Raw genomic sequence first — 57671 nt, forward strand, 5'->3', positions numbered from 1 at the left:
CCCGGGTGGTCATCGACGCCGCGTCACTGCCCGCCTCCGGCTCGGAGAGGCAGTAGGAGAACATCGCGTCACCCGATGCGACCGGCGTCAGGTATTTCCGCTTCAGCTCCTCGGAGCCGGCCAGCAGCAGCGGCATGGTGCCCAGCTTGTTGACCGCCGGGATCAGCGAGGACGAGGCGCACGCCCGCGCCACCTCCTCGATCACGATGGCCGTGGCCAGCGCGTCCGCGCCGGCGCCGCCGTACTCCGCCGGGACGTGCGGGGCGTGGAAGTCGGCCGCTCGCAGGGCGTCGTAGGACGCCTTGGGAAACTCACCTGTCTCATCCGCCTCAGCGGCGTGCGGTGCCACCTTCGCCGCACAGACCTCACGGACCGCCTCCCGGATCGCCTCGTGCTCCTCCGGCAACCGGTAGACGTCGAACGACTGCTCTGCGGCCATGTCGGCCCTCCCCTTCCACCGCTGTCGTGCGCAGTCCGGGCCGCCCGGGGGCCGCCGACTGCCGCAGACTGAAGAATAGCCACCGGGCCCCGACCGGACCTTACCGGCGGGTAGGCTCGCGCCCGGGCGGCGGCAACCCGACCCACTACCCTCACACGAGAATCAAGTTTCCCTCGGTGCCCGGCCTAGGCGCCCAGCCGAATGCGACGCGAGGATGCGCCGCCAGTGCGAGCGGAGAAGACAGGCGTGACGATCCCGTACCCGAACTCCCAGCCGATGCCCGCCATCGCCGCGGTGACCCCGCCCTCCGGCGCGGCCCGGCCCCGGGTGACCTTCCTCGGCACCGGTTACCTCGGTGCGACGTACGCCATCTGCTACGCCGAGCTGGGCTACGAGGTGCTCGGCTTCGACGTCGACGCCGACAAGATCGCCAAGCTGAACGCCGGTGAGGTGCCGATCCACGAGCCCGGCCTCGACGAGCTGCTCCGCCGCAACCTGGCCGCCGGGCGGCTGCGCTTCAGCACCGACATCCAGGAGACCGCCGACTTCGGCGACGTGCACTTCATCTGCGTCGGCACCCCGCAGCGGGCCGACGGCATGGGCGCCGACCTGTCGTACGTCGAGGCGTCCGTGACCAGCCTCGCCCAGCACCTGACCCGCAAGGCGCTGATCGTCGGCAAGTCCACCGTGCCGGTGGGCACCGCCGAGTGGGTGGAGCAGTTGGTCGGCAAGCACACGCCGGTCGACCTCGGCGTCGAGGTGGCGTGGAGCCCGGAGTTCCTCCAGGAGGGCTTCGCCGTCGACGACGTGCTGCGCCCCAACCGGATCGTCGTCGGCGTCAAGAGCGAATGGGCCAACGGCATGCTCTTCGCCGCCCACAAGGGCGTCTTCGACCTGGCCGCCACCGAGGACCGCGAGGTGCCCCTGGTGGTCACCGACTTCGCCACCGCCGAGCTGGTCAAGGTCGCCGCGAACGCGTTCCTGGCCACCAAGATCTCGTTCATCAACGCGATGGCCGAGGTCTGCGAGGCCGCCGGCGGCGACGTCACCCAGCTCGCCCGCTCGATCGGGTACGACCCGCGCATCGGCAACCGCTTCCTCCAGGCCGGGCTCGGCTTCGGCGGCGCCTGCCTGCCCAAGGACATCCGCGCCTTCCAGGCCCGCGCCCAGGAGCTGGGCGCCGGCGAGGCACTGCGCTTCCTGCACGAGGTCGACCTGATCAACCTGCGCCGGCGTACCCGGGTGGTGCAGCTCGCCGCCGAGCTGCTCAGCCGCCGCTCCGGGCCGGCCGGCCCGGACCTCTCCGGCACCCGGATCGCGGTGCTCGGCGCGACCTTCAAGCCCAACACCGACGACGTACGCGACGCCCCCGCCCTCGCGGTGGCCGCGCTGCTCGGCAAGGCCGGCGCCGACGTGCACGTCTTCGACCCGCAGGGGATCGAGAACGCGCGCCGCGCGGTGCCCGGCCTGGCCTACGAGGAGACCATGAACGACGCCGTCCAGGGCGCCGACCTGGTCTGCGTGCTCACCGAGTGGGCCGAGTTCCGCAACGCCGACCCGGTGGCCCTGGGTGAGTTGGCAAACGGCCGGCGGGTCGTCGACGGGCGCAACTGCCTCGATTCGACACTGTGGACGCAGGCCGGCTGGGAGTACCGCGGCCTGGGCCGTCCCTGACCGATCGACGCCGGGTCGGCCGGCCGGGGAGCGCTTCCCCGGCCGGCCGGTCCTTTTTGTTGTCCGGAACGCGCCGGCAACTGTCGAAATCCCGGCCCGGTCAAGGCATGCTGCCTCTGGAGGTCCACAGTGCGAGGGCACAGGCGGACGGGAGACGGTCGTGGAGAGCTTCAGGTGCGCCTCGTGCGGGCGGGAGATCAAGCCCGCCGCCGTCTGTCCGCACTGCGGCGCGGAGCAGCCCCAGTGGGCCGAGCACCTGGCCGACATCGAGCGGTCGATCGCCGAGATGAAGGCCCGGGACGCCGAGATCGCCCGTGAGCAACGGCAGATCGCCGCCAAGATGCAGGCCGCGCTCTTCCAGCGCGACATCCTGGCGCACGCCGGCGAGGAACGGGTCAAGCAGGCCACCCGGCCCCGGCGGGTGCTGCGGCGGCGACCCGGCCGCCGGCCGCCCACCGCCGCCACCGGCGCGCCGCCCCGGGTGCCCCGGCAGGGCACCCCGCCGCCCGCGCCGGACGACCTTCCGCCGTCGCCGCCCCGCGGCCGGCCGCAGTGGCTCGACGTGGACGACCCGGAGCACCCGCCGGAGGCGTCCTCGCGCGAGGTGCAGAACATCCCCCTCGGGCTGGGCGCGCTGCTGCTCGGCGTCGCGGCGGTGGTCTTCGCGGCGGTCGCCACCAGCTCGATGGACGCGCTCGCCCGGCTCGGTGTGCTGCTGGTCGCGACCGTGCTGATGCTGCTCGCCCCGCCGGTGCTGGCCCGCCGCGGGCTCACCTCGACCGCCGAGACCATCGCCGCGGTCGGGCTGCTGCTGGTGCCGCTGGCCGGGTACGCGGTCTGGGCCGTGGACCGGATCGGCGGCGGCACCTCGGGTGCCGCGTTCGCCGGCGCGATCTTCCTGGTCACCACCGTGGTCGCGGTCGGCTACGCGTACGGCACCGGGCTGCGCGCGCCCCGCTTCGCCACCGTGCTGGCCGCCCAACCGGTGCTGCCGCTGCTCGCGTACGAGCGGGTCAGCGGGCCGACCGGCTGGGCGCTGGTGCTCACCGCGGTGGCCGTGCTGGACCTGGCGCTGGCCCGGTCCTCGGTGGTGCGCGAACGGCCGGTCCGGACGGACCTGCCCCCCACCGCCCCGACGGCGCCCGCCCCGTCCCGGCAGCGCGCCGACGACGACCGGCCCGAGTCGGCGCCGGAGGAGTCCGCCGAGGTGCTCGGCGGCGAGCCGCCGTCCGGTCCGGCCACCGTCACGCCGGCCCGGCCGGTGCCGTGGCTGCGCGAGCTGACCTGGCTGCTGCACGGCGCGGCGGTGGCGCTCGCCCTGGCGTACGCGGTCACCGCCCTGCTGCGCGCCACCACCGTGCCGGCCGCCGCCGGCGCGAGCGCGGTGCTGCTGCTCGCCGCGCTGACGGCGCTGGCCGGCACGCTGGTGCTGCGCCGGCCGCCGCTGCCCGACGTGGGCGCCGGCATCCTCACGCTCGCGGTCATCGGCGCGCTCGGCCGGGTCGCCTCGGTGGCGCTGCCCGGCCGGTCCCTGCTGCTGATCGCCGCGGTCATCGCGCTCACCGGGCTGGCCGTGCGGGCCATGCCGGAGACGGCCCGCCGGGGCCCGCAGCTCGCCTCCGCGGTGGCGTTGACGGTCAGCGGCCTGGTGGTCGCCGTTGGCGCGCTGCGCGCCGGGCTGGCCCCGGTCCGGGCGGCGCTGCCCGCCTGGTCCGCCGACCTGAGCGGGTGGCACGCCGAGCTGGCCCGGGCGGTCGGTCCGACCGGCTGGCAGCTCGCCGCCAGCGCCCTGCTGCTCACCGTCGCCGCCGTGGTCGCGCTGCCCACCACGATCCGGCGCGAGTTCGCGGTGGTCGGCGCCGCGCTCACCGCGCTCGCCGTGCCGGCCTCGCTCGGTCTGGGCTGGGCGACGGCCTGCTGGCCGATGCTGCTGACCGCGGTCGCCGTCGGGGTGCTCGGGCTCACCGCCGGCACGGAACGCGCCGCAGTGGTGCACGCGGTGACCGCGGCCGGGCTGGGGCTGACCGGCGCCGGCGCCGCGCTGGCCCGGCCCGCGCTCACCGCCGCCGCGTTGACGCTGCTCTTCCTGGCCGGGGCGCTGGTCTCGCTCGCGCCCCGGGTCCGGATCGCCGCCGCCGCGACGGACACGGTCTGCGCCTGGGCGGCCGGTGGCGCGGCGTTCGCGCTGCCCGGCGCGGTGGCCGCGTTCGTCGCCGCCACCGTGCCGACCCCGCCGGCGCCCACCCCGGCCAACCTGCGCGAGATCACCGTGCCGATCCTCGCGGCGAGCTTCCTCGGCGTGTGCGTGACGCTCGCCTACGCCGCCCTGGTCCAGGTGGCGCAGCGGCAGCTCAGCATGCCGCACGCGCTGGGCACCGTGCTCGGCGCGGTGGCCGTCGCCGCCGCCGGGTTCTTCGCGCCCGGCGCCACCTCGGCGGACGCCTGGGTGGGCGGCCTGCTGCTGATCGCCGCCGGGCTGCTGGCGGCGGCGCCGCGGATCGACGCCGGGCGTCGCGCCGACATGTCGCTCGACGGCTCCGACCTGGCGCTCGCCGCCACCACGGTGGCGCTGGTCGCCACGCTGGTGCGGATCGCCGCCGTGCTCGCGCCCGGCGGCCAGCTCGTGGTGGCCGCCGCGCTGGTGCTGGTGGTGGCCGTCGCGGCCCGGGCTCTGCCGGAGGAGTGGCGGCGCGGCCCGATCCTCGGCATCGCCGCGGGTGGCACGCTGATCGGTCTCGTCGCCGCCTGGAGCGCGCTGCGCGGCGGGGTCGGCGTGCTGGCCACCCCCGGCCCGATCTGGGCCGGGGACCTGAGCGGCTGGCCGGCGGCGCCGACCGGCGGGGCGACCTGGCAGGCGCCGATCACGTTGGCGCTGCTGGCGGCGACCGCCGCCGTCCTGCTGCCGCCGCCCTGGAAGTACGACGTCTCGGGGGTGTGCGCGGTGCTCGCCACCGTGGGCGCGCCGGCCGCGTTCGACCTGCCCTGGTGGTCACCGGTGCTGGTGGGCACCATGGTGGCCGCGGTCTACGGGATGGCGGCGGTGGCCGCGACGGACCCGAGGGCCGCGCTGTCCCGGGCGACCGTGGCCGGCGTGGTGGCGTTGCACGCCACCGGCGCCGGCCTGGTCCGGCCCTGGACCACCGCGTTGGCGTTGAGCAGCATCGCGTTGATCGGGGTGACGGTGGCCGTCCTGGCCCGGGCGTTCGCGCCGGCGCTGGTGGAGGACGTCCGCGCCGAAGGCATGCCGCCGCACCTGGTCCAGGTGGGCGGCGCGGCGGCCGGGTCGGCCCTGCTCGCCCTGCCCGGCGCGGTGGCCGCCCTGTCGGTCGAGTTCGGCCGCCCCGCGCAGGTGGTGCTCACCGCCGCGCTGGCGGCCGCCAGCATCGGCCTGGCCGTGGTGGCGGCGGTCCGCCGGCAGGTGCCGCAGTACCTGCCGTACGCCAGCGTGGCAGTGGTCGGTGCGGGCACCGTCACGGCGGTCGCCGCCCTGCTCGTCCGGCTGCCCGCCGGCGTGTTCGCCGCCGCCGCGGCACTGCTCGGTGTGCTCGCCGAGCTGATCCGGGCGGCCACCGTCCCGCCGGTCGGCTCGGCCCGGCCGGTACGCCGCTGGTCGGTGCTGCTGAACGGGGCACTGCGCCGGGACCCGGACCAGCCCACCGAGCTGCGGTGGCGGGTCAGCCCGGCGGCCGGCGCGCTGGCCGCGGCGGCGCTGCCCACCGCGCTGGCGCTGGTCACCCTGGCGCCGTCGCTGGTGGTGGCGCTGTTCTCGACGTTCGTGGTGCTGGGCCGGGTGTGGCAGGGGCCGCCACCGGAGCTGCTCACCCCGCCGCCGGAGGCGGTGGATCCGACCCACGTGCTCACCGCGCTGCTGCTCACCGCTACCGCGGCGCTGGCCGCGACCGGGTTCAGCGGCGGTCGCCGGTCCCGGGCGGTGCCGGTGGTCCTGCCCGGGGCGGCCCTCACGCTGCTGATCACGCCGGTGGCGCTGGGCCAGGGCTGGCCGGTGACCGCGGAGGCGGGGCTGGTGGTGTTCACCATCTCGATGCTGGGGCTGGCGCTGACCCCGCCGCCGGCACTGGCCGAGCCGGGCCGCTCGATCCGGGTCGCCCGGGTGCTGGTCTTCGTCATCGGTCTGGCCGCCGGCGGCGCCGGGCTCGCCGGTGCTCTCGCCACCCGTGACCTCACCCTGATCACGTTGGGCAGCGCGGTCGGTGTGGGCGCGATCGCCGCCTTCTTCGGCACCACGCAGCGGGCCCGCATCCTCGGCTGGCTGTTCGCCTCGCTGATGGCCCAGCTCTTCGTGCTCACTGTGGGGCTGGTGGCCGGGCTCGCCGCGGTGTGGTCGGCGTTCGGGGTGCTCGCGGTGGGGGCGGCGTTGCAGGTGTTCGCCGCCACGCTGCCCCGGCTGCGCCGGCCCGAGGCGTACCGGGAGGCGGCCACCGTCGAGTGGAGCGGGTACGCGGCGGCGCTCATCGCGCTGGCCCTGGCGTACGACTCGCCCCGGCACATCGCGGCGTTGCTGGCCGCCTGGGGTGCGGTCCTCGGGGTGGCGGCCAGCCGGCCGGGACGCCGCCCGTTCGAGCGGAACCTGCTGTTCTGGGCGGTGGTGGCCTGCGAGATCACCGCCTGGTGGATCCTGATGTGGGTGGCCGACGTGGCGCTGCCCGAGGCCTACACCCTGCCGTTCGCCGCGTTGGCCCTGCTGGTCGGCGTGCTGCAACTGCGCCACCGGCCCGACCTGTCGAGCTGGGTGGCGTACGGGCCGGCGCTGGTGACCGCGTTCCTGCCCACGCTGGCGATCGTGGTGGCCACCGACTCCAGCATGCTGCGCCAGGTGTTGCTGCTGCTCGGCGCCGTGGCGGTGCTGATCTTCGGCTCGACGAGCCGGCAGCAGGCACCGGTGATCGTGGGCGCGACGGTGACCGCGGTGGCCGCGGTGCACGCGCTGTTCAGTCTCGGCCCGTGGCTGGTGCTGATCCCGGTCGGCATCGTCCTGCTGGTGCTCGGCGCCAGCAACGAGCGCCGCCGCCGCGCCCAGGAACGCCTGCAGACCGCGCTGCGCGGCATGCGGTGACGGGGGGCGGCGCACCCGCCCGCCGCCCGCTGATCACCCGACCGCAACGGCGGTTACTTTCCGTGCCGGAACCGCCGGTGGACCCGACCGCAGGATGCCGCCTTTGCTCTGCAGCCACGGACGCAGCAGTCACCCTGCGTGGCAAGCCATCGCCGGGCTGCCCGCCGCAGGCTAAGACGTCCCCGCAGGTCAACGCGGTGCTGCGTCAATGGCTGCAGAGCAAAGGGGGCGACAGGCGACGACCACGCCGGCCATCGCCGCTCACGCTCAGCAACAATGGCGGCCGACACGCAGCGTGCGTGAACTGCGGGCGGTCAGGCCAGCGAGGCGCGCAGCGCCGCATCCTTCTCGGCGACCAGATCCTCCAGGCTCGCCTGGTAGGCGGCCATCCGGTCGCGCAGCGCCGGATCGGAGGCGCCCAGGATGCGTACCGCGAGCAGCCCGGCGTTGCGGGCGTTGCCGATCGACACGGTCGCGACCGGCACGCCGGCCGGCATCTGCACGATGGACAGCAGCGAGTCCATGCCGTCCAGATACTTCAGCGGCACCGGCACACCGATCACCGGCAGCGGGGTGACCGAGGCGACCATGCCGGGCAGGTGGGCGGCCCCGCCCGCGCCCGCGATGATCACGCGCACGCCACGACCGGCGGCTTCCCGGCCGTACTCGATCATCTTCAGCGGGGTGCGGTGCGCCGAGACCACGCCGACCTCGTGCGGCACGCCGAACTCGTCCAGCGCCTCGGCGGCGGCCCGCATGGTCGGCCAGTCCGAGTCACTGCCCATGATCAGCCCGACGGTGCTCATGCGCGTCCCTCCTGAAGCCACCGCGCCGCGCGCGCGGCCCGGGCCCGTACCTCGGCCAGGTCGGTGCCGAGCACCGTGACGTGCCCGATCTTGCGGCCCGGCCGCACCTGCTTGCCGTACAGGTGGACCTTGGCACCCGGCTCGGCCGCGAACAGGTGGTGCAGCCGCTCGTCGATCGAGATCCCGCCCGGCTCACCGCCGAGCACGTTCGCCATCACCACGACCGGCGCGGTGAGCGACGTGTCCCCCATCGGGTAGTCGAGCACCGCACGCAGGTGCTGCTCGAACTGCGAGGTGCGCGCACCCTCGATGGTCCAGTGGCCCGAGTTGTGCGGACGCATGGCCAGCTCGTTGACCACCAGCCCGGTGGGCGTGTCGAACAACTCCACCGCGAGCAGCCCGACCACGCCGAGCGCGGTGGCCAGGTCGATGGCGAGCTGCTGCGCGGCCACCGCCCGCTCCTCGGGCAGGTCGGGCGCGGGCGCCAGCACCTCGACGCAGATGCCGTCGCGCTGCACCGTCTCCACCACCGGGTACGCGGCGACCTGCCCGAACGGCGACCGGGCGACCTGCACGGCCAGCTCCCGGCGCAACGCCACCCGCTCCTCGACCAGCAGCGGCGTGCCGCCGTCGAGTAGCGTGGCGGCCAGCTCGGCGGCCTGGTCGGAGCCGTCCACCAGCCAGACGCCCCGCCCGTCGTAACCGCCCCGGGCGGCCTTGAGCACCACCGGCCAGCCGGTCTCCTCGCCGAACCCGACCAGGTCGGCGGGCGACTCCACCGGACGCCAGGCCGGGTTCGGCGCGCCCAGCTCGGCGAGCCGCTCCCGCATCACCCGCTTGTCCTGCGCGTGCACCAGCGCCTCGGCCGGCGGGAACAGCTTCACGCCCTCGGCGGCCAGCGCGCGGATGTGGTCGTTGGGCACATGCTCGTGGTCGAACGTGACCACGTCGCAGCCCTTCGCGAACGTGCGCAGCGCGGTCAGGTCGGTGTGGTCGCCGTACTGGACGTCGGCGGCGACGAGCGCCGCGCCGTCGTCCGGGGCAAGCGCCAGCACGCGCAGCGACTGACCAAGGGCGATGGCGGCCTGGTGGGTCATCCGGGCCAGTTGGCCGCCACCCACCATGCCGACGACGGGGAGTCCGGTACGGGAGTCCATAGCGCCGCCAGCCTAGCCGGGCCGACGGCGGGCCCGACCGCGAGGGCGGCGCGTCCCACCAGCATCGTCACGACCTCAGCCGAGCTGGGCGACCAGCTCCTCGACCGAGGTCACCGGCCGCTGGCAGACGAACCCCCGGCAGACGTACGCGGTCGGTCGCCCGTCGACCAGCGGCCGGTCGGCCAGCAGCGGCACGCCGGGCTGGTCCGGGGCGCCGGCGACCACCACCGCGCCGGGCGGGGCGTGCCGGTGCGCGGCGGCCACCAGCGGGTCACCCGCCGGGTCGTCGGTCACCACCGCGATCTCGTACGGCCCGGAGAGCAGCGCCTCGCCGACCGTGGCGGCGTAGCCGGTGAACCGGGCGTGCCGGTCGACGATCGGCGCGACGGTCGACAGCGTCTTCTCGGCCGCCTCCCGGTAGCGGGTCTCCCCGGTCAACGCCGCGTACCCGACCAGCGCCGCGACGATCGCCGACCGGCCCGACGGGGTCGCGTTGTCGGTCGGGTCGGCCGGCCGGGTCACCAGCCGCTCGGCGTCGTCGGCGGTGTCGTAGAAGCCGCCGTCCGGCGCCGCGAACCGGGCCAGCGCCACGTCGAGCAGCTCACCGGCGAGCGCCAGCCACCGCCCCTCGCCGGTGAGCTGGTGCAGCGCGCAGAACGCCTCCGCCACGCAGCCGTAGTCCTCCAGCACCCCGGCCGGCTCGCCGACCACACCGTCCCGGGACACCCGGCGCAGCCGGCCGTCCACCAGGTGCACGGCCGCCAGGTGCTCGGCGGCGTCGCGCATCGCCCCGTCGGCGACGATGACCACGCCCTCCATCAGGTTCGCGTCCTCATCCTCCGGCGACGCGTGGAGCGCAGCGACCTGCTGGAACTCCGCGATGGCGGTGATCGCCAGGCCGTTCCAGGCGGCCACCACCTTGTCGTCGCGCGCCGGTTGCGGGCGCGTGTCCCGAGCGGCCAGCAGCCGGCCCACCACGTCCCGCCAGCGGGTCCGTACCGCCGGGTCGGCGTCGTCCACGTCCCGGGCCAGCTTCAACACGCTGGCCCCTTCCTCAAAGGTGCCCGCCTCGGTGACGGTGAACAGGTCGGCGGCGAACCGGCCGTCGTCCTCGCCCAGCACCTCGATGAGCTGGGCCGGCGTCCAGACGTAGGTGAGCCCCTCGACGCCCTCGGTGTCCGCGTCCAGTGCCGAGGCGAAGCCCTCGCCGGCCCGGTGCAGCTCGTCGGCGAGGAACCGGGCGGTGTCGCGGGCCACCCGGCGGGCCAGCTTGTCGGCGGTGAGCCGCCAGAGCTGGGTGTAGACACGCAACAGCAGCGCGTTGTCGTAGAGCATCTTCTCGAAGTGCGGCACGGTCCAGTGGCCGTCCACCGAGTAGCGGGCGAAGCCGCCGGCGAGCTGGTCGTTCAGGCCGCCGCGGGCCATCGCCTCGGCGGTGTGCCGGACGATCTCCAGGCTGCGCGCCGACCCGGTGCGCCGGTGGTGCCGGAGCAGGAAGAGCAGGTTCATGTGCGGCGGGAACTTCGGCGCGCCGCCGAAGCCGCCGTTCGTCTCGTCGTACTCCCGGGCGAGCTGGGCGGCGGCGCCGTCGAGCAGTTCGGCGGTGAGCGGGGCGGTCACGCCGCCGACGGCCTGGGCGCCGCCGATCGCCTCGACCACGGCGGCGCCCTGCCGCAGCACCTCCTCGCGCTGGTCCCGCCAGGCGGCGGCGACCGAGCCGAGCAGCCGGACGAAGTTGGCCCGGGGGAAGTAGGTGCCGCAGAAGAACGGGGTGCCGTCCGGGGTGGCGAAGACCGTCATCGGCCAGCCGCCCTGGCCGGTCATCGCCTGGGTGGCGGTCATGTAGACGGCGTCGACGTCGGGGCGCTCCTCGCGGTCGACCTTGACGCAGACGAAGTCGTCGTTCATGAGGCGGGCCACGGCCTCGTTCTCGAACGACTCGTGGGCCATCACGTGGCACCAGTGGCAGGCCGCGTAGCCGACCGAGATGAGCACCGGCACGTCGCGCCGTTTCGCCTCGGCGAACGCCTCGTCGCACCAGGGCCACCAGTCGACCGGGTTGTCGGCGTGCTGGAGCAGGTAGGGCGAGGTGGCCTGGGCGAGTCGATTCACCATCCGACCATAGCGAGCGCGCGACGCCCCCGCGCCGCGAGTGGACCGGCCGGGTCGGGACCACGCCCCGACCCGGCCGGCAGGTCACCGGGTCAGCGTGAGCGTCGAGGTGTCCGTCACCGTGTATTCGTTCCAGTATTCGAAGTCGCGGACGGTGATCTCGCTGACCGCCTGCGCGGTGCCGCGCTGGAACGTCACGTCGGCCGGATAGGTGGTGGCCGACCAGGGCACCTCCTGGCCCGGGACGCACGGGATGTACGGCGAGAAGTTGGCCCGGACGGTGCCCGCCTTCCTCTGCTGCTGGACCAGTTCGCCGGCGATGTCGAAGGTGTCCGCCCGGGTGCAGGTGATCGTGCCGCGAATGGTGGCGATGCCCTTGCTGTTCACCGTGGCCGCCGGGTTGACGGTCAGCGTGACCTCCTGCGCCGGCACCGGCGGCGGGTTCGAGATGTGGATCTCACCGCGCAGACCGCCGGTCGCCCCTTCGCAGCGGATCTCGAAGGTGGCGTCGAAGCGCTCGACGTAGTCGAACGGGCCCCAGGCCGCATCGAGGACGGTGAACGAACCGGTGCTCTGCGCGCAGGAGCGCCCCCAGCCGTCGTTGGAGAGCCGGATGCCCGCCTGGTGGTTCTCGTAGTCCGGCTGCCCGACGTTCTGGTAGGTGTCGCCCGCCTTCAGCGCGGCCGGGGCCGTGACAGCGAGGTCCCAGGTGCCGTCGGGGTAGTTCGACGAAGTCATCTGGAACTGCTGCGCGTTCCAGCCCGACGCGCTCGTCTCGTCGCCCGGAGTGGTGGTGGCGGAGCTGTAGGAGTAGGAGTTGCCGGCGGTGATCGGGTCACCGGGCTCACCGGTGACGCTGAACGACCAGGACTCCACCGGGCGGGCCTGCGCCGGGGCGGAAGCGACCAGGCCGGCGGCACCGGCGGTCAGTGCCATGGTCGCGGCGAGCAGAACCCGTCGCCAGGAACGTGTCATCGTCGTCCTCCCCGTGTGGACGTCAACGGGGACGCCCGTCGCGCCCACCGTGCCAGCAGACTAGGGCCGACCAGTCACCCCCGCTGCCCCGCACCGACGGGATGTCGGCAGCCCGACGCCCCGCCACGGACCGTCCTTCCGTTATTCACTTCGGTCTATTTGAATCGGCATATGCCCGGCGTCGCCCACCGCCGGTACGTCCGAAGGAGACGGTCCATGCGCAGACTCCCCGCCCTGCTCGCCCTCGCCGCCCTCGCCGGCGCCGCGCTGACCCCCGCCGCCGCCTCCGCCGCGGTGCCACCGGAGACCCGCTGGTCCGCCACCACCGCGGTGGGGATCCACAACACGTACGAGCGCGGCACCTACACCTACCTGGCCCAGGCGCTCGACGCCCGACCCGGCCTGATCGAACTGGACGTCTGGCCGGACGTGCTCACCCGACAGTGGCGGGTCAGCCACGGCAACCCGCTCGGCAACGACAACAACTGCGTGGCCGCCACCAGCGCCGCCCAGCTCTACACCGGCACCCGCAACAAGAACCTGGAGCACTGCCTGGACGACATCCGACTCTGGTTGGGCGCCCACCCCGAGGCCGGCCCGTTGATCCTCAAACTGGAACTCAAGACCGGCTTCAGCGGCCGTACCGGGCAGGGGCCGGCCCAGCTCGACGCGGTGCTCGCGGCCCGGCTCGGCGACCGGGTGTTCCGCCCGGCCGACCTGCTCGCCGGCCAGCCCAGCCTGGACGCCGCCGCCCGCGCGGACGCCTGGCCCACCCGGGCGCAGCTCGCCGGGAAGGTGATCGTCGAGCTGATCCCCGGCACCGTCGAGGAGGGCAACCCGACCGACACGCTCTGGACCGACGTGGAGTACGCCCGCCACCTGGCCGGCCTGGCCGCGGCCGGCACGCTCGGCACCGCCCGCGCGTTCCCGGCCGTGCACCGGGCCCAGGCCGGCGACCCCCGAGCCCGGTACGCGGATCCGGCGCTGCGACAGTGGTTCGTGCTGTTCGACGGCGACGCCTCGGCGTACGTCACCGGCGGCATCGACACCGCCTGGTACGACACGAACCACTACCTGCTGGTGATGACCGACGCGCAGAACGTCCCGCCCGCCGTCGGTGTCGGTGACGCCGACGCGGCGGCGGCCCGGGTGGCCCAACTCGCCCGCGCGCACGCCACCATCGCCTCCGCCGACTGGTCCACGCTGCCGGCGGTCCTCGACGACGTCCTCCCCCGAGGCTGACCCCTCACCCACCCCCTCACCCCCTCACCCCTCACCCCGACGCGCCCTGTTTCACGGAAAGAGTGGCTATCCGGGCCCGGATGGCCACTCTTTCCGTGAATCTGCGACAGAGGGAGGGGGGTGAGGGGGGAGGGTGGGTGGGTCAGGAGGCGCCGTCGGCGCGTAGCGGGAAGACGTTGCCGCGAGCGGTGTCGCGCAGCGACCCGAGCACCGCGCCGATCTTGTCCGCCGGCATCGGCTTGAAGAAGTGGTAGCCCTGGGCGGCGGTGCAGCCCAGCTCCGCCAGCGCGGTGCGCTGCTCGGCGGTCTCCACCCCCTCGGCCACCACCCGCAGCCCCAGCTCGTGGGCGAGCCCGACGGTGGTACGCACGATCGCCGCCGCCTCCGGCGAGTCGGCCATCCGGATCACGAAGGAGCGGTCCACCTTCAACTCGTCGACCGCGATGCGGGTCAGGAACGTCAGCGACGAGAAGCCGGTGCCGAAGTCGTCCACGGCGAGCTGCACGCCCATCGCCCGCAGCGTGGCCAGCACCTCGTCGATGACCTCCAGCTCGCTCATCACCACCGTCTCGGTGATCTCCAGGACCAGCCGGCGCGGCGGGACCTGGTGCCGGCGCAGCGCCTCCTCGATCTCGGTGGGCAGCCGCGGGTCGAGCAGGCTGCGCGCCGACAGGTTCACCGAGATCGGGACGTCCAGCCCTTCCCGCGCCCACTCGGCGGCCACCGCGAGCGCCTTGTCCAGCACGTAGCGGGTGAAGCTGCCGAGCTGCTCGCTGTTCTCCACCGGCCGGATGAAGTCGGACGGGCCCAGCCAGCCCCGGCGCGGGTGCCGCCACCGGATCAACGCCTCCACCCCGGTCGGCGCGCCGGTGGCCAGGTCCACCGCCGGCTGCAACGCCAGCACGAGCTGGTCGTCGGCGGCCAGGGCCTCCCGCAGCTCCGCGAGCAACGCCAGGTGGTCGGTGCTGGCCGCGTCCCGGGAACTGTCGTACGCGGCGACGCTGCCGCCACCCTCCTTGGCCTGGTACATCGCGATGTCGGCGCGACGCAGCAGCTCGGTCAGGTCGGCGGCGCCCGCGTCGGCCACCACCACGCCGACCGCCACCTCGACCGACATCCGTACGCCGGCCACCTCCGTCGGGGCGGCGAGCCGCTCGGCGACCTCCCGGGCCTGACGCAGCGCGTACGCCAGCGGGGCCGTCCGGTCGTCGATCACCGGGACCGAGGTCAGCAGCAGCGCGAACTCGTCGCCGCCGAGCCGCCCGAGCAGGTCGCCCGGTCGGGTCAGCACGGCCAGCCGGTTGGCGGTCAGCCGCAGCAGCTCGTCACCGGCGGCGTGCCCGAGCGTGTCGTTGACCTCCTTGAACTGGTTGACGTCCAGCAGCAGCAGGGCCACCGGGTGGTCGTGCGGGCGCTGCCGCAGCGCCTGGTCGCCCCGGGCCAGCAGCGCCGCCCGGTTGAGCAGCCCGGTGAGCTGGTCGTGCACCGCCTCGTACGACGAGCGGGCGGTGACCAGCCGCAGCTCGCGGTGGGTCGCGGCGTCGTGCAGGGCGGCGGCCAGGGCGTCGGAGAACGCGGCCACGCCGTCGCGTTCGGCGTGGCTGGGCGGGGCGGAACGGGCGAAGCGCACCCGCAGCCGACCCACCTCGACGGTGCCCACGGCGAGCCGCCGGACCAGCTCGTGCTCGCCCGCGCCGGGCTCCGCGGTCGGGTCCACCTCGACGTCCCGCACCTGGCCGCCGCGGTCGGCCCGGTAGCGGCGCCAGCGCCCCTCCCCGCGCGCCACGTCCACCTCCACCAGCTCGGCCCCGAACAGGGTGAGCGCGCCGGTCACCGCGGCGGTCGCGACGCCGCGTTCGTCGAGCTGGTTGAGCGCGGCGGTGGCCTCGGCGAACGCCCGCCAGGTCCGTCGTTCCTGATCGGCCCGGAGCCGGTGCCGGTAGGTCTGCTGGAGCAGCCACAGCGGCGGCGGCAGGAGCAGCAGCCAGCGCGCGTCGAGTTCGAGCAGCGCGACCACCACCAGGCCGACGGCGACGTTGCCGACGAACATGGGCAGCTTGCCGCGCAGCGCGGCCAGCAGCGGCGGCCCGATCGGGATGCCGTGCCGCAGGGCGATCGTGGCGGCGCCCAGCCAGGCGGTGGTGAGCAGGTAGGTCACCGCGCCGACGCTCAGCGCCAGGGCCAGTTCCGGGGTCGGCGCGGCGAGCAGCGGCCGGCCGAGGGCGCTCGCGACCGCGCCGGCGAGCGCGGTGGCGGCGGTGAGCGAGCCGGCGATGCGGACCAGCTCCAGCACCGGTCGGCGGTCGGCGACCAGCGACATGGCGGTCCACGCGGCACCGGCGCCGAGCAGCGCCGCGCCCGGGAGCCAGCCGGCGGGCACCAGCCAGAGGCAGACCACCAGCGCGGCCTCGCCCCAGGTGATGCTGACCATGCCCGCCGCGGTGCGGAAACGCAGGCGGGCGAGCTGGGCGACGGCGAACGCGACCGCGGCGAGGGCGAACCGCGCCGGCCCCGGCAGCGGGTCACCCGCCGGCAGGTTCGCCGGTACGGCGAGACCGAGCACCGCCGCCAGCAGCGCGGTGACCGCGACCGCGGCGGTCAGCAGCACGACGCTCAGCGGCGTGCCGCGCAGGCCGAGCCGGTCGGAGGGACGGTCGGCCGGTTCGGAGGTCACGGCCCCGCCTCGCGGGGGCCCGGAATCGGGGCACGGTCGGGGCCGGTTGCTGTCCTCGACATCGGCGCCCCCCTTCCGCGCAGGGTCCGGGGCCTGACGGTCCCCCCGGCGGAAGGCTAAGCCAAAGCCGGTGGTCGCAACAGGGGTCGACGACCGGCTTGGGCGTGATTCACGCGGTGTTCAGCTGTTGCGGCGCTGCTGGGGGCCGTTGGGAGTATTCGTCGGTGAATCCTGCTCGACGACCCCGTCTGTCGGATCGACGACTGCCGCGTCGACCCGACCCGGCTCGGCCTGGGCCGGGAACCGGTCGGGCAGCCGGCGCAGCCGGGCGTTCATGTTGCGGATCAGCAGGACGGTGACGGTGGCCAGCGCGATGATGAGGAAGAGGCCCATCGGGCCGGCCAGACCACCCGTGCGGGTGTCACCGAAGTTGTTCTCCGCGAGCACCTGGGCGGTGGTCAGCATGGTGTTCCTCCGATGTGCGGCTGACGACCAGGGTAGCCCGCGCCGACGTCAGTGGGCACGGCACGTCTCGCGCACACCGGCGAACAGGTCGGACTCGGGGAGCGGGCTGTCCACCAGCGAACGGGCGAGTTGGAAGTCCTCCGTCGGCCAGGCGCGCTGCTGGAGGTCCATCGGGACCTGGAACCAGAACCCGTCCGGGTCGATCTGGGTGGCGTGGGCGCGCAGCGCGTCGTCGCGGACCGGGAAGTAGGCGGCGCAGTCGACCCGGGTGGTGATCCGCTCGCCCTTGTCGGGGCGCTCCTCCCAGCGCTTCATCCACTCGACGTACGGCGACTCGTGGCCGGCGGCGAGCATCGCCTCGTGCAGGCTCATGATCCTGGCCCGGGAGAAGCCGACGTCGTAGTAGAGCTTGAGCGGCTGCCACGGCTCGCCCAGCTCCGGGTGGCGCTCCGGGTCGCCGGCCGCCTCGAACGCGGCCACGGTGACCTTGTGGGTCATGATGTGGTCCGGGTGCGGGTAGCCGCCCTCCTCGTCGTACGTGGTGACCACGTGCGGGCGGAACTGCCGCATCAGCCGCACCAGCGGCGCGGCGGCGACGTCCACCTCCTGGAGCGCGAAGCAGCCGTCCGGCAGCGGCGGGAGCGGGTCGCCCTCGGGCAGCCCGGAGTCGACGAAGCCGAGCCAGGCCTGCTCGACGCCGAGGACCGCGCGGGCGGCGTCCATCTCGGCCCGGCGGATGTCGCCGATGTTGGCCCACACGTCCGGCCGGTCCATCTTCGGGTTCAGCACGCTGCCCCGCTCGCCGCCGGTGCACGTGACGACCAGGACATCCACCCCCTCGGCGACGTATTTCGCCATGGTGGCGGCGCCCTTGCTCGACTCGTCGTCGGGATGGGCGTGCACCGCCATGAGACGCAGTTGCTCTGCCACCTTCGGCGCTCCTCGTCTGTGCCCACCGGTCGACCCGCCCGGGCCGACCGGCTGACCTGCCGGAATCTCCCCCCGCGCCCGCGAAAGCCCCCGTGTTGGCCGGTCGGGCCTCCGCCGGAGTGGCCGGGACCACCCGGGCCGGTCAGGCCGACCTGCCATCCTTGACTCAGCGCCGGGCTGGGAAGATGGACCTTGCCATTCTTGCCGATGCCGCCGACAACAACGCCAGGAGATACCCGCCGGTGAGCGAGACGCACGCCACAGTCGTACCGGGCACGCCGGTCTTCCCGCCCGGCCGTTACGGCCGCCGCCGGGAGCCGGGGCGCCGCCGGCCGCTCCTGCTCGCGCTGACGGTGACGGTCCTGCTGGCCGTGCTCGGCCTGGGCGCCGCGAAGCTCTACACCCAGTACGGCGACCCCGAGTACCAGGGCGAGATGATCAGTTACACCGGCATCACCGACACCCGGGTGGTGGTCGACTTCCGGGTCACCGTGCCGCCGGGCGGCGCCGCCACCTGCCTGCTGCGGGCCCGCTCGCACGACGGCGCCGAGGTGGGCCACGTCGAGGCCACGGTGACCGCCGAGCCGGGCCGGCGGCACGTCCGGGCCAGCCAGGAGGTGCCGACGAGCGCCCGGCCGTTCATCGGCGAGGTGTTGCGCTGCCGACCGGCCTGAGCCGGAGCGCCGGCGAGCTGCCGGAACACGTACCCGAGGTCCCGCCGCCGGCACCCCGGGTGATCGAGCACACCCCGACGGGCGCGGCACTGGTAGCTTGGTAGTTCACCTGTCAGCCAGTCCGCACCAACCGAGGAGATCGCCTGTGTCCACCAACGGAAACGAGGCGCCCGCCACCTGGCTGTCCCAGGACGCTCACGACCGCCTGCAGGCCGAGCTCGACGAGCTGATCGCCAACCGGCCGGTCATCGCCGCCGAGATCAACGCCCGGCGCGAGGAGGGCGACCTGCGGGAGAACGGTGGCTACCACGCCGCCCGCGAGGAGCAGGGCAAGGCCGAGGGGCGCATCCTCTACCTCAAGGAGCTGCTGCGCACCGCCAAGGTCGGTGAGGCGCCGGATGCCGACGCGGTGTCGCCCGGCATGGTCGTGACGATCTACTTCGACGACGACGCCGACGACACGGAGACGTTCCTGCTCGGCTCCCGCGAGATCGCGTCCACCACCGAGCTCACCGTCTACAGCCCCGAGTCCGCGCTCGGCAAGGCGATCCTCGGCGGCAAGGCCGGCCAGACCTGCACCTACACGGCGCCGAGCGGCGCCGACATCAAGGTGACCGTGGTGTCGTTCGAGCCGTACTCCGGCTGATCCCGCTGGCGGACCCGCGCCGGCCGGCTCGGGTCCGACCCGACCGAGGCTGACAGGCTCCTCGGACCCGAGCCACACCAGTCGAACGCCCCGACCGGATCACCGGCCGGGGCGTTCGCCGTTCATTCCTCGCCGGCGAAGACCACCTGGTAGCCGCTCGCCCGCAACGCGCTGATCAGCGTGTCCGAGTGCGCCACCCCGCGGGTCTCCACGGAGAGCGCCACCTCCACCTCCCCGAGCCGCAGGTGCGGGTTGGCCCGCTGGTGCACCACGTCCACCACGTTGGCCCGGTGCTCGGCGATCTCACCGAGCAGCGAGGCGAGCTGCCCGGGCCGGTCCGTACAGCGCACCGTGATGCGCAGGAACCGCCCGGCCGCCGCCAGGCCGTGCTCGATCACCCGGAGCATCAGCAGCGGGTCGATGTTGCCGCCGGAGAGCACCGCGACCACCGGCGTGCTCACCTCGACGGCGCCGGCCAGCAGCGCCGCCACGCCGACCGCGCCGGCCGGCTCCACCACCTGCTTGCCGCGCTCCAGCAGCATCAGCAACGCCCGTGAGATGTCCTCCTCGGAGACCGTGACCACGTCGTCGACCAGCTTCCGGACGTGGGTGAACGTCAGCTCGCCGGGACGGCCCACGGCGATGCCGTCGGCGATGGTCGCGAAGGAGGGCAGCCGGACCGGCTCGCCGGCCCGCAACGAGGGCGGGAAGGCGGCGGCGCTCGCCGCCTGCACCCCGATCACCCGTACGTCCGGACGCAGCGCCTTGGCCGCCGCCGCCATCCCGGAGACGAGGCCGCCGCCACCCACCCCGGTCACGATGGTGCGCACGTCCGGGCACTGCTCCAGGATCTCCAGCGCCACCGTGCCCTGACCGGCGATGACGTCCGGGTGGTCGAACGGGTGGATGAACACCGCGCCGGTCCGCTCCGCGAACGTCTGCGCCGCGATCAGCGACTCGTCCACGGTGTTGCCGACCAGTTCGATCCGGGCCCCGTACCCCTTGGTCGCGGCGACCTTCGGCAGCGGCGCGTTCACCGGCATGAAGACGGTGGCGTGCGTGCCGACCAGGCCGGCGGCGAGCGCCACCCCCTGGGCGTGGTTGCCGGCGCTGGCCGCCACCACGCCCCGGGCCCGCTCCTGCGCCGAGAGCCGGGAGATCCGGACGTACGCGCCACGCACCTTGTACGACCCGGCGCGCTGCATGTTCTCGCACTTGAGCCAGACCGGCCCGCCGAGCGCGGCGCTGAGCGGCCGGGACGGCTCCAGCGGGGTGGTGCGGGTGACGCCGGCGAGCAGTTCCCGCGCGGCCTGTACGTCGGCGAGACCGACCAGTTCCGTCATGCCCCGATCGTGCCACCCGCCCCGGGCGGGAGCTGCGGCGACGTCACCGCCGGGCCGGCGGGCACGGGGGCGGCGGCGCCGGCCGCCGGCCAGCCGGGATGTCCCGACCAGCCGGGCTGGCCGGGGTGACCGGGCCAGCCAGGGTGACCGGGGTGACCGGGCCAGCCCGGGAACGCGGGCCGGGCCCGCGCGATCCGGTCCTGCTGGGCGGCGGAGATCCGGCGGACCAGCACGACGAACGAGACCGCGGCGACCAGGCAGGCGATCACCGGCACCAGGCGGGGCGCGAGCGCCTCCTGGTAGAAGGTGACGTACGTGGCGAACTCGGCCTCGCTGCGCGGCCACTCGGTCAGCCGCTCGTACCGCTGCTCCTCGAGCTGCGCGACCACCCGCTCCCCGATGGAGAAGACCAGCCAGGCCGCCCACCAGAGCGGCACGAGCCACGGCGTGCGACGGCGCCACAGGCTGTACCGCGCCACCTCGGCCACCACCCGGGCCGGCACGACGAAATTGGCGAACGGCACCAGCCAACCGGCGATCGCCCAGGCCGTGCCCTGCGTCGGCGCCGCGCCGGAGAACGCGTCCAGGTTCTTGCGCACCCGCCAGGTCCAGATGACCACCAGCGTCGCGGCCACCAGCACCGCCAGGATGAACGGCAGGGTGAACAGGACCTCGGCCAGCACCGCGCCGAGCAGCACGTCCCGGTCGAGCTGCTCGGCGGCCGAACGGGCCAGGTGGACGCCGAGCAGCGGGAAGAACGCGGAGAGCGTGAACAGCGCGGCGGTCGCGCCGACCGCGACGCAGACGGCCAACCCCAGGCCCCGGACCGGGTACGTGGGCACGCCGGGCAGCACCGCGGGCTGGCCGTGGCGGGTGCCGCAGCGCTGGCACTCGTCGAAGGCGGGGGACGTGGCGTCCCCGCAGGTCTGGCAGTGCATCGGGGACCGTCCGAGGGGTGCGCACGACAGGGACGCGCACACGTTAGACGATCATGCGGGAGCCGGTGACCCCGTTCCGACGCGGGGATAGCCGGGGGCGTGCCGCGCCCACGGCGCCTGCATCTCGAACTGGCCGGCCACCCCGAGCAGCAGCAGCTCGGAGCCGGGCGGCCCGACGAACTGCACGCCGACCGGCAGCCCGTCCGGGCGACGGCCGACCGGCACCACTACCGACGGCAGACCGGCGATGTTCCACGGCGCGGCGAACGGGGCGTACCGGATGCTGGCCGACATGTTCGCCAGCCAGGAGCGGCCGGACCAGCCGGCGGCCTCCGGCGGCGGCCCGGCCAGCGCCGGGGTGAGCAGCAGGTCGACCGAGTGGTCGGCGAAGAACTGCACCGACCGTTCGCGCCAGGCGGCCCGGTCGGCCTCCTTGACGTAGCCCCGGCGCTGCGCCCACTCGCCGAGCGCGACGTGCCGGCGGCTGCGCCGCTGGAGCTGGCGCGGCGCCACGCCGGCGGCCCGCACGTCGGCCGCCGCCGCCGCGAGCCAGGTGGCGATGCCCTGGAGCCCGAGCCGGGTCGGGTAGACCGGGTCGGTTCCGACGGTGTCGTGCCCGGCGGCGGCCAGCAGCCGGCCGGCCGCGGCGACCGCGTCCCGGTTCGCCGCGTCCGGCGAGACGCCCTTCACCGGGGAACGCAGCGAGACGCCCACCCGCAGCCGCGGCGGCGGGACAAGCTTGTCCGGCCGGCGTCCGGCCAGCACCGAGAAGCCGACCGCCGCGTCCGCCACCGTCGAGGTCAGCATGCCGTGCTCGGTGAGGCCGAACCAGTCGTCCGCGCCGAGCTGGCAGGGCACCACGCCCCGGCCCGGCTTGAGCCCGAGCAGGCCGCAGCAGGCCGCCGGGATGCGGATCGAGCCGAGGCCGTCGTTGCCGTGGGCCATCGGCACCAACCCGGCGGCCACCGCGGCGGCCGCGCCGCCGGAGGAGCCACCCGGGGTACGCGAGCGGTCCCACGGGTTGCGGGTCACGCCGCTGTCGTCGTCGGTGAGGGCCCACAGGCCCAGCTCCGGCATCCGGGTCACCCCGATGATCACCGCGCCCGCGCCGCGCAGCCGCCGGACCACCTCGTGGTCGGCCTCCGCCACCGGGGTACGCATCGCGGCCGACCCGTTCCAGGTGGGCAGGCCGGCCACCGGCGTGTTCTCCTTGACCGCCACCGGCACGCCGGCCAGCGGCAGGTCGGCCAGTTCCTCCTGCTCGTCGACCTTCTCCGCCTCGGTGATCGCCTCGCCGCCACGGACCGTGCGGAACGCGGCCAGCTCGGCGTCGACCCGCGACACGTGGTCGAGGTGGTCGGCCACCACCTGGGTGGCGGAGACGTCGCCGCGGCGCACCGCGCGGGCGATCTGCTTCGCGGTCGCCCCGACCCAGGTCGTCGGCAAGATGTCCGGCACTGCCACCCTCCCGTCCAGCGGTCAGCCCAGTGCCTGCTCCAGATCGGCGAGCAGGTCGTCGACCGTCTCGATGCCGACAGACAGTCGCACGAGATCGCCGGGAACTTCAAGCGGCGAGCCGGCAGCGCTCGCGTGTGTCATCCGGCCGGGGTGCTCGATCAGGGACTCCACGCCGCCGAGTGACTCGGCGAGCACGAACAGCCGGGCCCGGTTGCAGATCTGGACGGCGTGCTCCTCGCCGCCCGCCGCGCGGAACGAGATCATGCCGCCGAACCGGCGCATCTGCTTGGCGGCCACCTCGTGCCCCGGGTGCGACGGCAGGCCCGGGTAGATCACCTGGGCGACCTTCGCGTTGCCGTCCAGGAAGGCGGCGATCCGCTCGGCGTTGTCGCAGTGCCGGTCCATCCGTACCCCGAGGGTCTTGATGCCGCGCAGGGTGAGCCAGGCGTCGAACGGGCCGTTGACCGCGCCCATCGCGTTCTGGTGGTAGCGCAGTTCCTCGCCGAGCGTGCGGTCCGCGGCGACCAGCGCGCCACCGACCACGTCGGAGTGCCCGCCGACGTACTTCGTGGTGGAGTGCACCACCACGTCCGCGCCGAACGCGATCGGCTGTTGCAGGTACGGCGAGGCGAACGTGTTGTCGACGACCAGCAGCGCGCCGGCGTCGTGCGCCACGGCGGCCAGGGCGGCGATGTCGGCGATGCCGAGCAGCGGGTTGGTCGGCGTCTCCACCCAGACGATCCGGGTGGCGCCGGGCCGGATCGCGGCGCGGACCGCGTCCGGGTCGGAGACCTTCGCCGGGGTGTAGTCCAGGCCCCACCGCTCGGCCACCTTGGCGAACAGCCGGTAGGTGCCGCCGTACGCGTCGTCCGGGATCACCACGTGGTCGCCCGGCTTGCAGACGGTCCGCAGCAGGGTGTCCTCGGCGGCCAGGCCGCTGGCGAAGGCGAGCCCCACCGGGCCGCCCTCCAGCGCGGCCAGGCACTCCTGCAACGCGTCCCGGGTGGGGTTACCGGAGCGGCTGTACTCGTAGCCCTCGCGGGGCGCGCCGACCGCGTCCTGGGCGTAGGTGCTGGTCTGGTAGATCGGAGGGATCACCGCGCCGGTGCGGGCCTCCGGGTCCTGGCCGGCGTGGATGGCGAGCGTCTCGAAGCCGTGACTCATGCCCGAGACGTTAGTCCGCCGGTTCGCCCCGGTGCCGGGAACCCGGGCGCGGGTCACAACCGCGAGGTTGTCGGGCCGGTCGGCCATACTGGGCCGGTGAGTTCGACCGAAGCGTTGCCGTCCCGCCTGCTCGGCGTCGTCGACCGGATCCCCGCGTCGTTGGACGAGCTCAGGGGGCCCGAACGCGGCCAGGTCAGGTTGCCGATCCGACTCGCGTGGTCCGGGCTGACCACTTTCGATGTCGAGGACCGCGGGCAGCGGCTCACGCTCTACCGCACGCTGATGGACTGCGGGCAGCGCGAGGACATCGCCAGATTCGTCAACCCGGCCCTCCTGCGCGAGGATTGGGCCCGCATCCGCAGGCTGACCGCTCGACGTGTGATCGCTCTGTGGGAAAGCAGGCTGCCGGGACTGGCCGCGTAGCCGTGGACGGCTTGCACGTGCGCCTGTTGCGCATCGGGTTCCGTGCTGGCGACGAACTCGGCCTGGTCCTCGCCGGCGGTTATGCCCTCGTCGCACATGACCTTGTCCGCCGCCCTTCGCGCGACATCGACTTCGCCACCGCCACCGCCCTACCGCTGCCTGACGTGGCCGACCGTCTGGCGGCTGCGTACCTGGCGGCGGGCTTCGGATGCCGTGTCGTCGAGGTGACACCACGCATGGCACGGCTGCTGGTCAGCGACCCCTCCGCCGACATCGCAGAGCTGCGGCGCTGGGCGCGCCGGTGGGAGGCGAACATTCGGACGCGCCTCGCCAACGGCGAGCCCGGCCCGTCCGGCGTCCCCGACGACGACTGGGACGCATACCTCGACCGGCAGTGACCAACCCCGCCGCAGCTCAATCGATCATGAAGTTGACGGTGACGACCGTCCGGTATGTCGCCGCCACCCTCATGATCCTCGGGGTGGCGGGCGGCGGATCGGCCAGGTCTAGCCTGGGCGGGTGAGCGGGTGTGTGTTCTGCGGGATCGTGGCCGGCGAGATACCGGGCTTCGTGGTGACGGACGAGCCGGACGGGGTGGCGTTCCTGGACACCCGGCCGGTGTTCAAGGGCCATGTGCTGGTGGTGCCGCGCACCCACCTGGTGGCGCTGGCCGACCTGTCGGCGGACGCGCTGCCCGGCTACTTCTGCCTGGTGCAGCGGGTCGCGGTGGCGGTCGAGTCCGGCCTGGGGTCCGGTGGGACGTTCGTGGCGATGAACAACAAGGTGTCCCAGTCCGTCCCGCACCTGCACACCCACGTGGTGCCCCGCACCAAGGGCGACGGGCTGCGCGGCTTCTTCTGGCCGCGCACCCGGTACGCCGACGACGCGGAGGCGACCGGCTTCGCCGGGCGGATCTCGGCCGCGCTGGCCTGACGTCGGGGCGGGCGGGTAAGGAACCGGGCTCCGGCGCTGTTACAGGCTGGGGAAAGCCACGAGAGGAGTCCCACCGTGTTCCTCCGCCGCATGAAGGCCGAGATGATCGCTCCTGACCAGGCCCTGCCGGGCCGCCCGCTCGCCATGCCCATCGCCGACCGGCACGAGGTGCTGCCGTCCTCGCTGAAGGGCCCGTTCCCGGAGGGCGCGCAGGTCGCCGTCTTCGGCATGGGTTGCTTCTGGGGTGCCGAGCGGCTGTTCTGGACGCTGCCCGGCGTGCTCACCACGTCGGCCGGCTACGCGGGCGGCTACACCACCAACCCGACGTACGAGGAGGTCTGCTCGGGCATGACCGGGCACGCCGAGGTGGTCCAGGTGGTCTACGACCCGTCGACGATCGCCTACGAGGACCTGCTCAAGGTCTTCTGGGAGAACCACGACCCGACCCAGGGCATGCGTCAGGGCAACGACGTGGGCACCCAGTACCGCTCCGCGATCTACACCACCACCGACGAGCAGCGCGCCGCGGCGCTGGCCTCGCGGGACGCGTTCGCGCCGATCGTGGCGCGCGCCGGCAAGGGTGAGATCACCACGGAGATCGCCCCGCTGGGCGACTATTTCTTCGCCGAGGACTATCACCAGCAATATTTGGCCCCGACGAAGAACCCGAACGGCTACTGCAACCACGGCCCCAACGGGCTGAGCTGCCCGGTCGGCGTGGCCCGCACCGGGAGCTAGGCCCGATCCGGCAGTCCGGACCGGACGGCGCGGAGGGCACGATGAACGGGGAGAACGGCACCCGCCCCGGTGGGTACGCCCCAAGCCGCTCATCGTGCCCGACAGCCTGAACGGCGGCGATCACTCCGCGAGCACCAGCTGTCCGAGTTCCTGGGTGCACCGCGTGAGCGCGACGTAGAGGCCGTTCCAGCCGCGCGGCTCGGCGGCGATGCCCCGCGGGTCGACGAGCACCGTCGCGTCCCATTCCAGGCCCTTGGACTGGGTCGCGGTGAGCACCGACACGTCGCTCAGCACGGCCCGCAGGTCGGCCACACGGTCGGCGGGGGCGATGACGCCGACCGTGCCGCCCCGCCACCGTTGCCGCAGCTCCCGCACCGCTTCGGTCGCGGCGCCGGCCAGCTCGTCGGGCGTGACCGTGCGCACCCAGGGGGCGATGCCGGCGGAGCGGACCGCCCGTGGCGGCGCGTTGCGGCTGCCGGCCATCTTCAGGACGGGTTCGGTGAGGTCCATGACCTCACGCGGGGTCCGGTAGCAGATGGTCAGTTCCGCGGCGGTCCAACGGTCGCGGAAGACGGCCTGCACCGCTTGCGCCCAGCTGGTGTGCCGGTGCGCCGCCTCCGCCTGGTCGATGTCGCCGACGGCGGTGATGGAGCGACCGGGACAGCGCCGAAGGACCATCTGCCACTGCATCTCGGACAGCTCCTGCGCCTCGTCGACGACGACGTGGCCGTAGACCCAGTCGCGCTGCCGGCGAGCGTGGTCGGCGACGAACTCGCCCTGGGGCGGTGGGGTCCCGACCTCGCCCAGCAGGTCGGCGAGGGCGTCCAGCAGGGGAATGTCGCTCGATGCCCACGGTGCGGGCTCGCCCGCGACGGCGGCGGTCTCCGCCGCGGAGAGCTGCGGGGCGGACCGGGCCAGCAGGGTGCGGTCGGTCAGCAGGTCACGCAGGAGCGTTTCGGGGTTCAGGCTGGGCCACCACGCCTCGATGAACCGTGCGATGGCGGCGTTCTCGGCGATCCGGTGCGGAAGACTCTCCACCTCTTCCTCCGAGAACAATCCGTCCACGTCGCTGCCGGTGGCTCTCCGGACCGGGTGCTCCTGCTGCATGCTCCGGTCGACGCGGGCGAGGATGTCCTCGAAGCCCTCCTCCATCTCGTCCATCAGCGCCTCGCGCTGCGCGACGACGGCGTCGGCGAGGATGTGGTGCAGCTGCTCGGCGAACGCCGTGCGGGCGCGGTGGTACGGGCGTCCCTGCACCGCCGAGGCGAGTGCCTGTGCCACCGTCGCGGCGGGGATGACGTAGAACTCGCCCGCCCAGCGCAGCTTCAGCGCCCGGGGCCGGGGAAGCAGCGACGTGACGTGGTTCTCGAGCACGGACTGCCAGAGGGCGCGCCCCTTGATCTCGGCGAGAAGCCGGCTCTCGTCGCGGCCCACGCGGATCCCGGGCAGCAGCGTGTCGCAGGTCGCCGAGACGACGGCGGTCTCACCGAGTGCGGGCAGCACCTGGGCGATGTAGTCGAGGAACCGCGGCGACGGGCCGAGGACCAGGACCGCCTGCTCGGCGATCTTCGGGTGGGCGAACAGCAGGTAGGCGACGCGGTGCAGGGCAACCACGGTCTTGCCGGTGCCGGGACCGCCCTGGACGATCAGCGGGCCGGTCGCCTCCGCCCGGATGATGTCGTCCTGTTCGCGTTGCAGCGTGGCGATCGCCGTCGACATGCGGCCCGTACGCCGCTGGTCCAGGGCGGCCAGGAGGGCGCCTTCACCGACGAGTTCCGTCGTTGCGGTCCCGTCGAGTGGTTCGTCGTCCACACCGACGACTGTCGATCCCGTCGTGCGGATGTGACGACGCCGGGCCTGACCCTGTGGGTCGACAGCCGTCGCGGTGTAGAACGGTCGAGCCGCGGGAGCCCGCCAATCCACCAGCAGCGGCTCACCGTCGTCGCCGTCATTGCGGAGACCGACGCGGCCGACGTGTCGCACGGTGCCGTCGAGACCGTCGAGGCGGCCGAAGACCAGCCCGTCCCGCGCTCGCCGTAGCTCCTCGTACTGCTGGCGGAGCAGCCGCTGCCGCGCTCGCTCCACCGCGTCCAGGGCGTCCGACGAGAGCTCGGCCCGCAGGTGGGCGGCGAGCCCGTCGCGCCGCGCCGTGGCCAGGTCGAGGAACTCCTGTTCCTCGGCAATCGCGGATCGGCGCGCGTCGCCCGCTGCGACAGGGATCGGTGGGTCGCCGTCCGGCGGCAGTTCGCCGAGACCGGCAGTGCTGTTGCTCGGAGCAGATTTCCGGCGCATTCGAAAACCCTTGTATCGGCGCTTTTCCTCGGCCCGGACGAGCCGCGGTGCGTTCCGGCGACAAGCATAGGGTCGGCTTCTCATTCGTCGGCCGGAAAACCTGTCCGCGGAGAGGGGTATCTCAATGCCTTGCGGTTCCCGGCCGATTGTGGCCTCGCCGAGGTTGCGTCTGCGGTGTTCGTCACACCGTGGGCCGGGCACATTTCCGGCATCCCTCCCGGGCGGGCAGGAACCCCAGCCGTGACAGGCAACCACCCTCGGTGACGGCGCATCGTAGCAAGCTGTCACACGTTCGTCATCGTCTCAACAGGCGAACTGCAACAAGCTCTGGCAGCATTGGCTCGTATGTGCGGACTTGCGGGAGAGTTCCGTCGTGACGGTTCACGGGCCGACGTCTCGGCCGTGGAACGGATGGCGGCCACGATGAGTGACCGAGGGCCCGACGACAGCGGCGTCTGGTCGCAGGGCCCGACCGCGCTGGGACACCGGCGCCTGAAGATCATCGACTTGTCCGCGGCGAGCGGCCAACCGATCGTGGATGCCGCCGCGGGCCTCACCGGGGTCTTCAACGGCTGCATCTACAACTACCGCGAGCTGCGCGCCGAGTTGCAGGCCAAGGGCCACCGCTTCTTCTCCGCCGGGGACAGCGAGGTCGTGGTCAAGGCGTACGCCGAGTGGGGGCTCGACTTCGTCGACCACCTGGTCGGCATGTTCGCGGTGGCGATCAGCGAGCGGGACACCGGCCGCCTGGTGCTGGCCCGGGACCGGCTCGGCATCAAGCCGCTCTACCTGGCCGAGAGCCCCGGCGTGGTGCGCTTCGCCTCGACGCTGCCGGCGCTGCTAGCCGGCGGCGGGGTCGACACCACCATCGACCGGGTCGCGCTCGCCCACTACCTGAGCTTCCACAGCATCGTGCCGCCGCCGCGGACCATCCTCGCCGGCGTCACCAAGCTGCCGCCGGCCACGGTCAAGGTGTACGAGGCGGACGGCACCACCCGCGAGCGGGTCTACTGGGACCCGGCGTTCGGCCGGGCCGCCGAGCGGGCCGGCTGGTCCGAGCGGGACTGGCAGGACGCGCTGCTCGACTCGCTGACCACCGCGGTCCGCCGCCGGATGGTGGCCGACGTGCCGGTGGGTGTGCTGCTCTCCGGCGGCCTCGACTCCAGCCTGGTGGTCGCGCTGCTGGCCGGCGAGGGGCAGGCCCGTTCCGGCCTGGCCACGTTCTCCATCGGCTTCGACGCGGTGGGCGGCCGGGAGGGCGACGAGTTCGTCTACTCCGACCTGGTGGCGAAGACGTTCGGCACCGACCACCACCAGATCCGGGTGCCCACCGGCGACCTGCTGCCGCCGCTGGAGGCCGCCGTGGCGGCCATGAGCGAGCCCATGGTCAGCCACGACTGCGTGGCGTTCTGGCTGCTCAGCCAGGAGGTCGCCAGGCACGTGAAGGTGGTCCAGTCGGGCCAGGGCGCGGACGAGATCCTGGGCGGCTACCACTGGTACCCGCCGCTGGCCGGGGTGGACCGGGAGCAGGCGCTCGAGACGTACGCGAAGGCGTTCTTCGACCGCGACGCGGCCGGACTGGCCCGGGTGCTCAACCCGGCGTGGCTTGCCGACGGCGACCCGGCGCGCGAGTTCGTCGCCGCCCACCTGGGCCGGCCGGGCGCGCAGACCGCAGTCGACGCCGGCCTGCGGATCGACACCCAGGTCATGCTCACCGACGACCCGGTGAAGCGGGTCGACAACATGACCATGGCGCACGGGCTGGAGGCCCGGGTGCCGTTCCTCGACCACGAGTTCGTCGAGCTGGCCGCGAGCTGCCCGCCGGAGCTGAAGCTGGCCCAGGGCGGCAAGGGCGTGCTCAAGGAGATCGGCCGGCGGGTGCTGCCGCACGAGGTCATCGACCGGCCCAAGGGCTACTTCCCGGTGCCCGGCCTCACCCACCTGGAGGGCAAGCTCCTCGACCGGGTCCGCGACGCGCTCAGCGCCCCCGAGGCGCGTCGCCGTGACCTGTTCCGCGCCGACTACGTCGACGCGCTGCTCGCCGACCCGAATGCCGAACTGACCCCGTTGAACGGAAACAAGCTGTGGCAACTGGGACTTCTGGAAATGTGGCTCCAGAGCCACGGAATCGACTGACCATGACCGACACCCTCGCCACCGGCACGGCCCGCACCGACCGGGAACGGGTGCTGGGCCGGCGCCGGGAACGCACCGGCCCGGGCGGCGACCCGGTCGCCCCCGGTACGCCGGAACCGGCGCTGCCGTCCACCGCCGTGGCGACCGACGCCTCCGGCGTGGTGCTGGACTGCGGCTGGGGCCGGCTGGTCTTCGGCCAGACCTTCACCGACCAGGTGCACGTCGCCGACGTGCTGCGCTCCGAGGCCAACGGCGCCCGGGACATCTGCATCTACCTGCGCGACCCGCACGTGCTGGTCTCCCGGCTGCCGGACGAGCTGTTCATCGACCCGTCGCTGACCTACCGGCTGCCGCTGGGCGAGCGCCGGCCGGCCGCCACCGAGGGCGAGGACATCCCCGGGCTGACCGTCCGGTCGCTGCGCGACGCCGACGACGCGGACGCGGTGAACCGGATCTACGCCCGCAACGGCATGGTCACCGCCCCGGTCGAGGTGCTGGTGGACAACGCCGGCACCGACCGGTTCCTGCACCTGGTCGCCGAGAACGCGGCCGGCGAGGTGGTCGGCACCATCACCGGCGTGGACCATGTCGCGGTCTTCGCCGACCCGGAGCGGGGCGCCAGCCTCTGGTGCCTGACGGTGGACTTCAACACCGCTCCGCCCGGCACCGGCCAGGCGCTGCTCACCGCGCTCGCCGACCAGCTCGACGCGCGCGGCCGGGCGTACGTGGACCTGTCCGTGCTGGCGGAGAACTCGGGCGCGATCCGGCTCTACGAGCGGCTCGGTTTCCACCGCACCGGCACGCTCTGCGTGAAGCGGAAGAACCCGATCAACGAGCGGCTCTTCCTGCCCGCCATGCCCGAGGGGTACGACGACCTGAACCCGTACGCGAAGATCGTCGCGGACGAGGCGATGCGGCGCGGCATCCGGGTGGAGGTGACCGACCCGCACTGGGGTGAGCTGAGGCTGACCAGCGGCGGCCGGACCATCCACACCCGCGAGTCGCTGTCGGAGCTGACCTCGGCGGTGGCGATGAGCCGCTGCGACGACAAGCGGGTGACCCGGCGCATCCTGACCGAGGCGGGCCTGTCGGTGCCGCGTGGGCGGACCGCCACCGGCGAGCCCGACGACCTGGCGTTCCTGGCCGACGTGGGCCCGGTGGTGGTCAAGCCGGCGCGTGGTGAGCAGGGCAACGGGATCACCGTCGGCGTACGGACGCCGGAGGCGCTGACCGCCGCCGTCGAGCTGGCCCGGCGGTTCTGCCCGGACGTGCTGATCGAGGAGCTGCGCGCCGGCGAGGACCTGCGGGTGGTGGTGATCGACCACGAGGTGGTGGCCGCCGCGGTCCGCCGGCCCGCGCAGATCACCGGCGACGGCGTGCACGACGTCACCGAGCTGATCGAGCGGCAGAGCCGCCGTCGGGCCGCCGCCACCGGCGGCGAGTCCCGGATCCCGATCGACGACATGACCCGCGAGGTGGTGGCCGAGGCCGGCTTCCAGATGCACGACGTGCTCCCGGAGGGGCAGGTGCTGGCGGTCCGGCGGACGGCCAACCTGCACACCGGCGGCACCATCCACGACGTGACCGCCGAACTGCACCCGGCGATCGCCGAGGCGTGCGTGACGGCCAGCCGGGCGCTGGACATCCCGGTCACCGGGCTGGACCTGCTGGTGCCCGCACCGGACGCGCCGGAACACGTGTTCATCGAGGCCAACGAACGGCCGGGCCTGGCCAACCACGAGCCGCAGCCGACCGCCGAACGGTTCGTCGACCTGCTCTTCCCGGGCACGCGGGCACCGCAGCGACTCTGGTCGCCGGCCGGTGCGGCAGGCTCAGGGGCATGACCGCACGCAAACCCCAACCGCTCAAGCTCGACCTCGAATACCTGCGCCAGGTGCTGGTGGAACTGCTGGAGATCCCCAGCCCGTCCGGGCGTACCGACCACATCCAGCAGTACGTGGGCGAGCGGCTCTCCGCGCTCGGGATCAGCTCCACGCTGACCCGGCGCGGGGCGCTGAGCGCCTGCCTGCCCGGCCCCCGGTCGACCGGGGCCGATCGGGCGATCGTGGTGCACACCGACACCATCGGCGGCATGGTGAAGCGGCTCAAGGAGAACGGCCGGCTGGAGATCAACCCGATCGGCACGCACAGCGCCCGGTTCGCCGAGGGCGCCCACGTGCGGATCTTCACCGACGACCTGGACCGCGTGGTCACCGGCCAGGTGCTGCCGCTGAAGGCGAGCGGGCACCGCTACAACGAGGCCGTCGACCTCCAGGGCGTCGGCTGGGAGCTGGTCGAGGTCCGGGTCGACGAGCCGGTGCACGACGAGGCCGGCCTGCGGGCGCTCGGCATCGACGCCGGGGACTTCGTCGCGCTGCTGCCCAACCCGTCCATCACCCCCAGCGGGTACGTCAAGTCCCGGCACCTGGACGACAAGGCCGGCGTCGCCGCCGTGCTGACCGCGTTCAAGGCCATGGTCGACGCCGGCGTCACGCCCGCGGTCACCGCGCACCTGCTGGTCACCGTCACCGAGGAGATCGGGCACGGCGCCAGCCACGGGCTGGACCCGGACGTGGCGGAGATCGTCTCGGTGGACGCGGCGGTGGTCGCGCCCGGCCAGCAGTCCCGGGAGAACGCGGCCACGCTGGCCATGGGCGACGGGGTCGGACCGTTCGACTACCACCTGACCCGCAACCTGGCCGCGATCGCCCGCGAGCACGGCGTCGACCTGGTCCGCGACGTCTTCGACTACTACCGCTCGGACGCGGCCTCGGCGGTCGAGGCCGGCGCGCACGCCCGGGTGGCGCTGCTCGGCTTCGGCGTGGACGCCACCCACGGCCACGAGCGGACCCACCTCGACGGCCTGCACCAGCTCGCCCAACTGCTCTGCCTCTATCTCCAGAGCCCGTTGGTCTTCCCGGAGTGGGACGCCGAGCCGGAGGGCGACCTGGCCGACTTCCCGTCGCTGGCGGTGCAGCCGGCCCACGAGGAGGGCCCGCGCGAGGGCCCGATCGGCGTGGAGTGAACGTCTGTGATCGAAATCCGTTGCCGAGGCCGCCGGGAAGTGGATAGCGTGGCGGTACACGGGAAAGGAGGTGGTCCAGACTTGTATAGCAATCGGACTCGTGAGGTGGCTGTCCGCTAGCCGCTGTCCTCGACAGTGAGACATCGTCCGTCGCGAGGCGGGCAGCACGATCGTCGAGACCGTGTGGCAGCGGTGCGGCGAAACCACGACAGCCACCCGACCCCCGGGGTGCCGGCCCAGTCCAGCCGGCCCGCGCGCGAGCGCGGAAGCCCCGGGGGTCGTTCCATGTCAGCCGGAGGATGCGGTGTCGATGCGTGAGCTGGTGGTGCTCGGCACGGCCAGTCAGGCCCCCACCCGGGCGCGCAACCACAACGGCTACCTGCTCCGCTGGGACGGCGAGGTGATCCTCTTCGACCCGGGCGAGGGCAGCCAGCGCCAGATGCTGCACACCGGCGTGACCGCCACCGACCTGACCCGGATCTGCGTCACCCACTTCCACGGCGACCACTGCCTCGGGCTGCCCGGCATGATCCAGCGCCTCTCGCTGGACCGGGTCCCCCACCCGGTGGCGGTGCACTTCCCGGCCGGCGACGCCGACTACTTCGCCCGGCTGCGGCACGCGTCGAGCTTCCACGAGACCGCCGAGCTGGCCGTCGAGCCGATCGACGCCGACGGGCAACGCGTCGCGCTGGGCGTCGGCACGCTGGAGGCCCGCCGGCTGCGGCACCCGATCGAGACGTACGGCTACCGGCTGGTCGAGCCGGACGGCTGCCGGCTGCTGCCGGAGCGGCTGTCCGCGTACGGCATCGTCGGTCCGGCGGTGGGTCGGCTGCTCCGCGAGGGCCACCTGGACGTCGGCGGGCGCCGCGTCACCTCCGACGAGGTGAGCGTCACCCGGCCGGGGCAGCGGTTCGCGTTCGTGATGGACACCGGGCTCTGCGACGGCGTGTACGCGCTGGCCGAGCACGCCGACCTGCTGGTCATCGAGTCGACGTTCCTGGAGTCGGAGGCCGCGCTCGCCGCCGAGGTCGGCCACCTCACCGCCGGCCAGGCCGCGCGGGTGGCGACCGAGTCGGGGGTACGCACACTCGTGCTGACCCACTTCTCCCAGCGGTACGCCGACCCGCGCCGGTTCCACGACGAGGCCCGGGCCCACTTCACCGGCGACCTGGTGATCGCCGAGGACCTGATCACGGTTCCGGTGCCACCCCGACGGGTACCGTCGCCCGGGTGACCGTCTCCCTACGCCCCGCGACCGAGGCCGACCTGATGGCGGTCGGCGCCCTGCACCAGCGTTCCCGGGTGGCGGCGTACTCGTCGTTCCTGCCGCCGGCGGCGCTGGCCGACCCGACCCCCGAGGCGATGGGCCGCTACTGGGTCGAGCGGCTGACCTGGGAGGCCACGGACCACCGGATGATCGTGGCGGAGCGGGACGGGCGGCTGGTCGGCTTCAGCTACCTGGGGCCGGACGACGAGGGCGACCCGGCGACCGGGCTGCTCAACGCCATCCACCTCGACCCGGACGAGCGGGGCCGGGGCACCGGCCGGGCACTGATGGTCGACGCGCTGGCCGCGATGCGCGCCCGTGGGTGGACCCGGGCCGCCCTGTGGGTGCTGCGGGACAACGCCACCGGGCGGCGCTTCTACGAGCGCGGCGGCTGGCACGCCACCGGCGCCCGGCGCACCGACCGCATCGGCACCGCCCTCGTGCCGCAGCTCCGCTACGCGCGCGAGGTTTAAGGAGGGGCCCCCGGTTAACGCCTCCGGTATAGGCGGGGCCCCTTGTTAACACCTCGCCCGTTCGCTCTCGGCGGATGCGGGCATGAGCGCCGGCGGGTGCCGCGTTGGCAGCGGCATGGACACCGAGGACACCGGGCGGGCCGACGACGCCGCGCTCGACGCGTACTCCCGGGTGGTGACCGGCGTGGCGGCGAAGGTGCTGCCCGCGGTCGCAGCCCTGTCGGTGCGGACGCCGCGCGGCGCGGGCGCCGGGGCGGCCGTGGTGATCGACCCGGACGGGCTACTGCTGACCAGCGCGCACGTCGTGCCGGGCGCGACCGGCGGCGTGGCCGCCTTCGGCGACGGCACCGAGACCCGGTTCCGGGTGGTCGGCGCGGACCCGCTGTCGGACCTGGCCGTGCTGCGCGCCGCGGAGGCCGGCGTGCCGCCGGTCGAGCTGGGCGACGCCGACCGGCTGACGTGATCGTCTCGGCGGGCGGGCGACCGGTGCGGGACGGGCAGAGCCTGCAACGGCTGATGCTCGGACCGGCCATCGGCGCCCGGCTGCCGGTCGCCCTGCTGCGCACGGGCGCGTACGTCGACGTGGTGGCGGTCCCCACCGAGCTGGGCAGCCGGTGAGGGGTGTTAAGAAGGGCCCCTTCCTATACGCCAGGCGTTAAGAAGGGGCCCTTCCTTACACACTCAGCGGGCGCCGAGGTGGGCCAGCAGGTCCTGGCGGGTCAGCACGCCCTTGGGCTTGCCGTCGACCAGCACGAGCGCCGCGTCGGCCTTCTCCAGCAGCGCCACCGCCTCGCTGACCGGCTGCCCGCCGCCGATCATCGGCAGCGGCTCACCCATGTGCCGCTCGATCGTGTCGTGCAGGTGGGCCTGGCCGGTGAAGAGCGCGTCGAGCAGGTCCCGCTCGGCGATCGAGCCGGCCACCTCGCCGGTCACCACCGGCGGCTCGGCCTTGAGCACCGGGAGCTGGGAGACACCGTATTCCCGCATGTAGTCGATGGCGTCGCGGACCGTCTCGGTCGGGTGCACGTGCACCAGCTCGGGCAGGCCGCCCGGCTTGCCGCCGAGCGCGTCGGCCACGGTCGGCTCGGTGCCGGCGTCGTCCAGGAAGCCGTACCGGGCCATCCACCTGTCGTTGAAGATCTTCGACAGGTAGCCCCGGCCGCCGTCCGGCAGCAGCACCACGATCACGTCGTCCGGGCCGGCCTTGCGGGCCACCTCCAACGCGCCCACCACGGCCATGCCGCAGGAGCCGCCGACCAGCAGGCCCTCCTCGCGGGCCAGCCGGCGGGTCATCTCGAAGGACTGCTTGTCCGACACCTCGACGATCTCGTCGGCGACGGAGCGGTCGTACGTCTCCGGCCAGAAGTCCTCGCCGACGCCCTCGACCAGGTAGGGCCGGCCGGTGCCGCCGGAGTAGACCGAGCCCTCCGGGTCCGCGCCGATCACCCGGACCCGCCCCTCCGAGACCTCCTTGAGGTAGCGGCCGATGCCGGAGATGGTGCCGCCGGTGCCGACGCCGGTGACGAAGTGGGTGATCTTCCCTTCGGTCTGCCGCCATAGCTCCGGGCCGGTCGTCTCGTAGTGCGAGCGCGGGTTGGCCGGGTTGCTGTACTGGTTCGGCTTCCACGCGCCGGGGATCTCCCGGGCCAGCCGGTCGGAGACGTTGTAGTAGGAGCGCGGGTCCTCCGGCGCGACGGCGGTCGGGCAGACCACCACCTCGGCGCCGTACGCCCGCAGCACGTCCTGCTTGTCCTGGCTGACCTTGTCGGGGCAGACGAACACGCAGCGGTAGCCCCGGATCTGGGCCACCAGCGCCAGCCCGACGCCGGTGTTGCCGCTGGTCGGCTCCACGATCGTGCCGCCCGGCCCGAGGATGCCCGCCTTCTCGGCGTCCTCCACCATGCGCAGCGCGATCCGGTCCTTGACCGAGCCGCCCGGGTTGACGTATTCCACCTTCGCCAGCACGGTCGCCTGGATGCCCTCGGTGACGTTGCGCAGGCGAACCAGCGGGGTGTTGCCGATCAGCTCGACGACGTTGTCGTAGTACTGCACCTCGTTGTGCCCTTCGTCGCGCCGCCGGCTCGTCCGGCGGCCGGTCAGCCGGTGTCGCCGCCCAGCGTACGTGCCGTCAGGGCGTCACATGCCCCGGGATGACGGAGCTGCGACGCGCCTCCCACTCCAGGAACCGCTCGGTCTCGGCGAGCACGCTGCCGGCCAGCCAGGTGACCATGACGGCATCGTCGGCCAGCCCGAAGATCGCCAGCGGGATCTCCGGCAGCAGGTCGATCGGGGAGACGACGTACGCCGCCGCGCCGGCCATCAACGCCAGGCGCAGCCCGCCGTCGTACTCCCCCCGCCCGGTGGCCCGGATCATCCGCGGCAGCGCCGCCAGCCGGGCGCCCAGCGACGGTCCGCTCCGCGCGCCGGCCGCCAGCGCCCGGGCCAGCGCCGCGAACGCGGCGCTGCGCTTCAAAGTCTTCCCCATGATTCCGCCCTTCTCCGCCCGACCAGGGTGCAGCCCGAGGGCAAGCCCACCCCACCGGTACCCAGAACGGCCATCTCCCAGCCACCCGATCAAGGACAGCGGTGGTCGTACCGGCGCGATACTGTCGGCTCATGGGGGACGTCGGATCCGTCGCGCCGGTTCGCTGGCGACGCGCCCGGCAGATCGCCCGCCTCGCGGCGATCGGCACGGGCGCCACGGTGGCGGCCACCGCCGCCACCGGCGGAGTGCTGCTCGGCCAGGCCCGGCAGGCCCGCCGCACCATCCCGATGGCCGAGGCGCCGCCACCGCGCTGCGACGGCGTCTACGGCGCGAGGTTCCCCGGCCGGCCGGTCACCATGGTCGTCCTCGGTGACTCCTCCGCGGCCGGCTACGGCGTGCACCGACGCCGGGAGACGCCCGGCTCGCTGCTGGCCACCGGGCTGTCCCGCCGGCTGCACCGGCCGGTCCGGCTGCACCGGTTCGCCGTGGTGGGCGCGCTGTCGGCCGGGCTGAAGCCGCAGGTCGAGTCCGCCTTGGAAGTCGCGCCGGACGTCGCCGTGGTGCTGGTCGGCGGCAACGACGTCACCAACCGGACCCCGCCGGCGCTGGCCGTGCGCTATCTGGTCGACGCGGTCCGCACGCTGCGCGCCGCCGGCTGCGAGGTGGTCGTCGGCACCTGCCCCGACCTGGGCACGATCCGGCCGATCCAGCCCCCGCTGCGCTGGCTGGCCCGGCGCTGGAGCCGCCAGCTCGCCGCCGCCCAGACGGTGGCCGTGGTGGAGGCGGGCGGCCGGACGGTCTCCCTCGGTGACCTGCTGGGGCCGAGGTTCGCCGCCGAGCCCGGCCGGATGTTCGCCTGGGACCGGTTCCACCCCTCCGCGGAGGGATACGCGATGGCCGCGGCGGCGCTGCTGCCCACCGTGCTCTCCGCGTTGGGCGCGGTGCCGGAACGCCGGCCTCCGCTCGCCGGCCTGGAAGGCGTACGGTCGCTCCCGGAGGCGGCCCACGAGGCGGCCCGGCACGCCGGCACGGAGGTCAGCGGCGCCCAGCTCCGGGGTCGCGACCGCGGGCCGGGCGGGCGGTGGGCGCAGCTTCGCCGACGGGCCTTCTTCGGCGTCGGCGCGCTGCCCCCGACCGGCACCGCCGCCGACCCGGCCACGCTGGAGGGAACAGCATGAGCAGATCGAACGAGGCGGCCCGGTGGGGCCGGGCCGCGGCCCTGTCGCTGCTGGCCGGCACGGTGGGTGGTGCGGCGGTCCTCGCCGGCCAGGCCATCGCCGCCCGCAGCCGGGAGTACGCCCAGCCCGAGCTGGGTCTCGTGCTGCGCGCCACGGTCGGTCGGGCCGACGCGCCGCCGCTGCGGCTGGTGCTGCTGGGCGACTCGTCGGCGCTCGGTGTGGGCGTCGACCGGTTCGAGGAGACCATCGGCGGCCAGCTCGCCCACCTGCTCGCCGAGGGGCCAACCGGCCGGCGGGTGCACCTGTCCAGCGTCGGGGTCTCCGGGTCCCGCGCCACCGACCTGGCCACGCAGGTGGCCCGCGCGCTGCTCGGCGAGCGCCCCGACGTGGCGCTGGTGCTGATCGGGGCCAACGACGCCACCGCGCTGGGCCGTCCGGTCGACGCGGCGGCCTACCTCGGCTCGGCGGTACGCCGGCTGCGCGAGGCCCACGTCGAGGTCGTCGTGGGCACCTGCCCCGACCTCGGCGCGGTGCGCGCCGTCGCCGCCCCGCTGCGCCAGGTGCTCGGCTGGTCCGGGCGGCGGATGGCACGGGCCCAGACGGCGGCCGTGCTGGACGCCGGCGGCACCGTGGTCGACCTGGGCACCGAGACCGGCCCGGTGTTCCGGGCCGACGTCGGCACGCTCTGCCACGACGGTTTCCACCCGTCCGCGGACGGCTACCGGGTCTGGGCGCACGCGCTGCTCCCGGCGGTGGAGGCCGCCGCGGCAGTCGCGTTCCGGCATCACCGTCGGCCGCCGACGGGGTGACATTTCCCGCCCGGCGTGCGGCTTCCACCACAAGTTACCCCCGGGTTAACGTTGGTTCATGCCGATTGAGTCGCCCCGCGACGCCGTCATCGTCGCCACCGCCCGGTCCCCCATCGGCCGCGCGTTCAAGGGTTCCCTGCGCGAGGTCCGCCCGGACGACCTCGCCGCCACCATCGTCCAGGCCGCCCTCGACAAGGTCCCGGCGCTCGATCCCACCACCATCGACGACCTCTACCTCGGGTGCGGCCTGCCCGGCGGTGAGCAGGGCTTCAACATGGCCCGGGTGGTCGCCACGCTGCTGGGCCTGGACGGGCTGCCGGGCGCCACGCTGACCCGCTACTGCGCCTCCTCGCTGCAGACCACCCGGATGGCGATGCACGCGATCCGGGCCGGTGAGGGCGACGTGTTCGTCTCCGCCGGCGTAGAGATGGTCTCCCGCTACGCCCGGGGCAACTCGGACACGCTGCCGCCGGAGGCGCAGGCGCTGGTGGGCGGCGGCTGGGAGAATCCGCGCTTCGCCGAGGCGCGCGAGCGCTCGCAGGCCCGCACGCAGGCCGGCGCCGAGGTGTGGACCGACCCGCGGGAGGCCGGCCAGCTGCCGGACATCTACCTCGCCATGGGGCAGACCGCGGAGAACCTGGCCCAGGTGTACGAAGTGACCCGCGAGGACATGGACGCGTTCGGCGTCCGCAGTCAGAACCTGGCCGAGAAGGCGATCGCGGACGGTTTCTGGGCCCGCGAGATCACGCCGGTCACCACGCCGGACGGCGGCGTGGTGAGCACTGACGACGGACCGCGCGCCGGGGTGACGCTGGAGGGCGTGGCCGGGCTCAAGCCGGTGTTCCGCCCGGACGGCCGGATCACCGCCGGCAACTGCTGCCCGCTGAACGACGGCGCCGCCGCGGTGGTGATCATGAGCGCCGAGCGGGCGGCCGAGCTGGGGCTCACCCCGCTGGCCCGGATCGTCTCCACCGGCGTCACCGCGCTCTCCCCGGAGATCATGGGCCTTGGCCCGGTCGAGGCGTCGAAGCAGGCGCTCAAGCGGGCCGGCATGACCATCGACGACGTCGACCTGGTGGAGATCAACGAGGCGTTCGCCGCCCAGGTGATCCCGTCGTACCGGCAGCTCGGCATCCCGGAGGAGAAGCTGAACGTGGCCGGCGGCGCGATCGCGGTCGGCCACCCGTTCGGCATGACCGGCGCCCGGATCACCGGCACCCTGCTCAACGCACTGGAGTGGCACGACAAGACCATCGGCCTGGAGACCATGTGCGTCGGCGGCGGCCAGGGCATGGCCATGGTGCTCGAACGACTGAGCTGAGGTCGATTCACCACGGCGCGCACCGGGTACCGGAACCCGCATGGCGACCGTCGTGGAACGCGAGCGCACATTCTCCGGCGACGAGGGCTTCCGGCTGCCCGACCTGACCGGGTGCGGTGGCGTCGCGACCATGTCCGACGCCACCGACTCCGAGCTGGACGCCGTCTACTGGGACACCGACGACCTGCGGCTGCTGCGCAGCGACCACGCGCTGCGGCGACGCACCGGCGGGCACGACGCGGGCTGGCACCTGAAGGTGGGCGCGGTCGGCGGGGCCCGGGTCGAGCATCAGTTCCCGGCCGGGGCGGCCGACGCCGGCCCGCCGGCCGAGCTGGTCGCGTTGATCCGCGGCGCGTCCCGGGGCCGGCCGGTGGCCCCGGCGTCCCGCGTCGTCAACCACCGCCGGGAGCGACGGCTGCTGGACGCGGACGGCCGCGTGCTGGCCGAGGTCGCCGAGGACGACGTCCGGTCCGAGGACCTGGTCGACGGCGTCGTCCGGACCTGGCACGAGATCGAGGTCGAGCTGGTCGGCGGCGACGAGGAGCTGCTCGACGCGGTCTCCGCCCGGCTGGCCGGGGCCGGCGCCCGGGAGGTGCCGACCAGCAAGTCCCACCGCGCCGTCGCCGGGCGCCTGGCCGGCTTCGCCGACGGCCCGCCCGCCGGCCCGGCCGGGCCGGTCATCGGGTACGCCCGGAAGCAGCGGGACGCGATCGTCGGCAACCACGCGGCGGCCTACCAGGGCGACGAGGACGCGGTGCACGACATGCGCGTCGCGATCCGCCGGCTGCGGGCCACGCTGCGCACGTTCCGCGGTCTGTGGGACCGGCGGGAGAGCGAGGCGGTCCGGGCCGACCTGCGCCGGCTCGGCGGCGACCTGGGCGCGGTCCGCGACGACCAGGTGATGGCGGCCCGGCTCACCGCGGCGGTGCACGAGTTGCCCGACGATCTGGTGCTCGGCCCGGTCGCCGCCCGGATCGGCGAGCGGTTCGCCGCCGACCTGGCCGGGGCGACCACCGCACTGCGCGCGGCGTTGGACGCCGACCGCTACCCCGAGCTGCTGACCCGCCTGGACCGGCTGCTCGACGGCCCGACCGCCGAGGTGAGCCACCGCTGGGTGGATCGCCGGGTACGCCGGGCGGTGCGCCGCGCCGACGAGCGGCTGGACCAGGCGCTGACCGACCGCGGGCCGGCCGGGGACACCGCCCTGCACGAGGCGCGCAAGAGGTACAAGGCGGCCCGGTACGCGGTGGAGGTGCGCGTGCCCGACGCCGGCAAGCCGGCCGCCCGCCTGGTGAAGAGGTTCAAGGCGCTCCAGGATCTGCTCGGGACGCACCAGGACTCGGTGGTGACCCGGGAGGCGCTGCGCCGGCACGCGCTGCGGGCGTACGCCGAGGGCGAGAACACGTTCACCTACGGCCTGCTGCACGCGCGGCAGGCCGAGGCCGCCGGGCACGACCGGCCGGCGGTGCTGCGCGCGCGGGACCGGGCCCGGCGGCGTACGGTCCGCCGCTGGCTGAAGCGCTGAGCCGCTGGGCTGCTGGGCCGCTGGGCTGTTGGGGCTGTTGGGCCGCCGCACGGCGGTGAGCAGATCGGGTCCGGTGGACCGCGGCCCACGAGGTGTCCTTCTGCGCGCCCTTTCGAGCTGATAGCAGGAACGACTCAAGCCCGGACGGCCGTAACGCCGGCCCGCATGCGGCCGGACCCGGGACGCCAACGTCGGGTACCGGCGGTCCGTCGTGGCTACCGGTCGTCGGAGAGGTGACAGCGCCCCCACCGGCGTCGACGCGAGGTGCGGTGAGTCGTTTCTGCCATCAGCTCGAAAGGCGGGCAGGAGGACGCATCGTGGGCCTCGGGGCAGAAGCCCCTAGAGCGCGGCGCGGGTGCGGGTCACCGCCTCGGTGGCGCCGACCAGGACCGGATCCGGCGGGGCGGCCAGGGCCAGGTCGGCGGCGACCACCCGGAGCTGGTCGGGCAGGGCCAGGTCGCTGGGCAGCCGGGGCACCTCGCGGCGCGGCTCGCCGGCCGCGTCGGCGGCCAGGTTGGCCAACTCCTGGATCAACTTGTGCACCAGGTCGGCCCGGGACACGTTGCCGCCCTCGGCCGGCGCCGACCAGCGCGGCTGCTGCCAGTGCCCGACCTGTCGGACCAGCAGGGTCACCGCCCGGTCCAGTTCCGCTGCGCTCATCACCGCCGAGTCTACGGACGACGCCCGCCGCCGCGAGTGCGGCAGGCGGGCGTCGGCGGAACGGGCGGGACGGTCAGTCGTCGCCCTGGAAGTAGCTGAGCAGCCGCAGGATCTCCAGGTAGAGCCAGACCAGGCCGACCACGATCCCGAACGCGGCCGTCCAGGCGTAGCGCTGCGGGAGGCCCATCCGGACCCCCTCCTCGATCTGGGCGAAGTTGAGCACGAAGCTCAGCGACGCCACCACGATGCAGACCAGGCTGAAGCCGATCGCGAGCGGGCTGCCGTCACGCAGGTGCGTGTTGACGCCGAACAGCGCCAGCACCAGGTTGACCAGCATCACGCCGAACAGACCGGCGATGATCGCCACCATGATCCGGGCGAACTTCGGGGTGGCCCGGATGATCCGCGCCTTGTAGATGATCGCCATCAGGAAGAAGACGCCGAAGCTGGCCGCCACCGCCTGGAGCACGATGCCGTCGTAGAGCGAGTCGAAGGCCTTGCTGACCATGCCGACGAAGACGCCCTCGACGATCGAGTACGCCACCACGAGCGCCGGGTTCGCCATCCGGGAGAACGAGATGATCAGGCCGAGCACCAGGCCGACCACGGCTGCGCCGATCCAGGCCACACCGACCAGGGCGTCCGGCACGAGCACCCAGGCGGCGGCGGCCGAGGCGCCGAGGATGGCGAGCATGAGGACCGTCTTGACGACCACGTCGTCGAGGGTCATCGGCGTCACCGCCGGCGGGGCCACCGGCTGGCCGTAGCCGCCCGGGTAGGGCTGCTGCGGCGGGTACTGCTGGGGGTATCCGGGCTGACCGTACGGCCCGGGCTGGGCGTACCCGGCCGCCCGCTCACGCTCGGCCGCCTGGCCGAGCCGGGCGAGCACCGGGTTCGAGGACTTCACTTCTCAGGCCTCCCTCAGGGGGTCGTTCGCACGTAGACGTGCGCTTCCAGGGTAGACGCGGCGACCAGACCGCGCGCGGCGTCAAGCTGTGGGAAAGCTGAGAGTTCGGTGCCCGGGGCGGGGGTCGAACCCGCACGCCTTTCGGCAGCCGCTTTTAAGGCGGCCGTGTCTGCCGTTCCACCACCCGGGCGGGTGACACCGCCGCGCCGACACGCGCGGTGCAGATCTCACCGTAGCGGCTGCGCCGCGCCGCGGCGTACCCCGTGGGGTGCGGCCGATAGGGTCGGGGCCGTGACCAGCGCCGCCCGCGCGGCCCCCGGGCCCGACCGCGACCAGGCGGTCCGCCCCGCACCGGCGACCGCCGCGGCGCGGGTCGGCCGGGTGCGGGCCGCGGTGCGCCGGCACCACGCGGACCTGCTGGTCGGGCTGCTGTTCGTGGCGTTCGCCGGCGGGCTCACCCACGGCCTGTGGCCGACGCCGGGCACCCGGATGCTCGCCCTCAACCCGGCCGACCAGACGCTCTACGAATGGTTCCTGGCGCTCGACGCGCGGGCCCTGCGCGGCGACTTCAGCCTGGTCACCGACCGGCTCAACGCGCCGGACGGGGTCAACCTGATGGCCAACACCTCGGTCGTCGCGCTCGGGGTGCTGCTCGCGCCGGTCACGTGGGCGTTCGGGGCGCCGGTCACGTTCGCCCTGCTCGTCGCCGGCAACCTGGCCGGCACCGCGGTCGCCTGGTATCTGCTGTTCACCCGGACGCTGCGGGCCCACCGGCTCGCCGCCGGGCTCGGCGCGGCGCTCTGCGGCTTCGGGCCGGGCCTGGTCTCGCAGAGCAACGGCCACCTGCACATGACCGCGCAGTGGCTGGTCCCGGTGCTGGTCTGGCTGGTGGTGCGGCTGCTGCGCGCCGCCGACCCGGCCCGTCGCCCGGACGGCCCGGACCGCCGCCGGACGGCCTCCTCGGCGGTCGGGCTGGCCATCACCGCCGTCGCTCAGGTCTTCGTCGGCGAGGAGGTGCTCTTCCTCACCGCGCTCACGCTGGCGGCGATGGCCGTCGCGTACGGGTCGGCCGACCGGGACCTGCTGCGTCGGGCGCTGCCCGGCTTCGCCGGCGGGCTGCTCGCTGCCGCCGGGCTGGCGCTGGTGGCGCTGGCGTACCCGCTCTGGCTCCAGTTCGCCGGCCCGCAGGGCGTCGCCGACGGGATGTTCCCGGCGACCTACTTCTCCGCCGACCTGACCGGCTGGACCCGGCTCTCCGCGCTGACCGTGCTCGGCAGCCCGGCGGCGGTCCGGCTGACCACCGGCCCGGCGGAGTTCACCACGTTCCTGGGCTGGCCGCTGCTGCTGGTGGCGGTCGGCTGCGCGGGCTGGCTCGGCCGCCGCGCGCTGGTGCGCGCCGTGGTCGCCGGGGCGCTGGTCATGGCCGCGCTCTCGCTCGGCCCCGAGGTGGTGGCCGGCGGGGAGCCGACCGGCGTGCCCGGCCCGTACGCGCTGCTGGCCGGCCTGCCGGTGGTGGACGGCGCGCTGCCCACCCGCTTCGCGCTGGCGGTGCTGCCGTTGGTCGGCACCGTGCTCACGCTCGCCGTGCACCGGGCGCTGCACGAGCCGGGTCCGGCGCGTCGGCTGGTGCCGTTCGCGGTCGGCGCGGCCCTGCTCAGCGTCTTCCCGACGCCGCTGCCCACTATCGACCGGCCGCCGCTGCCCGAGTTCGTCACCGGCGGCCACTGGCGGCAGTGCGTACGCCCCGGCGGGGTGCTGGTGCCGGTGCCCACGGCCACCCCGCAGCACCCCGGGCCGATGCGGTGGGCCACCGCCACCGGCGTCGAGTTCGGCATGCCGGAGGGGTTCTTCATCGGCCCGTACGGCCCCGGCGGCTCGGCCACCATGGGCACCTGGCAGCGCCCCACCTCGGCGCTGCTCGCCGACGTGGCCCGGCGGGGCGTGGCACCGGCGGTCGGTGACCGGCAGCGCCGCCAGGCGGCCCGGGACGTCGACGCCTGGGGCGCGTCCTGCGTCGCGCTGACCGACGACGCCCCGCACGCGGAGCTGCTGCGCCGCACGCTGGAGGCGCTCTTCGGGCCGGGCACCCGCGTCGCCGACGCCTGGACCTGGCGGTTCTGACCCGGCCCGGTTCCGACCCCGGGTACGGCGAAGGGCCCCTCCCGTGCGGGAAGGGCCCAACGCCGCGAACGTCAGACGCGCGCCGCGGCGGGCGGCGGGGCGGACGCCTCGGCGAACTCCTCACGCGGGTCGTGCAGCTGGCCCAGCGCGACCACCTCACGCTTGAGGAAGAACGCCAGCGACCAGTCGACCACCACGCGCACCTTGCGGTTGAACGACGGGATCCGCGACATGTGGTACGTCCGGTGCATGAACCACGCCGGCCAGCCGGTCATCTTCACGCCGTAGACCTGCGCCACGCCCTTGTGCAGGCCGAGGCTGGCCACGCTGCCGGCGTGCTTGTGCTTGTAGTCGACCGGTTCGCGCCCGCGGATCACGTTGACGATGTTGTCGGCCATCCGAGCGGCCTGCCGCACCGCGTGCTGCGCGCTCGGCGAGCAGAAGTTGCCCGGCTCCTTGGTCAGGTCCGGCACGGCGGCGCAGTCGCCGGCGCTCCACGCGCCCTCGACCACCCGGTCGCCGTCCACGACCTGGAGCGTCGGCCGGCAGGTCACCCGGCGACGCTCGTCGCGCGGGAAGTCGGTGGCGTCCAGCATCGGCGACGGCTTCACGCCGGCGGTCCAGACGATGGTGTCTGACGGGAAGCTGTCGCCGTCGGAGAGCTTGACCACCCCGTCGACGCAGGACTCCAGCCGGGTGTCCAGCCGGATGTCCATGTTCCGCTTCAGCAGCTGCTGCACCGTGTAGGCGCCCATGTCCCGGTCGACCTCGGGCAGCACCCGCTGGGTCGCCTCGACCAGCACCCAGCGCATCTCGTCCGGCTTCAGCTCCGGGTAGTAGCGCAGCGCGTCACGGGCCATGTCCTCCATCTCGGCGAGCGCCTCGATGCCGGCGTAGCCACCGCCGACGAAGGTGAACGTCAGCGCGCGGCGACGGACCTCCGGGTCGGTCGTGGCAGCCGCCACGTCCAGCCGGTCCAGCACGTGGTTGCGCAGGAAGATGGCCTCACCGATGGTCTTGAACCCGATGCCGTTCTCGTGCAGGCCGGGGATCGGCAGGGTGCGGGAGACCGAGCCGGGGGCGACCACCACGTGGTCGTAGGGGATCTCCCGGGCCGGGCCGCTGATCGGCTGCACCACGGCGGTCTTCCGGTCGTGGTCGATGCGGGTGACCGTGCCGGCCACCACCGTGCACTTGCGCAACTCCCGCCGCAGCGGCACCACAGCGTGCCGCGGGGAGATGTTGCCGGCCGAAGCCTCCGGGAGGAACGGCTGGTACGTCATGTGGGGCTGCGGGTCGACGACGACCACCTCGGCCTCACGCGAGCTCAGCTTCTTCGACAGACGCAGAGCGGCGTACAGGCCGACGTGCCCGGCACCCACGACAAGGATCCGCTTCGGATTCACGTCATCCATCTTTCCCCGGCCGGCTCAGCTAATACCGCGCGAGACCCCCTTCTGTGACGGAGCACAACCGGTGTGACCTGCACAACGTCGCTCGGCGTCCCGTCATCTGCGACGCAGCAGCCACCCCAGCAACGCGCTCAGCCCCACCGCGACCAGCAGTCCCACCACGGTCGCCGCCTGCGTCCCGTCGGTCCCGCCGACCCCGCCGAGCCAGGCCAGCACGACGCCGAGCACGGCGCTGGCCAGCACCACGCCGCCGGCCCGGGTCAGCCACCGGAACACCAGGTCCGGGTCGATCAACCCGTCGTAGGGCAGCAGCGCGGCCAACGCGCAGAGCGTGTGCGCCAGGTAGAGCAGCGTGGCCACGGCGAGCAGCCGCCACAGCGCCGGCGGCCGGTCGAACCCGAGCGTGGCCAGCAGCCAGCCGGCCACCGTGAGCAGCGCGGTGAACGTCGGCCAGAGCCGGCGCGGCCCGACCGCCGGCAGCACCGCGGCCACCGCCATGGCCAGCAGCGAGCGCGGGGCCAGCACCTCGACCGGGTACGCCAGCAGGAAGCCGGCCAGCACGACGAGGAAGATCCCGCCGCGCACCAGCAGCGGCAGCGGGCTGACCCGGGCGACCCGGTACCGCAGCCCGCGCATCCGCTCGACGACCGCGTCCGCCATGTCACTCACCGCAACCCCACCCTCGGCGCCATGGCCAGGCGGGACACGTCGCGCAGCACCTCGTCGAGGCTGCCCGCGCCGGCCCAGCGCACCACCGGCACGCCGTGCTCGCGGAGCTGCCCGATCATCGTGTCCCGGTCCAGCCGCCACAGCCGGTACGCCACCTCGGCCCAGCCCCGCTCCTTCGGCATCGGCAGTTCGGCCGGCAGCGTGTCCACCGCCACCACGAACCGCCCGCCCCGGGCCAGCCGGGCCAGCATCTGCGCCGAGCGCTCGTCGAGCAGCGGGGTGAGCACCACCACCAGCGCGTCCGAGGAGAGCACCTGCGGGCCGAACACCTGGTCGTACGGCTCGTGCGGGGAGGACTCGGCGTGCACGTCGAGCAGCCACTCCAGCACGGTCAGGTACTGCCGGCGGCCGGTCGCCGGACGCAGTCGCCGGGCCGCCGGGCCGTACTCCAGCAGCGCCACCCGGTCGCCCCGGTGCAGGTAGTGCTCGGCGATCGCGGCGGCGGCCCGGACCGTGGTGTCGAGCACCGACGCCGGCCCGCGTACGCCGCCGGAGCGGCCCGCCTCGGCGAGCACGTCCAGCAGCACCACCACCTCGGCGTCCCGGTCGGAGAGGGTGGAGGCGACGTGCAGTTGGCGGGCCCGCAACGACACCCGCCAGTCGATGCGGCGCAGCCGGTCCCCGGGCGCGAAGACGCGTACGCCGGCCAGCTCGCCGCCCTCCCCCGGCCGCCGCGACCGGTGCGCGCCGACCAGCCCGGCGGCCCGGGGCATCGCCTCGACCGCGTCGAACGGCTCGGTGCGCGGGTAGACCCGGGCGCGGATCGGCTCGGTGATCACCGCCCGGGAGACCAGCAGCCCGTCGGCGGCGGCGACCCGGACGCCGGCCGGGCCGAACGGGTGCCGGCCCCAGCGCAGCGCGGTGCCGGTCAGCTCCAGGTCGACGGCGCTGCCCCGGGGCACCGAGGTGACGAACGGCCGGTCCGCGCCGCCGGAGCGGCTCACGTCCAACCCGCCGCCACCGAAGCCGACCCGCTCCACCCGCAGCCACTGCGACATCCGGGTCCGCACCACCGCCACGTCGTACCCGAGGAGGTCGGGGTTGGCCACCGCCACCGTGGCGGCCATCGGCGACCCCTCGACCAGGTGGGTGTCCGCGACGCTCAGCTCCAGCTCGGGCTGGGTGGCCGGGCGGCGGCGCAGCCCGTACGCGGTGCCCAGCGCGAACGGCGTGGCCAGCACCACCAGGTCGATCCGGCCGAGCAGCACGGCCGCGACGAGCAGCACGCCGGTGAGCAGCACGGCCCGGCCGAGCGCCCAGGTGGGCGCCCAGCCGTTCGCCGGCTCGGCCCGCTCGTCCATCAGCGCCCGGCGGCGTAGCTGGGCAGCGCGCCGCTGGCCGGGGCGGGCGTCGACTCGAGCACCTCGCCGACCACGAACGCCGGGTCGACCCGGCGCAGCCACATCTCCGGACGCAGCGTGATCCGGTGCGCCAGCGCGGGTGCCGCCACCGCCTTGACGTCCTCCGGCACCACGTAGTCCCGGTTGGCGAGCACGGCCCGCACCCGGGACAGCAGCAGCAGCGCCAGCGAACCGCGCGGCGACGCGCCGACCAGCACGGACGGGTGTTCCCGGGTGGCCGCGGTGAGCGCCACGACGTACCGGCCGATCGAGTCCTCGACCACCACGTCCTCCAGCGCGGCCTGCATGGCGCGCAGCGTGCCGGCGTCCACCACCGGCTTGATCTCGGCCTCCTCGCGGCGGCGGGCGATACGCCGGCGCAGCACGTCCCACTCCTCGTCGTGGGTCGGGTAGCCGAACGAGACACGCAGCAGGAACCGGTCGAGCTGCGCCTCGGGCAGCGGGTAGGTGCCCTCGTACTCGATCGGGTTCGCGGTGGCCAGCACGTGGAACGGCTCGTCCAGGCGGTAGGTCACGCCCTCCACCGAGACCTGCTTCTCCTGCATCGCCTCCAGCAGCGCCGACTGGGTCTTCGGCGGCGTCCGGTTGATCTCGTCGGCGAGCAGCAGGTTGGTGAAGAGCGGCCCGGCCCGGAAGGAGAAGTCGCCGCTGCTCTGGTCGTACAGGAAGGAGCCGGTGACGTCGGCGGGGAGCAGGTCCGGGGTGAACTGGAGCCGGCGGAAGTCCAGCCCGAGCGCCTGCGCGAAGCACCGCGCGGTGAGCGTCTTGCCCAGGCCGGGCAGGTCCTCCAGCAGCACGTGACCGCCGGCCAGGATGCCGGCCAGCACCAGCTCCAGCGCCTCACGCTTGCCGACCACGACGGTGCCGACCGCGTCCAGGACGGCCCGGGCGAGCCGGCCCACCTCGGCGGGGGGCATGCTCCGGTCCACGTCGTTCATCAGAGTTTCTCCAGTTCGGCAACGATCGCCGCGAGGTCGCGCGGCGTCGGGGGGCGGCGGGCGGGGGTGGCGAGGAACGTCCAGAGCGGCTCGCCCATGAGGGCACGGGCGCGCGCCGGGTCGGACTCGCGGGTGACGCCGTGCCGCTGGCGCAGCCGCTCGTCGGCCAGCTCACCGAGGCGGGGCAGCACCCGCTCGGTGAACCGCTCCCGGTTGTCGGCGCACCAGTCCAGCGGCCGTTCCCAGCCGTTGATGGCGGTCCGCAGCGCGTCCCGGGCGGACCAGTTCCAGGAGCCGGGCTCCTCCCCGGCGGAGGCCCGCACGCCGGCGCGGGGCGGCGGCGGGGGCGAGAGCGCGGCGGTGACCCGGCGGACGGCGAGCACGGCGAGCACGCCCGCCACGATGATCCAGAGCGGCACCCGCAGACCGACCGCGCGCAGGCCGACCACGATCACCACCACCACGGCGGCGGTGACCGCCGCGGTCCGCAGCAACCCGCGCGCCCGACCGCCCGAGGGCCGTTCGGCGTCCCCCACCGGCTCCTGGCCGGAGCCGAGCAGGTCGTCGATGCTGGTGCTCATGCGGGACCAGCCACGCTGGTCAGCTCGCCGCGCAGCCGGCGCAGCGCCGCCCGGGCCTGGTCGCGGGTGCGCTCGTCGACGTCCCGGGTGGCGTAGCGGGCCTCCCGGTAGACGTGCGCGAACCCGTCCAGCACGTCGGCGCTGGCGATCGCCGGGATACCGGCCTCCGGGTCGCCCCGCAGCAGCCTGCTGACCAGGTCGGTGGGGGTGTCCCCGGTCTGCCGGGGCACCCCGGCGTCCTCGGCGGCCTCCTCCAGCCGCACCCAGCAGGCGATCACCGCGGTCCGCGGGTCGGTGGCGCGGTCGTCCAGTTCCTCCAGTCCGGCGTCGAGGGCCGCCACCACCTCGCGGGCGGTGCCCTCGGCGGTACGCCGGATGCGCCTCGCCGGCGCCGCGCGGGTGGTCCGGCGCAGCGCGCCGCGTACCACGTTCCAGAGCACGTAGCCCACGGCGATCAGCGCCGCCGCCCCGGACAGCACCAGCACGGCGGTGAGTAGCCAGTCGGGGACGCCGCCCGAGGTGGCCTCGCCCGCGTCCCGGGGTTCGACCGGGATCGAGCGCACCGCCTCCGGGGACGGATAGTCCGGGACGTACGGAATGGTGTCCGACACGGGCGGGATGCGGCTGGCCCCGATCGCGGAGTGACCGGCGGCGAACGCGGCGACGGCGAGCAGCGCCGCGACCGCCGCGACCGGCCACCACCTGCGCAGCACGCCGAAGTCCATTCCCCCGCCTCAGGTGTTCCTCAGTCCACCCCGGACAGGTGCTTCGCCCGGGTGAACACGTCGTCCAACATCGCCGGCGTGAGCCGGCCGGTGAACGTGTTCTGCTGGCTGACGTGATAGCAGCCGAGCAACGCCGGCACGGACTCGCCGGACCAGTGTGCCCCATGGCCGAACCCGGGTCGCGGTGTGGGCGGGCGCTGTCCGTACACCTGGCGGAGCACCGGCCACCACGCGGCCCAGGCGAACGCGCCCAGCGCGACCACCACGCGCAGCGTGGGCCGGATCAGCTCGACCTCGCGGTGCAGCCACGGCGCGCAGGCGTCCCGCTCGGCCGGGGTGGGCTTGTTGTCCGGCGGCGCGCACCGCACCGCGGAGAAGATGCGGGTGTGCCGGAGCGTGAGGCCGTCGTCGGCGGCGACGCTGGTCGGCTGGTTGGCCAGCCCGGCGCGGTGCAGCGCGGCGAAGAGCACGTCGCCGGAGCGGTCCCCGGTGAAGATCCGGCCGGTGCGGTTGCCGCCGTGCGCGGCGGGCGCCAGGCCGAGGATCGCGATCCGCGCGTCCGCCGGCCCGAAGCCCGGCACCGGCCGCCCCCAGTAGTCCTGGTCGCGGAACGCGGCCCGCTTGACCCGGGCCACCTCCTCGCGCCACGCCACCAGCCGGGGGCAGGCGAAGCAGTCACCGACCGCGCCGTCGAGGTCGGTGAGGTCGGTCGCCCGCGCCGCGCGGGCGACCACCTCCCCGGGGGTACGCGACTCAGCCAAGCTTCGCCCGGAACAGTTCCAGGGTGCGGGCCCACGCGGTCGCGGCGGCCCGCTGGTCGAAGTGCTCCGGCCGGTCCTCGTTGAAGAACGCGTGCGCGGTGCCGGGGTAGTCGAACGTCTGGCAGGTGCCGCCGGCGGCCTCGATGGACCGGCGTACGCCCTGCACCCCGTCGGCGGCGGAGAGGCCGTCCGCCTCGGAGCAGTGGATGAGCGCGGCTTTGCCGGCGTAGCCGGCCCAGGCAGCGCTGCCGGCGTAGTCTGCTGCGCCGGTGGGCATGCCCTCCCACGGGAGCCGGGGGTAGAAGGCGGTGGTGGCGACGATCCGCTCGGCGGCCGTGCCGGCCCACAGGGCCAGGCTGGCACCCGCGCAGAACCCGGCGCAGCCCACCTTGCCGGCCACCTCGGAGCGACTCGCCAGGTATTCGGCGGCGGCCGCGATGTCGCTGGCCGCCTCGTCCATCTGGGCGCTGTTCAGCATCTGCCGGGGCTCGGTCGGCTTGACGGCGGGACCGCCGTGCCGGAAGTCGGGCGCGAGGGCGACGAAGCCGGCCTCGGCGAAGCGGTCCACCACGGCCCGGACGTGGGGCACCAGTCCCCACCAGTCCTGGATGACGATGACCGCCGGGCTGGCCGCACCGCCGGAGGGTATCGCGAGATACCCCTCGCTCGTCCCCCCGTTACCGGTGAAGCTCACCATCTCGCCCATGGGCCCGTCCTCCTAGCGGTCAGTCACCGTTGGCTGGTCGCACAGTTGGGTGTTACGTGCCGGTAGCGTGCCATGCGGTCACCGGCGCGGGGAAGACGGAAGAACAGTGGCATTCACCTCCTGTCGACGCACCCGGGCGGATGGGTCTTCCGCGGCGGCGCGGGGCTGTTCGTCGAGACGCCTGTCGAGCTGACGTCGTCAACGACTCAGCTCGACAGGCGTGGCTCGTGGACGTGCCGACCGGACCGAGCGGCGGCGACGGCTCAGCGCGTCGGCGTCGGCACCGGCGTTTCGGGCCCGGCGGTCACCGCCGGCGTGGGGGTGCTGCTCGGCGTGGGGGTGCTGCTCGGCGTCGGGGTCGGCGGGGCGGTCGGGTCCGCCGGCTCGCCGAACGGGGCACGCATCGCGCAGTACGGGTAGGCGTTTCGCGGCGCCGGCACGTTGCCGGACGCGTCCACGCAGTTCGGCCAGCCGAGCCGGATCGGCACGCCGTTCTGGTCGAAGAGCTGGGCGTCGCGGATCAGCCGCCCCTGCTGGTCGTAGACGAAGACGTCCTCGATCCGGTCCAGCCGGCCACCCGACGCCACCTCCTGGTAGGTGGTCGCCAGGTCGGTGCTGGCGTGCCGGTCCACGTCGGCGAGGACCACGAACGAGAAGAGCACCAGCACGGCGGTGCCCAGCAGGTGCAGCCGTCGCGGCCAGCCGGTGAAGCCGCCGGAGCGGCGGCCGAGCCACAGCGACGCGAGGACCGCGCCGGCCAGCAGCAGCAGACCGGCAAGCGCGCTGTCGTCGAGCCGGGGCAGCAGGCCGGACCGGCCGCCACCGATCGCCTCGCTCAGCAGCAGCGCGGCCAGCCAGCCGCGCAGCAGCCACCAGGCCGGGCGCAGCGAGCGCAGGAAGTCGGCCACCCGGGCGTGCCCGAACAGCGGGCCGAGCTGGCGGTCGAGCAGGCGTAGCTGGGTGAGCGCCCCCTCCCGCGCGGCGTTGACCCGGCGCAGTCGGGCCGGCCGCCCGCCGGGCTCCGCGCCGGCCGCGGTCCGCAACTCCATCGCGTACGCCTCCGGCGTGCCCAGCCGGTCGACGAGCGCACCCTCGCCCTCGGCGGCCACCTCGGCGAGGTGCTCCGGAAGGTCCTCGGTCAACTCGTCGCGGAGCGTCGGCGGCAGGTCGGCGAGCGCGGCCCGCACCCGGTCGACGTAGTCCGTGATCTCCTGCCCAGTGACGGTCATGCCGCCATCCCCCGATCGTCGAGCAGTGCGTCCATGGTGGTGGCGAACGAGCGCCAGGTCTTGCCGGAGCGGGTGAGCTGATCGCGGCCGGCGGCGTTCAACGCGTAGTACTTGCGGTGCGGCCCGGACTCGCTGGGCACCACGTAGGTGGTGAGCAGGCCGCCGGCGAAGAGCCGGCGCAGCGTGCCGTAGACCGAGGCGTCACCGACCTCGGTCAGGCCGGCCTCGCGCAGCCGGCGGAGGATGTCGTAGCCGTAGCCGTCGGAGTCCTTGAGCACGGCCAGCACCGCCAGGTCGAGGACACCCTTGAGAAGCTGCGTCGTATCCACACTCCGCACACTAGTGCGCATTACAGAGTACCGTCAACAACGACGCACTCCCCCGCTTCGTTGATCAAGGAGTTTGCGTCGGGGCTCGCCGCGAACGCCGACGCGAACTCCTTGATCAACGAAGCGGAGGGCGGGCGGCCCACCCGACGAAGCGGTCGAACAGCTCCTGGGGATCCGGGTTGAGTTTCAGCAGGTCGGCGGCGGCCTCGAAGAGGCAGCTCGCCAGGTAGACCGACAGGGCGACCCGGTCGCGCCGGTAGTCCATCAGCAGCAACAGGCGGGCCGGCTGGCACGGCCACGGGCCGGCGCACACCCGGCAGAGCCAACGCGGTCGCATCGGCACGTGCGGCCGCATCGCCCGACGACCGCGATCGGGTACGGGAACGCATTCGACGCGCTCATCCCCCAATCGTGGCCGCTCCGTTGGCGATCGTCAACCCCGATCGCTGTTATCGATCGCCAGACAACCGGCCATACCTACCGTCAAGAGGTGGTCGAGTTCGTGGGCATCGCTGAGATCCGAGACATGCTCGGAGGCGTCTCGCGCGCCCGCGCGTCGGTGGTTGCCTCCCGACGCGACTTCCCCGCCCCGTATCAGGTGCTCAAGATGGGCCAGATCTGGCGGAAGTCGGATGTCGAGAAGTGGGTGCGGGAGCACCGCCCGGACCTGCCCACCGACTGAGCGCCGAGCACGAGGTCGCGGCCCACGCCCCGACCCAAGTCGAGGATCATGAAGTTGGCCGTGCGGAGCGTCCGACTTGTCCCCGCCAACTTCATGATCGACGGGGCGGGACGCGGGCGGGACTGGGCGGGCTAGGCGAGGCTCCAGGCGATGCCGTCGAGGATGTCGTGTTCGGAGGCGACCACCGACGGCATGCCGGCCCGCTCCATGATCACGCGCAGCACCAGCGCGCCGGCGCCGATCACGTCCGCCCGGCCGGGGTGCATCACCGGCTCGGCCAGCCGCCGCTCCCGGGTGGCGCCAAGCAGGTAGGCGGTCACCTCGGCGACCCGCTCGTACGGGATCCGGGCGTGGTGGATGCGGCTCGGGTCGTACTCCCGGAGCCCCTGCGCCAGGGCGACCACTGTGGTGACCGAACCGGCGAGCCCGACCAGCGTCGCGGCCTCCCGGCCGGGGACGGCGGCCAGCGCCCGGTCCACCGCCGCCTCGATGTCCGCCTCGGCGGCGGCGATCTCCGCCGACGTGGGCGGATCGCCGTGCAGGTGCCGCTCGGTCATCCGGACGCAGCCGATGTCCACCGAGATGGCCCCGCGTACGCCGTCGGCGCGGGTGCCGACCACGAACTCGGTGGAGCCGCCGCCGATGTCGACCACCAGGTAGGGCGGTTCCGCGTCGGCGGACAGGCCGCGCACCGCGCCGGTGAACGACAGGCGGGCCTCCTCGTCGCCGGTCACCACCTCCGGTGGTACGCCGAGCGTCCGCTCGACCATGGCCCGGAAGTCGGCGGCGTTGGAGGCGTCGCGCGACGCCGAGGTGGCGCACATCCGCACCCGGTCGACGCCCGCCTTCTCGATCTCCGCCGCGTAGTCGGCGAGCGCCACCCGGGTCCGCTCGATCGCCTCCGGCGCGAGCATGCCGGTCCGGTCGACCCCCTGCCCCAGCCGCACGATCTCCATCCGCCGGCTGACATCCACCAGCGGCGCCGAGTCCCCCGCGGACGCCTCCGGCAGGTCGGCGATCAGCAGTCGGATCGAGTTGGTCCCGCAGTCGATGGCCCCCACGCGCACGCTCACGCGCCCACCCTACGGCAGCCCGAACCGGCTCTACAGGCGCAGCAGCATGCGGGTGTTGCCCAAGGTGTTGGGCTTGACGCGTTCCAGGTCGAGGAACTCGGCGACGCCCTCGTCGTAGGAGCGGAGGAGCTGCTCGTAGACCGGCTGCGGCACCGGGGCGCCGTCGATCTCGTGGAACCCGAAGGCGCCGAAGAAGCCGGTCTCGAACGTGAGCACGAAGATGCGGGCGACGCCCAGCTCGCGGGCCGCGTCGATCAGCTCGCCGACGATCCGGTGACCGATCCGGTGCCCCCGGCAGGACGGGTCGACCGCCACCGTACGGATCTCGGCCAGGTCCTCCCACATGACGTGCAGCGCGCCGCAGCCGACCACCGTGCCGTCCGGCGTCACCGCCACCCGGAACTCCTGCACGTCCTCGTAGAGCGTCACGGTGGCCTTGCTGAGCAGCCGCCGGTCGTCGGTGTACGTGTCCACCAACCGGCGGATGCCGCGCACGTCGGCGGTCCGGGCGCGGCGGACCACGACCTGGTCGGCGGCGCTCACACGTCCACGCAGGGACCGGCGGCCCACCACTTCTCCACCAGCGCCAGCGTCTCGTCGCCGAACGGGTTCACCCCGGGGCCGGCGGCCAACGCGTGGCCGAGATGCACGTGCAGGCACTTCACCCGCCCGGGCATCCCACCGGCCGAGATGCCGGCGATCTCCGGCACCTCGCCGATCGCCTCCCGGCGGGTGAGGTAGTCCTCGTGCGCGGCCCGGTAGCGGGCGGCCAGCTCCGGGTCCTCGGCGAGCCGGTCGGCCATCTCCTTCATCAGCCCGGCCGACTCCAGCCGGCTGCACGCCCCGGTGGCCCGCGGGCAGGTCAGGTAGAACAGCGTCGGGAACGGCGTGCCGTCGGCCAGCCGGGGCGTCGTCTCCACCACGTCGGGCAGGCCGCACGGGCACCGGTGGGCCACCGCCCGGGTGCCGCGCGGCGGGCGTCCGAGCTGCGCGGCCACCGCGGCCAGGTCGGCCTCGGTGGCCGGCTGGCGCTCCGGCGGGGGTACGGAGTCCGCCGCCGGCTCCTGCGGTGGTACGACGC

53 protein-coding genes and 1 tRNA gene (1 of these 54 running past the window's edge) are annotated in these 57671 nt (G+C 74.1%); 22 read left to right on the plus strand and 32 right to left on the minus strand.

Annotated features, from left to right (window positions below):
- A partial coding sequence (locus ACH495_RS30530) for an acyl-CoA dehydrogenase family protein (protein ID WP_396861174.1) occupies positions 1-439 on the minus strand: 439 nt, incomplete at its 3' end.
- Between the two features lie 246 nt (positions 440-685).
- Between ACH495_RS30530 and ACH495_RS30535 the strand changes: the two genes are divergently transcribed.
- Positions 686-2113 (plus strand): UDP-glucose dehydrogenase family protein, encoded by a 1428-nt coding sequence (locus tag ACH495_RS30535; protein WP_396861175.1) that lies wholly within the window; start codon positions 686-688, stop codon positions 2111-2113.
- A gap of 160 nt (positions 2114-2273) precedes the next feature.
- Positions 2274-7187, plus strand: a complete 4914-nt coding sequence (locus tag ACH495_RS30540) for an SCO7613 C-terminal domain-containing membrane protein (protein WP_396861176.1) — start codon at positions 2274-2276, stop codon at positions 7185-7187.
- A 314-nt stretch (positions 7188-7501) separates the two neighbouring features.
- On the opposite strand, the gene purE is transcribed toward ACH495_RS30540, so the two are convergent.
- From purE to ACH495_RS30560, 4 genes are all read right to left on the minus strand, one after another.
- Positions 7502-7993 (minus strand): 5-(carboxyamino)imidazole ribonucleotide mutase, encoded by a 492-nt coding sequence (purE, locus tag ACH495_RS30545; RefSeq protein ID WP_396861177.1) that lies wholly within the window; start codon positions 7991-7993, stop codon positions 7502-7504.
- Positions 7990-9150 carry a 5-(carboxyamino)imidazole ribonucleotide synthase gene (locus ACH495_RS30550; protein ID WP_396861178.1) on the minus strand — a complete coding sequence of 387 codons (1161 nt, stop codon included), beginning with the start codon at positions 9148-9150 and terminating at the stop codon, positions 7990-7992. Before ACH495_RS30550 ends, purE begins: the two co-directional genes overlap by 4 nt.
- Before the next feature lie 75 nt (positions 9151-9225).
- Positions 9226-11262, minus strand: a complete 2037-nt coding sequence (locus tag ACH495_RS30555) for a thioredoxin domain-containing protein (protein WP_396861179.1) — start codon at positions 11260-11262, stop codon at positions 9226-9228.
- 84 nt (positions 11263-11346) lie between these two features.
- Complete coding sequence (locus tag ACH495_RS30560; RefSeq protein ID WP_396861180.1) at positions 11347-12237, minus strand: hypothetical protein; 891 nt, start codon at positions 12235-12237, stop codon at positions 11347-11349.
- A 216-nt stretch (positions 12238-12453) separates the two neighbouring features.
- Between ACH495_RS30560 and ACH495_RS30565 the strand changes: the two genes are divergently transcribed.
- Positions 12454-13479, plus strand: a complete 1026-nt coding sequence (locus ACH495_RS30565; protein ID WP_396861181.1) for a phosphatidylinositol-specific phospholipase C domain-containing protein — start codon at positions 12454-12456, stop codon at positions 13477-13479.
- A gap of 142 nt (positions 13480-13621) precedes the next feature.
- Here the strand turns inward: ACH495_RS30565 and ACH495_RS30570 are convergent, their stop codons facing one another.
- The 3 genes from ACH495_RS30570 to mca form a co-directional block, all read right to left on the minus strand.
- Positions 13622-16153 (minus strand): putative bifunctional diguanylate cyclase/phosphodiesterase, encoded by a 2532-nt coding sequence (locus ACH495_RS30570; protein ID WP_396861182.1) that lies wholly within the window; start codon positions 16151-16153, stop codon positions 13622-13624.
- Positions 16154-16333: 180 nt separating this feature from the next.
- Positions 16334-16618 carry a hypothetical protein gene (locus ACH495_RS30575; protein WP_396861183.1) on the minus strand — a complete coding sequence of 95 codons (285 nt, stop codon included), beginning with the start codon at positions 16616-16618 and terminating at the stop codon, positions 16334-16336.
- A 48-nt stretch (positions 16619-16666) separates the two neighbouring features.
- Positions 16667-17548, minus strand: a complete 882-nt coding sequence (gene mca, locus ACH495_RS30580; protein WP_396861184.1) for a mycothiol conjugate amidase Mca — start codon at positions 17546-17548, stop codon at positions 16667-16669.
- 242 nt (positions 17549-17790) lie between these two features.
- Between mca and ACH495_RS30585 the strand changes: the two genes are divergently transcribed.
- Positions 17791-18222: a DUF4307 domain-containing protein gene (locus ACH495_RS30585; RefSeq protein WP_396861185.1), complete on the plus strand. Its 432-nt coding sequence runs from the start codon at positions 17791-17793 to the stop codon at positions 18220-18222.
- Between the two features lie 145 nt (positions 18223-18367).
- A complete protein-coding gene (greA, locus tag ACH495_RS30590) occupies positions 18368-18868 on the plus strand; it encodes a transcription elongation factor GreA (RefSeq protein WP_343443422.1) in 501 nt (166 codons plus the stop codon).
- Positions 18869-18990: 122 nt separating this feature from the next.
- Here greA and ilvA read toward each other — a convergent pair whose 3' ends face one another.
- The 4 genes from ilvA to ACH495_RS30610 are packed head-to-tail and all read right to left on the minus strand — an operon-like array spanning position 18991 to position 23771.
- Positions 18991-20211, minus strand: a complete 1221-nt coding sequence (ilvA, locus tag ACH495_RS30595; RefSeq protein WP_396861186.1) for a threonine ammonia-lyase — start codon at positions 20209-20211, stop codon at positions 18991-18993.
- A complete protein-coding gene (locus ACH495_RS30600) occupies positions 20208-21149 on the minus strand; it encodes a DUF4328 domain-containing protein (RefSeq protein ID WP_396861187.1) in 942 nt (313 codons plus the stop codon). The genes ilvA and ACH495_RS30600 overlap by 4 nt, the downstream gene beginning before the upstream one ends.
- A gap of 51 nt (positions 21150-21200) precedes the next feature.
- Positions 21201-22613, minus strand: a complete 1413-nt coding sequence (locus tag ACH495_RS30605; protein WP_396861188.1) for an amidase — start codon at positions 22611-22613, stop codon at positions 21201-21203.
- Positions 22614-22628: 15 nt separating this feature from the next.
- Positions 22629-23771, minus strand: a complete 1143-nt coding sequence (locus tag ACH495_RS30610; RefSeq protein WP_396861189.1) for a cystathionine gamma-synthase — start codon at positions 23769-23771, stop codon at positions 22629-22631.
- 96 nt (positions 23772-23867) lie between these two features.
- Between ACH495_RS30610 and ACH495_RS30615 the strand changes: the two genes are divergently transcribed.
- The 4 genes from ACH495_RS30615 to msrA all read left to right on the plus strand — a co-directional run bounded on the left by ACH495_RS30615 (position 23868) and on the right by msrA (position 25865).
- On the plus strand, positions 23868-24194 hold the full coding sequence (locus ACH495_RS30615; RefSeq protein WP_396861190.1) for a hypothetical protein: 327 nt from the start codon (positions 23868-23870) through the stop codon (positions 24192-24194).
- A gap of 17 nt (positions 24195-24211) precedes the next feature.
- Complete coding sequence (locus ACH495_RS30620; RefSeq protein ID WP_396861191.1) at positions 24212-24592, plus strand: nucleotidyl transferase AbiEii/AbiGii toxin family protein; 381 nt, start codon at positions 24212-24214, stop codon at positions 24590-24592.
- Positions 24593-24713: 121 nt separating this feature from the next.
- Entirely contained in the window at positions 24714-25127 is a 414-nt protein-coding gene (locus ACH495_RS30625) for an HIT family protein (RefSeq protein ID WP_396861192.1), read from the plus strand.
- 75 nt (positions 25128-25202) lie between these two features.
- Positions 25203-25865 carry a peptide-methionine (S)-S-oxide reductase MsrA gene (gene msrA, locus ACH495_RS30630; RefSeq protein ID WP_396861193.1) on the plus strand — a complete coding sequence of 221 codons (663 nt, stop codon included), beginning with the start codon at positions 25203-25205 and terminating at the stop codon, positions 25863-25865.
- Between the two features lie 120 nt (positions 25866-25985).
- On the opposite strand, the gene ACH495_RS30635 is transcribed toward msrA, so the two are convergent.
- Positions 25986-28157 carry a HelD family protein gene (locus ACH495_RS30635; RefSeq protein ID WP_396861194.1) on the minus strand — a complete coding sequence of 724 codons (2172 nt, stop codon included), beginning with the start codon at positions 28155-28157 and terminating at the stop codon, positions 25986-25988.
- A 345-nt stretch (positions 28158-28502) separates the two neighbouring features.
- On the opposite strand from ACH495_RS30635, the gene ACH495_RS30640 reads away from it, so the two are divergent.
- The 7 genes from ACH495_RS30640 to ACH495_RS30670 all read left to right on the plus strand — a co-directional run bounded on the left by ACH495_RS30640 (position 28503) and on the right by ACH495_RS30670 (position 35676).
- Positions 28503-30293 carry an N-acetylglutaminylglutamine amidotransferase gene (locus ACH495_RS30640; protein ID WP_396861195.1) on the plus strand — a complete coding sequence of 597 codons (1791 nt, stop codon included), beginning with the start codon at positions 28503-28505 and terminating at the stop codon, positions 30291-30293.
- A gap of 2 nt (positions 30294-30295) precedes the next feature.
- On the plus strand, positions 30296-32137 hold the full coding sequence (gene ngg, locus ACH495_RS30645; RefSeq protein ID WP_396861196.1) for an N-acetylglutaminylglutamine synthetase: 1842 nt from the start codon (positions 30296-30298) through the stop codon (positions 32135-32137).
- A complete protein-coding gene (locus tag ACH495_RS30650) occupies positions 32134-33318 on the plus strand; it encodes an osmoprotectant NAGGN system M42 family peptidase (protein WP_396861197.1) in 1185 nt (394 codons plus the stop codon). Before ngg ends, ACH495_RS30650 begins: the two co-directional genes overlap by 4 nt.
- A gap of 304 nt (positions 33319-33622) precedes the next feature.
- Positions 33623-34552 carry a ribonuclease Z gene (locus tag ACH495_RS30655; RefSeq protein ID WP_396861198.1) on the plus strand — a complete coding sequence of 310 codons (930 nt, stop codon included), beginning with the start codon at positions 33623-33625 and terminating at the stop codon, positions 34550-34552.
- A complete protein-coding gene (locus ACH495_RS30660) occupies positions 34549-35058 on the plus strand; it encodes a GNAT family N-acetyltransferase (protein WP_396861199.1) in 510 nt (169 codons plus the stop codon). The genes ACH495_RS30655 and ACH495_RS30660 overlap by 4 nt, the downstream gene beginning before the upstream one ends.
- Positions 35059-35140: 82 nt before the next feature.
- Positions 35141-35521, plus strand: coding sequence for a trypsin-like peptidase domain-containing protein (locus ACH495_RS30665; RefSeq protein ID WP_396861200.1), 381 nt, complete (start codon positions 35141-35143; stop codon positions 35519-35521).
- Entirely contained in the window at positions 35518-35676 is a 159-nt protein-coding gene (locus tag ACH495_RS30670) for a hypothetical protein (RefSeq protein ID WP_396861201.1), read from the plus strand. Before ACH495_RS30665 ends, ACH495_RS30670 begins: the two co-directional genes overlap by 4 nt.
- Before the next feature lie 63 nt (positions 35677-35739).
- Here the strand turns inward: ACH495_RS30670 and ACH495_RS30675 are convergent, their stop codons facing one another.
- A complete protein-coding gene (locus ACH495_RS30675) occupies positions 35740-37110 on the minus strand; it encodes a cystathionine beta-synthase (protein ID WP_396861202.1) in 1371 nt (456 codons plus the stop codon).
- Positions 37111-37186: 76 nt separating this feature from the next.
- A complete protein-coding gene (locus ACH495_RS30680) occupies positions 37187-37543 on the minus strand; it encodes a YkvA family protein (RefSeq protein WP_396861203.1) in 357 nt (118 codons plus the stop codon).
- 131 nt (positions 37544-37674) lie between these two features.
- On the opposite strand from ACH495_RS30680, the gene ACH495_RS30685 reads away from it, so the two are divergent.
- Genes ACH495_RS30685 through ACH495_RS30700 form a run of 4 tightly spaced genes read left to right on the plus strand, consistent with a single transcriptional unit; the run spans position 37675 to position 42376 of the window.
- Entirely contained in the window at positions 37675-38721 is a 1047-nt protein-coding gene (locus ACH495_RS30685) for an SGNH/GDSL hydrolase family protein (protein ID WP_396861204.1), read from the plus strand.
- The gene (locus ACH495_RS30690) at positions 38718-39530 is read left to right on the plus strand and encodes an SGNH/GDSL hydrolase family protein (RefSeq protein ID WP_396861205.1); all 813 of its coding nucleotides are present in this window, start codon (positions 38718-38720) and stop codon (positions 39528-39530) included. The genes ACH495_RS30685 and ACH495_RS30690 overlap by 4 nt, the downstream gene beginning before the upstream one ends.
- 58 nt (positions 39531-39588) lie before the next feature.
- Positions 39589-40851 carry an acetyl-CoA C-acetyltransferase gene (locus ACH495_RS30695; RefSeq protein ID WP_396861206.1) on the plus strand — a complete coding sequence of 421 codons (1263 nt, stop codon included), beginning with the start codon at positions 39589-39591 and terminating at the stop codon, positions 40849-40851.
- A 40-nt stretch (positions 40852-40891) separates the two neighbouring features.
- Positions 40892-42376 (plus strand): CHAD domain-containing protein, encoded by a 1485-nt coding sequence (locus ACH495_RS30700; protein WP_396861207.1) that lies wholly within the window; start codon positions 40892-40894, stop codon positions 42374-42376.
- Positions 42377-42715: 339 nt separating this feature from the next.
- Here the strand turns inward: ACH495_RS30700 and ACH495_RS30705 are convergent, their stop codons facing one another.
- The 3 genes from ACH495_RS30705 to ACH495_RS30715 form a co-directional block, all read right to left on the minus strand.
- Positions 42716-43036 (minus strand): hypothetical protein, encoded by a 321-nt coding sequence (locus ACH495_RS30705; protein ID WP_396861208.1) that lies wholly within the window; start codon positions 43034-43036, stop codon positions 42716-42718.
- 73 nt (positions 43037-43109) lie between these two features.
- Positions 43110-43943, minus strand: coding sequence for a Bax inhibitor-1/YccA family protein (locus ACH495_RS30710; RefSeq protein WP_396861209.1), 834 nt, complete (start codon positions 43941-43943; stop codon positions 43110-43112).
- 109 nt (positions 43944-44052) lie between these two features.
- Positions 44053-44133, minus strand: a tRNA-Leu gene (locus ACH495_RS30715).
- Positions 44134-44234: 101 nt separating this feature from the next.
- On the opposite strand from ACH495_RS30715, the gene ACH495_RS30720 reads away from it, so the two are divergent.
- On the plus strand, positions 44235-46064 hold the full coding sequence (locus tag ACH495_RS30720) for a hypothetical protein (protein ID WP_396861210.1): 1830 nt from the start codon (positions 44235-44237) through the stop codon (positions 46062-46064).
- Positions 46065-46135: 71 nt separating this feature from the next.
- Here the strand turns inward: ACH495_RS30720 and ACH495_RS30725 are convergent, their stop codons facing one another.
- From ACH495_RS30725 to ACH495_RS30775, 11 genes are all read right to left on the minus strand, one after another.
- The gene (locus tag ACH495_RS30725) at positions 46136-47470 is read right to left on the minus strand and encodes an NAD(P)/FAD-dependent oxidoreductase (RefSeq protein WP_396861211.1); all 1335 of its coding nucleotides are present in this window, start codon (positions 47468-47470) and stop codon (positions 46136-46138) included.
- Between the two features lie 102 nt (positions 47471-47572).
- Positions 47573-48136: a hypothetical protein gene (locus tag ACH495_RS30730; protein WP_396861230.1), complete on the minus strand. Its 564-nt coding sequence runs from the start codon at positions 48134-48136 to the stop codon at positions 47573-47575.
- Positions 48137-48141: 5 nt separating this feature from the next.
- Positions 48142-49506, minus strand: coding sequence for a DUF58 domain-containing protein (locus tag ACH495_RS30735; protein WP_396861212.1), 1365 nt, complete (start codon positions 49504-49506; stop codon positions 48142-48144).
- A complete protein-coding gene (locus ACH495_RS30740; protein WP_396861213.1) occupies positions 49506-50504 on the minus strand; it encodes an AAA family ATPase in 999 nt (332 codons plus the stop codon). The genes ACH495_RS30735 and ACH495_RS30740 overlap by 1 nt, the downstream gene beginning before the upstream one ends.
- Positions 50504-51085 carry a hypothetical protein gene (locus ACH495_RS30745; protein WP_396861214.1) on the minus strand — a complete coding sequence of 194 codons (582 nt, stop codon included), beginning with the start codon at positions 51083-51085 and terminating at the stop codon, positions 50504-50506. The genes ACH495_RS30740 and ACH495_RS30745 overlap by 1 nt, the downstream gene beginning before the upstream one ends.
- Complete coding sequence (locus ACH495_RS30750; protein WP_396861215.1) at positions 51082-51810, minus strand: DUF4129 domain-containing protein; 729 nt, start codon at positions 51808-51810, stop codon at positions 51082-51084. Before ACH495_RS30750 ends, ACH495_RS30745 begins: the two co-directional genes overlap by 4 nt.
- A gap of 20 nt (positions 51811-51830) precedes the next feature.
- The gene (locus ACH495_RS30755) at positions 51831-52544 is read right to left on the minus strand and encodes a uracil-DNA glycosylase (protein ID WP_396861231.1); all 714 of its coding nucleotides are present in this window, start codon (positions 52542-52544) and stop codon (positions 51831-51833) included.
- Positions 52545-52563: 19 nt separating this feature from the next.
- A complete protein-coding gene (locus ACH495_RS30760) occupies positions 52564-53277 on the minus strand; it encodes a dienelactone hydrolase family protein (RefSeq protein WP_396861216.1) in 714 nt (237 codons plus the stop codon).
- Between the two features lie 263 nt (positions 53278-53540).
- Positions 53541-54506 (minus strand): HAAS signaling domain-containing protein, encoded by a 966-nt coding sequence (locus tag ACH495_RS30765; protein ID WP_396861217.1) that lies wholly within the window; start codon positions 54504-54506, stop codon positions 53541-53543.
- Positions 54503-54835, minus strand: coding sequence for a PadR family transcriptional regulator (locus ACH495_RS30770; RefSeq protein ID WP_396861218.1), 333 nt, complete (start codon positions 54833-54835; stop codon positions 54503-54505). The genes ACH495_RS30765 and ACH495_RS30770 overlap by 4 nt, the downstream gene beginning before the upstream one ends.
- Before the next feature lie 115 nt (positions 54836-54950).
- Positions 54951-55190 (minus strand): hypothetical protein, encoded by a 240-nt coding sequence (locus ACH495_RS30775; protein WP_396861219.1) that lies wholly within the window; start codon positions 55188-55190, stop codon positions 54951-54953.
- A gap of 135 nt (positions 55191-55325) precedes the next feature.
- On the opposite strand from ACH495_RS30775, the gene ACH495_RS30780 reads away from it, so the two are divergent.
- Positions 55326-55517, plus strand: coding sequence for a hypothetical protein (locus ACH495_RS30780; RefSeq protein WP_396861220.1), 192 nt, complete (start codon positions 55326-55328; stop codon positions 55515-55517).
- A gap of 131 nt (positions 55518-55648) precedes the next feature.
- Here the strand turns inward: ACH495_RS30780 and ACH495_RS30785 are convergent, their stop codons facing one another.
- The 3 genes in view from ACH495_RS30785 to ACH495_RS30795 are tightly spaced (at most 42 nt apart) and all read right to left on the minus strand, a layout consistent with a single transcriptional unit that may run on beyond the window.
- Positions 55649-56578, minus strand: coding sequence for an exopolyphosphatase (locus tag ACH495_RS30785; RefSeq protein WP_396861232.1), 930 nt, complete (start codon positions 56576-56578; stop codon positions 55649-55651).
- 42 nt (positions 56579-56620) lie between these two features.
- Positions 56621-57133, minus strand: a complete 513-nt coding sequence (locus ACH495_RS30790; RefSeq protein WP_396861221.1) for an amino-acid N-acetyltransferase — start codon at positions 57131-57133, stop codon at positions 56621-56623.
- On the minus strand, positions 57130-57671 hold the 3' portion of the coding sequence (locus ACH495_RS30795) for a DUF501 domain-containing protein (RefSeq protein WP_396861222.1). It continues 4 nt past the right edge of the window; the window shows 542 of its 546 coding nt (coding positions 5-546); its start codon lies beyond the right edge, outside the window — the gene reads right to left on this strand; the stop codon is at positions 57130-57132. The genes ACH495_RS30790 and ACH495_RS30795 overlap by 4 nt, the downstream gene beginning before the upstream one ends.

The sequence above is a fragment of the Micromonospora sp. NPDC018662 genome (assembly GCF_044391475.1).
In the GTDB taxonomy this organism is placed as follows: domain Bacteria; phylum Actinomycetota; class Actinomycetes; order Mycobacteriales; family Micromonosporaceae; genus Micromonospora.

Bases quoted from the DNA above. Each gene is read 5' to 3' on its own strand.
- ACH495_RS30565 (WP_396861181.1), top strand. From the start codon at position 12,454: ATGCGCAGACTCCCCGCCCTGCTCGCCCTCGCCGCCCTCGCCGGCGCC.
- ilvA (WP_396861186.1), bottom strand. From the start codon at position 20,211: ATGACGGAACTGGTCGGTCTCGCCGACGTACAGGCCGCGCGGGAACTG.
- ACH495_RS30690 (WP_396861205.1), top strand. From the start codon at position 38,718: ATGAGCAGATCGAACGAGGCGGCCCGGTGGGGCCGGGCCGCGGCCCTG.
- ACH495_RS30640 (WP_396861195.1), top strand. From the start codon at position 28,503: ATGTGCGGACTTGCGGGAGAGTTCCGTCGTGACGGTTCACGGGCCGAC.
- ACH495_RS30705 (WP_396861208.1), bottom strand. From the start codon at position 43,036: ATGAGCGCAGCGGAACTGGACCGGGCGGTGACCCTGCTGGTCCGACAG.
- ACH495_RS30735 (WP_396861212.1), bottom strand. From the start codon at position 49,506: ATGGACGAGCGGGCCGAGCCGGCGAACGGCTGGGCGCCCACCTGGGCG.
- ACH495_RS30730 (WP_396861230.1), bottom strand. From the start codon at position 48,136: ATGGCGGACGCGGTCGTCGAGCGGATGCGCGGGCTGCGGTACCGGGTC.
- ACH495_RS30600 (WP_396861187.1), bottom strand. From the start codon at position 21,149: ATGCACTGCCAGACCTGCGGGGACGCCACGTCCCCCGCCTTCGACGAG.
- ACH495_RS30765 (WP_396861217.1), bottom strand. From the start codon at position 54,506: ATGACCGTCACTGGGCAGGAGATCACGGACTACGTCGACCGGGTGCGG.
- ACH495_RS30635 (WP_396861194.1), bottom strand. From the start codon at position 28,157: ATGCGCCGGAAATCTGCTCCGAGCAACAGCACTGCCGGTCTCGGCGAA.
- ACH495_RS30665 (WP_396861200.1), top strand. From the start codon at position 35,141: ATGAGCGCCGGCGGGTGCCGCGTTGGCAGCGGCATGGACACCGAGGAC.
- ACH495_RS30750 (WP_396861215.1), bottom strand. From the start codon at position 51,810: ATGGACTTCGGCGTGCTGCGCAGGTGGTGGCCGGTCGCGGCGGTCGCG.
- ngg (WP_396861196.1), top strand. From the start codon at position 30,296: ATGACCGACACCCTCGCCACCGGCACGGCCCGCACCGACCGGGAACGG.
- ACH495_RS30700 (WP_396861207.1), top strand. From the start codon at position 40,892: ATGGCGACCGTCGTGGAACGCGAGCGCACATTCTCCGGCGACGAGGGC.
- ACH495_RS30550 (WP_396861178.1), bottom strand. From the start codon at position 9,150: ATGGACTCCCGTACCGGACTCCCCGTCGTCGGCATGGTGGGTGGCGGC.
- ACH495_RS30775 (WP_396861219.1), bottom strand. From the start codon at position 55,190: ATGCGGCCGCACGTGCCGATGCGACCGCGTTGGCTCTGCCGGGTGTGC.
- ACH495_RS30745 (WP_396861214.1), bottom strand. From the start codon at position 51,085: ATGAGCACCAGCATCGACGACCTGCTCGGCTCCGGCCAGGAGCCGGTG.
- ACH495_RS30560 (WP_396861180.1), bottom strand. From the start codon at position 12,237: ATGACACGTTCCTGGCGACGGGTTCTGCTCGCCGCGACCATGGCACTG.
- ACH495_RS30650 (WP_396861197.1), top strand. From the start codon at position 32,134: ATGACCGCACGCAAACCCCAACCGCTCAAGCTCGACCTCGAATACCTG.
- ACH495_RS30685 (WP_396861204.1), top strand. From the start codon at position 37,675: ATGGGGGACGTCGGATCCGTCGCGCCGGTTCGCTGGCGACGCGCCCGG.
- ACH495_RS30575 (WP_396861183.1), bottom strand. From the start codon at position 16,618: ATGCTGACCACCGCCCAGGTGCTCGCGGAGAACAACTTCGGTGACACC.
- ACH495_RS30760 (WP_396861216.1), bottom strand. From the start codon at position 53,277: ATGGGCGAGATGGTGAGCTTCACCGGTAACGGGGGGACGAGCGAGGGG.
- ACH495_RS30740 (WP_396861213.1), bottom strand. From the start codon at position 50,504: ATGAACGACGTGGACCGGAGCATGCCCCCCGCCGAGGTGGGCCGGCTC.
- ACH495_RS30680 (WP_396861203.1), bottom strand. From the start codon at position 37,543: ATGGGGAAGACTTTGAAGCGCAGCGCCGCGTTCGCGGCGCTGGCCCGG.
- ACH495_RS30610 (WP_396861189.1), bottom strand. From the start codon at position 23,771: ATGAGTCACGGCTTCGAGACGCTCGCCATCCACGCCGGCCAGGACCCG.
- purE (WP_396861177.1), bottom strand. From the start codon at position 7,993: ATGAGCACCGTCGGGCTGATCATGGGCAGTGACTCGGACTGGCCGACC.
- ACH495_RS30695 (WP_396861206.1), top strand. From the start codon at position 39,589: ATGCCGATTGAGTCGCCCCGCGACGCCGTCATCGTCGCCACCGCCCGG.